The 57,671-nt window shown below is 54.2% G+C and carries 53 protein-coding genes, 1 tRNA gene and 1 pseudogene; 27 read left to right on the top strand and 28 right to left on the bottom strand.

The genetic code is table 11. From position 1 onward, the window contains the following. The first annotated feature begins 23 nt into the window (after positions 1-23). On the top strand, positions 24-1,979 hold the full coding sequence (locus V7028_RS07140; protein ID WP_334119398.1) for an alkaline phosphatase D family protein: 1,956 nt from the start codon (positions 24-26) through the stop codon (positions 1,977-1,979). A gap of 5 nt (positions 1,980-1,984) precedes the next feature. Beyond that, positions 1,985-2,887 (top strand): DMT family transporter, encoded by a 903-nt coding sequence (locus tag V7028_RS07135; RefSeq protein WP_334119397.1) that lies wholly within the window; start codon positions 1,985-1,987, stop codon positions 2,885-2,887. Here V7028_RS07135 and V7028_RS07130 read toward each other — a convergent pair. The 3 genes from V7028_RS07130 to V7028_RS07120 form a co-directional block, all read right to left on the bottom strand. Then, positions 2,884-4,512: a hypothetical protein gene (locus V7028_RS07130; RefSeq protein WP_334119396.1), complete on the bottom strand. Its 1,629-nt coding sequence runs from the start codon at positions 4,510-4,512 to the stop codon at positions 2,884-2,886. The genes V7028_RS07135 and V7028_RS07130 overlap by 4 nt on opposite strands. Next, the gene (locus V7028_RS07125) at positions 4,505-4,942 is read right to left on the bottom strand and encodes a TadE/TadG family type IV pilus assembly protein (protein WP_334119395.1); all 438 of its coding nucleotides are present in this window, start codon (positions 4,940-4,942) and stop codon (positions 4,505-4,507) included. Before V7028_RS07125 ends, V7028_RS07130 begins: the two co-directional genes overlap by 8 nt. A gap of 181 nt (positions 4,943-5,123) precedes the next feature. Beyond that, entirely contained in the window at positions 5,124-5,708 is a 585-nt protein-coding gene (locus tag V7028_RS07120) for a hypothetical protein (RefSeq protein ID WP_334119394.1), read from the bottom strand. A 132-nt stretch (positions 5,709-5,840) separates the two neighbouring features. Between V7028_RS07120 and V7028_RS07115 the strand changes: the two genes are divergently transcribed. Genes V7028_RS07115 through V7028_RS07100 form a run of 4 tightly spaced genes read left to right on the top strand, consistent with a single transcriptional unit; the run spans position 5,841 to position 8,165 of the window. Then, on the top strand, positions 5,841-6,227 hold the full coding sequence (locus V7028_RS07115) for a PA2779 family protein (RefSeq protein WP_334119393.1): 387 nt from the start codon (positions 5,841-5,843) through the stop codon (positions 6,225-6,227). Further along, positions 6,224-7,177, top strand: coding sequence for a PA2778 family cysteine peptidase (locus tag V7028_RS07110; RefSeq protein WP_334119392.1), 954 nt, complete (start codon positions 6,224-6,226; stop codon positions 7,175-7,177). The genes V7028_RS07115 and V7028_RS07110 overlap by 4 nt, the downstream gene beginning before the upstream one ends. After that, a complete protein-coding gene (locus V7028_RS07105) occupies positions 7,177-7,437 on the top strand; it encodes a SemiSWEET transporter (RefSeq protein ID WP_334119391.1) in 261 nt (86 codons plus the stop codon). The genes V7028_RS07110 and V7028_RS07105 overlap by 1 nt, the downstream gene beginning before the upstream one ends. Then, positions 7,434-8,165 carry an SDR family oxidoreductase gene (locus tag V7028_RS07100; protein ID WP_334119390.1) on the top strand — a complete coding sequence of 244 codons (732 nt, stop codon included), beginning with the start codon at positions 7,434-7,436 and terminating at the stop codon, positions 8,163-8,165. The genes V7028_RS07105 and V7028_RS07100 overlap by 4 nt, the downstream gene beginning before the upstream one ends. Before the next feature lie 7 nt (positions 8,166-8,172). Here the strand turns inward: V7028_RS07100 and V7028_RS07095 are convergent, their stop codons facing one another. After that, positions 8,173-9,477, bottom strand: a complete 1,305-nt coding sequence (locus V7028_RS07095; protein WP_334119389.1) for an NAD(P)/FAD-dependent oxidoreductase — start codon at positions 9,475-9,477, stop codon at positions 8,173-8,175. A gap of 183 nt (positions 9,478-9,660) precedes the next feature. Between V7028_RS07095 and V7028_RS07090 the strand changes: the two genes are divergently transcribed. Genes V7028_RS07090 through V7028_RS07075 form a run of 4 tightly spaced genes read left to right on the top strand, consistent with a single transcriptional unit; the run spans position 9,661 to position 14,553 of the window. Then, positions 9,661-9,930 carry a hypothetical protein gene (locus tag V7028_RS07090; RefSeq protein WP_334119388.1) on the top strand — a complete coding sequence of 90 codons (270 nt, stop codon included), beginning with the start codon at positions 9,661-9,663 and terminating at the stop codon, positions 9,928-9,930. Then, positions 9,927-10,820, top strand: a complete 894-nt coding sequence (locus V7028_RS07085) for an efflux RND transporter periplasmic adaptor subunit (RefSeq protein WP_334119387.1) — start codon at positions 9,927-9,929, stop codon at positions 10,818-10,820. Before V7028_RS07090 ends, V7028_RS07085 begins: the two co-directional genes overlap by 4 nt. 24 nt (positions 10,821-10,844) lie before the next feature. Beyond that, the gene (locus tag V7028_RS07080; RefSeq protein ID WP_334119386.1) at positions 10,845-13,952 is read left to right on the top strand and encodes an efflux RND transporter permease subunit; all 3,108 of its coding nucleotides are present in this window, start codon (positions 10,845-10,847) and stop codon (positions 13,950-13,952) included. 22 nt (positions 13,953-13,974) lie between these two features. Beyond that, positions 13,975-14,553 (top strand): TetR/AcrR family transcriptional regulator, encoded by a 579-nt coding sequence (locus tag V7028_RS07075; protein WP_334119385.1) that lies wholly within the window; start codon positions 13,975-13,977, stop codon positions 14,551-14,553. Here V7028_RS07075 and cueR read toward each other — a convergent pair whose 3' ends face one another. Together cueR and V7028_RS07065 are read right to left on the bottom strand one after the other, a co-directional pair. Next, positions 14,554-14,967 carry a Cu(I)-responsive transcriptional regulator gene (gene cueR / locus V7028_RS07070; protein ID WP_334119384.1) on the bottom strand — a complete coding sequence of 138 codons (414 nt, stop codon included), beginning with the start codon at positions 14,965-14,967 and terminating at the stop codon, positions 14,554-14,556. Between the two features lies 1 nt (position 14,968). Next, positions 14,969-17,194, bottom strand: a complete 2,226-nt coding sequence (locus tag V7028_RS07065) for a heavy metal translocating P-type ATPase (RefSeq protein ID WP_334119383.1) — start codon at positions 17,192-17,194, stop codon at positions 14,969-14,971. A gap of 123 nt (positions 17,195-17,317) precedes the next feature. Here V7028_RS07065 and V7028_RS07060 point away from each other — a divergent pair, with 123 nt between their 5' ends. Continuing rightward, positions 17,318-17,518, top strand: a complete 201-nt coding sequence (locus tag V7028_RS07060) for a heavy-metal-associated domain-containing protein (RefSeq protein ID WP_334119382.1) — start codon at positions 17,318-17,320, stop codon at positions 17,516-17,518. Here the strand turns inward: V7028_RS07060 and V7028_RS07055 are convergent. Continuing rightward, positions 17,515-18,162, bottom strand: a complete 648-nt coding sequence (locus tag V7028_RS07055) for a class I SAM-dependent methyltransferase (RefSeq protein WP_334119381.1) — start codon at positions 18,160-18,162, stop codon at positions 17,515-17,517. The genes V7028_RS07060 and V7028_RS07055 overlap by 4 nt on opposite strands. 37 nt (positions 18,163-18,199) lie before the next feature. On the opposite strand from V7028_RS07055, the gene V7028_RS07050 reads away from it, so the two are divergent. From V7028_RS07050 to V7028_RS07040, 3 genes are all read left to right on the top strand, one after another. After that, positions 18,200-19,606, top strand: a complete 1,407-nt coding sequence (locus V7028_RS07050; RefSeq protein ID WP_334119380.1) for a sodium-dependent transporter — start codon at positions 18,200-18,202, stop codon at positions 19,604-19,606. 79 nt (positions 19,607-19,685) lie between these two features. After that, positions 19,686-21,650, top strand: a complete 1,965-nt coding sequence (locus V7028_RS07045; RefSeq protein WP_334119379.1) for an alkyl/aryl-sulfatase — start codon at positions 19,686-19,688, stop codon at positions 21,648-21,650. A 106-nt stretch (positions 21,651-21,756) separates the two neighbouring features. Next, positions 21,757-22,200, top strand: coding sequence for a VOC family protein (locus V7028_RS07040; RefSeq protein WP_334119378.1), 444 nt, complete (start codon positions 21,757-21,759; stop codon positions 22,198-22,200). Between the two features lie 17 nt (positions 22,201-22,217). Here V7028_RS07040 and V7028_RS07035 read toward each other — a convergent pair whose 3' ends face one another. The 4 genes and pseudogenes from V7028_RS07035 to V7028_RS07015 form a co-directional block, all read right to left on the bottom strand. Then, on the bottom strand, positions 22,218-23,552 hold the full coding sequence (locus V7028_RS07035) for an NAD(P)H-dependent oxidoreductase (protein ID WP_334119377.1): 1,335 nt from the start codon (positions 23,550-23,552) through the stop codon (positions 22,218-22,220). Positions 23,553-23,644: 92 nt separating this feature from the next. After that, the gene (locus V7028_RS07030) at positions 23,645-24,250 is read right to left on the bottom strand and encodes a DsbA family oxidoreductase (protein ID WP_334119376.1); all 606 of its coding nucleotides are present in this window, start codon (positions 24,248-24,250) and stop codon (positions 23,645-23,647) included. A gap of 301 nt (positions 24,251-24,551) precedes the next feature. Beyond that, a pseudogene (locus tag V7028_RS07025) lies at positions 24,552-24,986 on the bottom strand (DUF2778 domain-containing protein). A 387-nt stretch (positions 24,987-25,373) separates the two neighbouring features. Further along, positions 25,374-26,342, bottom strand: a complete 969-nt coding sequence (locus V7028_RS07015) for a helix-turn-helix domain-containing protein (RefSeq protein ID WP_334119375.1) — start codon at positions 26,340-26,342, stop codon at positions 25,374-25,376. A 77-nt stretch (positions 26,343-26,419) separates the two neighbouring features. On the opposite strand from V7028_RS07015, the gene V7028_RS07010 reads away from it, so the two are divergent. Continuing rightward, entirely contained in the window at positions 26,420-26,860 is a 441-nt protein-coding gene (locus V7028_RS07010) for a YybH family protein (protein ID WP_334119374.1), read from the top strand. 111 nt (positions 26,861-26,971) lie between these two features. Then, positions 26,972-27,361, top strand: coding sequence for a nuclear transport factor 2 family protein (locus V7028_RS07005; protein WP_334119373.1), 390 nt, complete (start codon positions 26,972-26,974; stop codon positions 27,359-27,361). A 211-nt stretch (positions 27,362-27,572) separates the two neighbouring features. On the opposite strand, the gene V7028_RS07000 is transcribed toward V7028_RS07005, so the two are convergent. The 3 genes from V7028_RS07000 to acs form a co-directional block, all read right to left on the bottom strand. Continuing rightward, positions 27,573-27,663: transfer RNA gene (locus V7028_RS07000), tRNA-Ser, on the bottom strand. A gap of 60 nt (positions 27,664-27,723) precedes the next feature. Beyond that, positions 27,724-29,778, bottom strand: a complete 2,055-nt coding sequence (locus V7028_RS06995) for a VC_2705 family sodium/solute symporter (RefSeq protein ID WP_334119372.1) — start codon at positions 29,776-29,778, stop codon at positions 27,724-27,726. Between the two features lie 112 nt (positions 29,779-29,890). Beyond that, entirely contained in the window at positions 29,891-31,873 is a 1,983-nt protein-coding gene (acs, locus tag V7028_RS06990; protein WP_334119371.1) for an acetate--CoA ligase, read from the bottom strand. A gap of 203 nt (positions 31,874-32,076) precedes the next feature. On the opposite strand from acs, the gene V7028_RS06985 reads away from it, so the two are divergent. Further along, positions 32,077-32,613, top strand: coding sequence for a TIGR00645 family protein (locus tag V7028_RS06985; RefSeq protein WP_334119370.1), 537 nt, complete (start codon positions 32,077-32,079; stop codon positions 32,611-32,613). Between the two features lie 42 nt (positions 32,614-32,655). After that, entirely contained in the window at positions 32,656-34,176 is a 1,521-nt protein-coding gene (locus V7028_RS06980) for a fumarate hydratase (RefSeq protein ID WP_334119369.1), read from the top strand. A gap of 11 nt (positions 34,177-34,187) precedes the next feature. On the opposite strand, the gene V7028_RS06975 is transcribed toward V7028_RS06980, so the two are convergent. After that, positions 34,188-34,991, bottom strand: coding sequence for a M48 family metalloprotease (locus tag V7028_RS06975; RefSeq protein ID WP_334119368.1), 804 nt, complete (start codon positions 34,989-34,991; stop codon positions 34,188-34,190). 94 nt (positions 34,992-35,085) lie between these two features. Then, positions 35,086-36,987, bottom strand: coding sequence for a propionate--CoA ligase (locus V7028_RS06970; protein WP_334119367.1), 1,902 nt, complete (start codon positions 36,985-36,987; stop codon positions 35,086-35,088). 186 nt (positions 36,988-37,173) lie between these two features. On the opposite strand from V7028_RS06970, the gene V7028_RS06965 reads away from it, so the two are divergent. Both V7028_RS06965 and V7028_RS06960 read left to right on the top strand, forming a co-directional pair. Continuing rightward, positions 37,174-38,208, top strand: coding sequence for an extracellular solute-binding protein (locus tag V7028_RS06965; protein ID WP_334119366.1), 1,035 nt, complete (start codon positions 37,174-37,176; stop codon positions 38,206-38,208). Positions 38,209-38,427: 219 nt separating this feature from the next. Next, positions 38,428-38,997 carry a TetR/AcrR family transcriptional regulator gene (locus tag V7028_RS06960; protein WP_334119365.1) on the top strand — a complete coding sequence of 190 codons (570 nt, stop codon included), beginning with the start codon at positions 38,428-38,430 and terminating at the stop codon, positions 38,995-38,997. Positions 38,998-39,162: 165 nt separating this feature from the next. On the opposite strand, the gene V7028_RS06955 is transcribed toward V7028_RS06960, so the two are convergent. The 5 genes from V7028_RS06955 to trhO all read right to left on the bottom strand — a co-directional run bounded on the left by V7028_RS06955 (position 39,163) and on the right by trhO (position 44,640). Then, positions 39,163-40,053, bottom strand: coding sequence for a MaoC/PaaZ C-terminal domain-containing protein (locus V7028_RS06955; protein ID WP_334119364.1), 891 nt, complete (start codon positions 40,051-40,053; stop codon positions 39,163-39,165). A gap of 4 nt (positions 40,054-40,057) precedes the next feature. Beyond that, the gene (locus tag V7028_RS06950) at positions 40,058-41,338 is read right to left on the bottom strand and encodes an acetyl-CoA C-acetyltransferase (RefSeq protein ID WP_334119363.1); all 1,281 of its coding nucleotides are present in this window, start codon (positions 41,336-41,338) and stop codon (positions 40,058-40,060) included. Positions 41,339-41,385: 47 nt separating this feature from the next. Continuing rightward, a complete protein-coding gene (locus V7028_RS06945) occupies positions 41,386-42,837 on the bottom strand; it encodes a 3-oxoacyl-ACP reductase (protein ID WP_334119362.1) in 1,452 nt (483 codons plus the stop codon). Positions 42,838-42,964: 127 nt separating this feature from the next. Further along, the gene (locus V7028_RS06940; RefSeq protein ID WP_334119361.1) at positions 42,965-43,654 is read right to left on the bottom strand and encodes a glutathione S-transferase; all 690 of its coding nucleotides are present in this window, start codon (positions 43,652-43,654) and stop codon (positions 42,965-42,967) included. A gap of 5 nt (positions 43,655-43,659) precedes the next feature. Further along, positions 43,660-44,640, bottom strand: coding sequence for an oxygen-dependent tRNA uridine(34) hydroxylase TrhO (gene trhO, locus V7028_RS06935; RefSeq protein WP_334119360.1), 981 nt, complete (start codon positions 44,638-44,640; stop codon positions 43,660-43,662). Positions 44,641-44,795: 155 nt separating this feature from the next. On the opposite strand from trhO, the gene V7028_RS06930 reads away from it, so the two are divergent. Further along, the gene (locus V7028_RS06930; protein WP_334119359.1) at positions 44,796-46,103 is read left to right on the top strand and encodes a hemolysin family protein; all 1,308 of its coding nucleotides are present in this window, start codon (positions 44,796-44,798) and stop codon (positions 46,101-46,103) included. On the opposite strand, the gene V7028_RS06925 is transcribed toward V7028_RS06930, so the two are convergent. The 4 genes from V7028_RS06925 to V7028_RS06910 all read right to left on the bottom strand — a co-directional run bounded on the left by V7028_RS06925 (position 46,104) and on the right by V7028_RS06910 (position 49,325). Beyond that, complete coding sequence (locus V7028_RS06925; RefSeq protein ID WP_334119358.1) at positions 46,104-47,315, bottom strand: lipase family protein; 1,212 nt, start codon at positions 47,313-47,315, stop codon at positions 46,104-46,106. After that, positions 47,312-47,788: a DUF6795 domain-containing protein gene (locus tag V7028_RS06920; RefSeq protein ID WP_334119357.1), complete on the bottom strand. Its 477-nt coding sequence runs from the start codon at positions 47,786-47,788 to the stop codon at positions 47,312-47,314. The genes V7028_RS06925 and V7028_RS06920 overlap by 4 nt, the downstream gene beginning before the upstream one ends. 132 nt (positions 47,789-47,920) lie before the next feature. Continuing rightward, positions 47,921-48,853, bottom strand: a complete 933-nt coding sequence (gene ispH, locus V7028_RS06915; protein ID WP_334119356.1) for a 4-hydroxy-3-methylbut-2-enyl diphosphate reductase — start codon at positions 48,851-48,853, stop codon at positions 47,921-47,923. 7 nt (positions 48,854-48,860) lie between these two features. Continuing rightward, positions 48,861-49,325 carry an FKBP-type peptidyl-prolyl cis-trans isomerase gene (locus V7028_RS06910; RefSeq protein ID WP_334119355.1) on the bottom strand — a complete coding sequence of 155 codons (465 nt, stop codon included), beginning with the start codon at positions 49,323-49,325 and terminating at the stop codon, positions 48,861-48,863. A gap of 207 nt (positions 49,326-49,532) precedes the next feature. On the opposite strand from V7028_RS06910, the gene gloA reads away from it, so the two are divergent. The 4 genes from gloA (at position 49,533) to rpmG (ending at position 51,383) form a co-directional block, all read left to right on the top strand. Further along, positions 49,533-50,075: a lactoylglutathione lyase gene (gene gloA, locus V7028_RS06905; RefSeq protein ID WP_334119354.1), complete on the top strand. Its 543-nt coding sequence runs from the start codon at positions 49,533-49,535 to the stop codon at positions 50,073-50,075. Positions 50,076-50,109: 34 nt separating this feature from the next. Further along, on the top strand, positions 50,110-50,832 hold the full coding sequence (radC, locus tag V7028_RS06900) for a RadC family protein (protein WP_334119353.1): 723 nt from the start codon (positions 50,110-50,112) through the stop codon (positions 50,830-50,832). A 136-nt stretch (positions 50,833-50,968) separates the two neighbouring features. Beyond that, on the top strand, positions 50,969-51,202 hold the full coding sequence (gene rpmB / locus V7028_RS06895) for a 50S ribosomal protein L28 (protein WP_008253404.1): 234 nt from the start codon (positions 50,969-50,971) through the stop codon (positions 51,200-51,202). Positions 51,203-51,215: 13 nt separating this feature from the next. After that, positions 51,216-51,383, top strand: coding sequence for a 50S ribosomal protein L33 (gene rpmG, locus V7028_RS06890; protein WP_008253405.1), 168 nt, complete (start codon positions 51,216-51,218; stop codon positions 51,381-51,383). 339 nt (positions 51,384-51,722) lie between these two features. On the opposite strand, the gene V7028_RS06885 is transcribed toward rpmG, so the two are convergent. From V7028_RS06885 to purN, 3 genes are all read right to left on the bottom strand, one after another. Next, a complete protein-coding gene (locus tag V7028_RS06885; protein WP_334119352.1) occupies positions 51,723-52,916 on the bottom strand; it encodes a DesA family fatty acid desaturase in 1,194 nt (397 codons plus the stop codon). Positions 52,917-53,048: 132 nt separating this feature from the next. Beyond that, positions 53,049-54,395 (bottom strand): RsmB/NOP family class I SAM-dependent RNA methyltransferase, encoded by a 1,347-nt coding sequence (locus tag V7028_RS06880; RefSeq protein WP_334119351.1) that lies wholly within the window; start codon positions 54,393-54,395, stop codon positions 53,049-53,051. 14 nt (positions 54,396-54,409) lie between these two features. After that, positions 54,410-55,051 (bottom strand): phosphoribosylglycinamide formyltransferase, encoded by a 642-nt coding sequence (gene purN, locus V7028_RS06875; protein WP_334119350.1) that lies wholly within the window; start codon positions 55,049-55,051, stop codon positions 54,410-54,412. Positions 55,052-55,155: 104 nt separating this feature from the next. Here purN and V7028_RS06870 point away from each other — a divergent pair, with 104 nt between their 5' ends. Both V7028_RS06870 and V7028_RS06865 read left to right on the top strand, forming a co-directional pair. Beyond that, a complete protein-coding gene (locus V7028_RS06870) occupies positions 55,156-56,112 on the top strand; it encodes a bifunctional riboflavin kinase/FAD synthetase (RefSeq protein WP_334119349.1) in 957 nt (318 codons plus the stop codon). A gap of 6 nt (positions 56,113-56,118) precedes the next feature. After that, positions 56,119-57,671 (top strand): isoleucine--tRNA ligase (locus tag V7028_RS06865; RefSeq protein WP_334119348.1); only part of this gene is annotated, 1,553 nt, incomplete at its 3' end.

Below are 57,671 nucleotides of genomic sequence, written 5' to 3'. Positions count from 1 at the left end.
ACAAACAACAACAACTTTGCCGCATGACCTTCCATCCAGCAGTCACTGATGAAAATCGTATCAACACCCTTCTAGCCGGCCCCATTCTGCGTCGCATGCAATGCGACCGCATCACCTTGTGGCTGGCAACTTCCAAACCAGTGCGCTGGCGTTTGTCCCTGTTCCCCAACGGACACGATTCGCAGGTTCATGAACTACGAAGCCATTGCCGCCAACTGAAAGCGGCGCAACGCCTTTACATTCATTTGATTGACCTGCCCCTGGACATGGCATTGCCCGAGAACATTTGGGTGGGGTATGAACTCAGCTTCCAATGCAACGGGCAAGACGAATGGACATCCGTTGCGCAAGAAGCCCCGCATTTGCTCTACCCCGGAAAAAACACCTTGGGCTTTGTGTTGAAAAACAGGCTTGACCATGTGTTGCATGGCTCGTGCCGCAAGCCGCACTTTGCCCGCAAAGAGGACAGCCACGCAGGCGATGGCCTGGCCCGCGCCGACCAGTTGCTGCTTGAAAAAGCCGACAAACCCGCCGAATGGCCCGCGCTGTTGGTGATGGGGGGCGACCAGATTTACACCGACGACGTGGCAGGCCCCATGTTGGTGGCCATTCACAAGCTGATTGAGCAGCTTGACGCGCCAACAGAAACGCTGCCGGGAACCACACTGAGCGACAGCAGTGTGCTGCACCAGCAAAAGCCCCATTACTACACCCGCCATGAACTGCTACCCAAAACCAAAGCCAGCAACGACATTCGCAACGTGCTGTTCACTGGTGTAAAAAAACCCGTGTTCACCACCGACAATGCGCGCAACCACCTGATATCGCTTGCCGAAATCATGGCAATGTACCTGCTGGCCTGGTCGCCGATTCCGTGGCGCTACACCAGCATGCAGCTGCCCAACGCCGTACCCACGGAATTTGCGGATCGCTATGACACCCAGCTGGACGCCATAGAAGAATTCGTCGCAGAACTGGATTGCGTGCACCGGCTAATGGCCCACCTGCCCGTGGCGATGATCTTCGACGACCACGACATTACCGACGACTGGAACCTGAGTGCCGAGTGGGAAGACATTGCCTACGGACAGCCATTTTCACGGCGAATCATCGGCAATGCACTGGTGGCATACCTGGTGTGTCAGGGCTGGGGAAATGCACCGGAAAACTTTTCTGAAGAAATGATGCAACGCTGCGACGAAGCCCTGCAACTACCGGGCGAGGAAATGCACGAAAACCTGATCACGGAATTGATCGATTTTCGCAACTGGCAGTTCACCTGGCACACACAACCGCCGCTGATGGTGATCGACACCCGCACCAACCGGTGGCGTTCTGAAACAAACCCGGCCCACCCATCCGGCCTGATGGACTGGGAAGCGCTTTCAGATTTGCAACAACGGCTGTTGGGCCACGATGCGGTGGTTTTGGTATCGGCGGCCCCCATCTTTGGTGTGAAACTGATTGAAGGCATTCAAAAAGTATTCAACTGGTTTGGCAAACCCTTGATGGTAGACGCCGAGAACTGGATGGCCCACAGTGGTGCGGCCAACACGTTGTTAAATTTGTTCCGGCATGGGAAAACCCCAAAAAACTTCGTCATTCTGTCTGGCGATGTTCACTACTCCTTCGCCTACGAAGTGGAGCTGCGCGGCAAGAAAAACAGCCCGAACATCTGGCAAATCACCAGCAGCGGCCTTCGCAATGAGTTTCCACAAAGATTACTGGATATACTTGACCGAGCAAACCGCTGGCTGTACGCACCTTGGTCGCCCTTGAACTGGTTCACCAAACGCCGAAAAATGCGTATAGTGCCGCGAAAGCCTGACCACAGAAGCCGAGGTGAACGCTTGGTCAATGCGAGCGGTGTGGGCCTGTTGAGCCTGAGCCCTGACGGGGTGCCGTTGCGAATTGCTCAACTGACAGCAGATGGCGATGTGGTCCAATTTCATCAAAGAATAGACGAGGAAGCGCACTAAGAATCATGAGTCAAGCCAGTGTGCTGCGGTTGTTGTTGCTGTCCATGATCTGGGGCTCCTCATTCGTGTTCTACAAAATCGCATCCGCTGAAATGGCCGCCACTTTGATGGCCGCTTTGCGTGTGGCTTTCGGTGCGCTTTTCCTGGGCATTTTGTTCGCCGTTCTCAACAAAAAAACCCAGGTGGCCAAACGCTGGAAGCTGATCGCGGCCATATCCGTATTCGCGGCAGCCCTGCCTTTCACACTGGTGGCTTACGCATCGCAAACTGTCACCGCATCAATACTTGTCATTGTCAACGCCACGGCACCCATCTGGGCTGCCCTGGTTGCCCTGATCTGGACGCGCACCGTGCCATCCCCAATGGCTTTGCTCGGCCTTGTGCTGGGTTTGTTGGGCGTGGCAATTATCGTGGGGCTGGACACCACCACACTGAACACCGAGGGCACGGGCCTGGGCATTGCAGCCGCACTGGGCGCAGCAGCCTGTTACGGCATTGCCACCAACATGGCCAAGTACCTGGGCAGCGACATTGATCCACTGACCAACGCATTTGGCTGCCTGCTCATGGGCTCAATCATTTTGCTGCCGTTTGTTCCGCTGAACCTGCCCGATCAAATGCCGGGCCTGAGCAGCTGGCTGGCCATTCTCGGCGTGGGTGTGCTGTGCAGTGGCGTGGCTTACCTGCTCTATTTCAGGTTGGTGATGGACATTGGCCCCACTTCCGCATTGACAGTCACTTTTCTGACACCTGTTTTCGGTGTGCTGTGGGGCCACCTGTTTCTCAATGAAATTGTCGGCTTGCACACGCTGGCCGGTGGCTTGGTGGTGCTGGCAGGTACTGCCTTGGCTGCAATGTATGGCCTGCAAAAACCGCAAGAGGTTGCGCAAGTGGTTGCGCTCGACTAGCGGGTCAGCACCACGCTTTGGCAGTCCATTGAATCCACGTTCACAGTGACCGTATTCAAATTCACGCCCAACACTTGCAACAAACCATCAAGAATGTCACCGACAGCAGTCAAGATCGGGCGCAACGCAGGCTCAAGCACCACCAAAAGAGTATCAACCAAACCGTTGACAGCCCCAGTGATCAAAGGCCCGACCAATGGCAGATCCACCTGCAGGTTCAGCCCTGTATTGCCAAGCAGATTGCCCAAGGTTTGCCCCACGCTCAAACCCACGGTTTGACTGAAGGGTGCCGCCCCGTCGAACCCTTGGCGAACCGGGTCAGAACGCAAACTGGTCTGCGCCGCCAAGGTGACCCCGGCATCCACCAAACCCAGAAAGTTCACGTCAAGAATGTCTGCAGGGGAACCGCATTCAAGCGAACCGGTTGTGGTGTGCAAATTGCTGGCGCTGTCAGACACACACACTTCTGCAACAGCAGGCACCACAGTCATCACCATGTTGTTGCTGGCGCGGGGGTATCTGCAGCTTAGCTCATTCACATCTGCAAGGCCGCCAGCCACGCGCAGTTGCAAGCCCAGATCAAGCGCACTGACGCTTACCGTGGGGATGCTGATATTCAAGGGCTGTCGCACCCGCACATCCATTGCCACCTGCGCGGTGCGGGCGGTGGCAATGGGGTCTTTGTACGGTGTTTTTCGACCCACAAACACCTGGGGTGCCTGCAGAATGTACACTTCCACATCCAGGTTCAACAGCCCTGAACTGATGGGCAACACATAGCCCACACCTTCGACAGAATTCAACACCGTGGCATGCGCAAGCTGCCCAAAATTGACCTCCAGCGTGGTGTTGGTTCGACCTGAAAGATCCAGCGCCAGCACATCGCTCAAGGTCACATTCACGCTGTTCAAAGGCCCGCTCAACGCGCTCAACACCCCTTCCACTTCCATTTGCTCCGCTTCGTCGGCGTTGCCCACCACCAGCGCATCTTCAAGCAAACCGAGTGCAGAAATATTCAGGCTCAGCAAATCATTCACATTGGCAACACCCAGTTGCGTGCTCAATTTCAACAAATCCACGCGAATGTCGCTTCCCAGCAAACTGCCCCATTGGGCCACAGTCAAATTCACGGAGCCACCGCCCAGCGAAGTCAGTAAACCATTGAGCAAAGCCGACTGACTGGTGTCCACACTGAGCAAACCCGACGACACGGAACCGACCACTGTCGGGGCCACGGTGGCCTCGGCCAACACGGTCACTTCCCGATTGGGCAAAAATGCAAGCAAGGAACTGACAGGGCGGGTAATGGTGACCCGACTGGTAATTGAATTGGCGCAATCCGCAGAAGGGGTGTTGTCAATGATGCACTGAATCGACATGTCATCGTTCTCGACAACGCCGTTTTCCTGCGCAATGGCAACGGCTTCAAGAAACTGCGGACCGTTGGCCATTTGCCGCGCCGCAGTCAATGCCACCATGTCCGCAATGCCTTGCAGGCGCGCCTTTTCCCAAGCCGTGTGGCCCACCGCCAACACACCCATGGCACCCAGACTCATCATGATCACAAACACCGTGAAGATGGTGTATACACCCCGCTGGCTGCGGAAAACTGTTCGGTTAACCATCGTTGGGCTCGACACGCGTGGTGGATTCAGCCGACAAACTGCCGGGAAGTGGAATGAAAAACGAATTTCCAACAATCGGATTGTTGCTGTAGTTCGGGTAATCCAGACGGACACGCAAACAGGTTGAATCACCGCAGGAAAACGAATTGACCGAGGGAACCACACTGTCACGGAAAGAACCGATATACGCAGGCAACAAGTCCCTCAGCGCATTCTGTGCCAGGTTCTCGTAGTCGGCTTGAGCAAAACCACTTCGATACACCGTGGCCTGTCTGGCGGCTTCGCTGGTGGTGTTGTTCATGATCAACATGGCCCCCAGCAGCACCGAATATTCGACAATTGCGAAGACGACGGTCAACAAAATGGGCAGGGTCAAAACCAGTTCAATCAGCAAGGCACCCGCTTGGCGGAATCTTGGCTTGTGGTTCATGGAATATCCGATCCCGGGTGCGGTGGCTAATCAAAAAGGGTTACCCGGAATATTACCTAATAACTTTACCATTCACCAATGTCATTATTACGATAATCGACGTAAAAAACGGGGACTGCCTCTCGGCAGCCCCCGCTCAAGTACTACGAGGCAAAACTAAAACTGGTTTGGCTAATGTGGCTTAATCGTCCCGACCCCGCCCGTGCTTGCCATGGCCGCCGCCGTGACCACGATTGTCGTGTTTCCAGTGCTTGCCACCGTGGTCACGGGAATCGTGACGGTCATAATCACGGCGATATTCTTTGCGATCATAATGACGCTTGTGGTCCCCGCCACCATAATAATGGTGGCGATGATCGTCGTATCCGCCCCGGTTCACGTAAGTAACGCGGTCACGGTAGATGTATCGCTGCTCAATGTAACGCGGGCTGAAATCGTAGTAATCACGCGACCTCACGAAATACACCGGGCGGGAACACGCACCGTAACGGCCGCAGTAACGACCCCACCTTTTGAGGTGCCCGGGGGGAACGTGCAAATACACCGGCGCGAGAATGCGTGATGGACGGGTCACGATCAGTGGCTCGGCATAAACAAGCGCTGGGTAGTAGCCGTTATCAATATTGACGGAGCCATACACGCCTGGAAGCACTTCTCCACCCACGCCAATTGAAATGCTCACGGCGCTGGCTTTCGTGGGCACCAAGGCCAAGCTCAACAAAACGGCACAACTTGCCGAGAAAATTTTAAGGAATCCGGTTTTCATCACAAATCCTCCTTGCGGTGATGTCAACTAAAACGCAGAGGCTTTCGTTTGGTTGACTCGGAATAAGCAAGCGCACGCGCCTGTTTAACCCTATGATGTACCTTCCCACACACGAGAATGATGGAGAATAAAATGACTAAAACTATGCGCTCAACAGCAATGGCGGTACTACTTAGCTTTTCAAGTAGCTTTATTGTTGCCCCGGTTCATGCAGCAATTGTAAGCACCGAAGAAGCGGTAGTAATGCACCAACAACAGGATCGTTCAGAACTGAAGCAGTTTTTTGACCGGGAAGACATCGCCAAAGCCCTGCAGGCACACGGTGTAAGCCCTGAGGTGGCCAAAGCCCGTGTGGACTCCATGACCGAAGAAGAAGCACAAAAACTGGCCGCCCACATTGATAATGCGCCTGCAGGTGCCGGTATTCTTGGTATATTGTTCACCGTGTTCATTGTTTTGTTGGTAACCGACATTCTTGGCTTGACCAAAGTATTTCCGTTTACCCGATCCGTTCGATGAAATTAAATTTTTCTAGTGCTGCCTGGGCCCGCCTGGCGGGCCCAGCGGTACTTGTAGGGCTGTTGGCAGGTTGTTCACTGCTGCCAACAGTCCCGCAAGACCTCCAAAGTACAGTCCAGACCCAACCATCCGTAGAACTGAAGAATGTGCCGTTTTTCGCACAGGAAGAGTATTACTGCGGACCGTCCACTTTGGCCATGGCGTTGAACCATCAGGGCGAAAAGACTGAACCCGATCAACTTGCAAAGCTGGTGTATCTACCCGGCCGCCAAGGCAGCCTGCAGCTTGAAATGCTTGCCGCACCGCGCCGCATGGGTTATTTGACCTACCAAATCGACCCGCGACTGCCCGCGTTGTTTGACGCATTGAATGCAGGCTCACCCGTTGTTGTGCTGTTGAATCTTTCATTGCAGATTGCACCTCAATGGCACTATGCCGTGGTGGTTGGCTACGATGCAAAGACCAACAACATGATTTTGCGCTCAGGCCCCAAAGAACGTGATCTGATCCCCGTGGCCACTTTCCTGAAATTGTGGGAACGTGCCGAAAACTGGGGGTTCACTGTCATCAAACCCAACCAGGACCCACCGGTTTACACCAGTGCCCAGGGTTATCTGAATTCGGCTGTGGCGCTAGAACGTTCCAGCAAGGAAAAAGCCGAGCTTGCCTATCAGCAAGGCGCAAAAACCTGGCCGAAAGAACCCTGGTTCCATTTCGGACTGGGCAATTTGGCCTACGGTGAAAAAAACTACGTTGAGGCTGAACAACACTACCGCAAGGCAGTGGGCGTTTACCCCGACATGGCCGACGCCTGGAACAACCTGGCAGAAGCCTTGATCAAGCTTGAGCGAAAAAGCGAGGCACGGGCTGCGATCAACAAAGCCATTGCCATAGGTGGAAACCGGGTGACCTCTTACAAAGAAACAGCACAAAAAATTCCGGCGGATTAATGCATCTTGACTGGGCCCAGGCGCTGGGCTTTTTGGCCGCCGTATTGACCACTTTTTCGTTTGTTCCACAGGTGGTTTATTGCTGGAAAACACGCGACACCCGAAGCATTTCTTTGGGCATGTACGCGTGTTTTTGCCTGGGTGTGTTGCTGTGGCTGGTTTACGGCCTCCTGGTTGAACAATGGCCAGTGGTGTTTGCCAATGCAATCACCTTGGCGCTGGCCTCATCCATTCTTTACCTGAAACTGAATCAACGATGATCAAAGCCATTCTGACCGGACACAGCAAAGGGTTGGGCCTTGGAATTGCGCAAAGCTTGTTGGGCAAAGGCCACCCGGTTTTGGGGCTGGCAAGAAGCATCCACGACGAACTTCAACATCAATTCGCGCCCCTTTTGCAGCAGGTCGCCATTGATTTGTCTGAAAACAGCGCACTTGAACACTGGTCAAGCGGCCCGCAGCTGCAAGAATTCATTGAAAACGCAACACTTTTGCTGTTAATCAACAATGCAGGTCTGGTAACGCCAATTGGCCCCTTGCATGCTCAAAATCCACTTGAAATTGCCCGCAGCGTGCAACTGAATGTGACTGCGCCCATGGTGCTGAGCGCAAAGGTGGCCCAGCTGCTGAAAAACGGGCAGCAACTGCGCGTGCTGCATGTATCGAGCGGCGCGGGACGCAGCCCCTACCCTGGCTGGGGCGTGTATTGCGCCACCAAAGCCGCCCTGGATACGCATGCCCAAACCGTGAAACTGGATGGCCAGGCCAATGTGCGTATTTGCAGCCTTGCACCCGGCGTGATCGACACCGGCATGCAAGCGCAAATTCGGGCAACGGACGTGAAGCTGTTTCCCAACAAACAGCGATTCATTGACCTGAACAATGCCGGCGCGCTGACCAGCCCGCAACACACGGGCGATCACTTGGTCAACTACCTGCTGGCCCCAGGGTTCGGCCAGCGTGCAGTAGACGACCTGCGTTCGAACTAAGCCGGCTTCAGTGCAGCTTCACCAAAGGTGTGGCACGTTTCAACAGAAAACGCGCCATGGCCAGCAGGAAGGTTTTCATTCCGCCCAACACGGCATAGTGGTGCATCAGGTGCAAACTGGCGTACATGGTTCGCGCAAAAAAACCTTCCACAAACATGCTGCTGGCCTTGAACAGCCCCCCCATCAAACTGCCCACCGAACTGCGCGAGCCCAATGACACCAAAGAACCGTGGTCTTTGTACAGATAAGGTTTGTCCACGCTTACTTTGCCGCGTTCATGGTTCAACATGGCCTTGTAAATGTAGTCGGCCTGCTGGTGGGCCGATTGGGCGCGGGGCGGCACCAAGCTGCCATCGGGTTGCACGCACGCAGCGCAATCGCCCAGCGAAAAAATATCAGCATGCCCTTTCACCCGCAGGTCGCCCTGCACTTCCAGTTGATTGTTCTTGTTCACCGGCAGACCCAGTTCAGCCAGCCACGCGGGTGCCTTGATGCCAGCCGCCCACACGCACAGGTCTGCCTTGTACTGGTTGCCATTGGCATCCAGCACCTGTTTGGGCGAAATTTCAACCACCCTGCAATTGTTCACGACCTTGATAAAGCGTTGCTCCAGCAAGCGCAGGGCCGCACTGGAAACACTCTCGGGCAACACCGGCAAAATGCTGGGCGCGCCTTCGAGAATCGTGATGGTCACATCCTTCGAGGCATTGATTCGGCTAAACCCGTAGCGGCTGTGCACGTGGCTGGCCTCGCGCAGTTCAGCAGCCAGTTCCACCCCGGTGGCACCAGCACCAATAATCACAATGTCCAGGCTGGCTGTTGGATCATCTTTCTTGCGCAGGTCAAGCGTGGCCAGTTGCTTGAGCATTTTCAGGCGAAAATTCTCGGCCTGTTGCGGGCCATCCAAAGAAATGGTGAATTCCTGCGCACCCTTCACGCCAAAGTAGTTGGACTGGCTACCGACGGAAATCACAAGCGTTCCAAACTGCAACAGGCGCTTGGGCAGCACTTCATCACCAGCATCGTCCAGCACAGCGGCAATGCCGACGACCTTGCCCACAGCGTCCAAACCCTCCATCGCACCCAGCACAAAATTGAAACCGTTGTTGTGGGCCAGCATCGGGTAAGAAAGCCCTTCCTGATGAATGTCCAGCGTGCCTGCCGCCACTTCATGCAGGGAAGGTTTCCAGATGTGGTACATCTTTGAATCCACAAGGGTAATGCGATCAGGGCCAAACTTGCGACCCAGCTTGCAGGCCAACTCGAGCCCGCCTGCACCACCACCCACAATCAAGACTGATGAAAGATCCAAAACTTAGCTCCCGGAAATAGAAAACGGTGAGTCATCATCACCTGAAGTTTGATTCACAGCAAATTTCATTCCGGTCACGAAAAAGTATGAACGTTCATTCAGATTTCCTGTCTATAATTTGTTCGTCGCGCCCTTCGCGCGCTTCCTCACTGTTCCCGCATCAATCAAATTTGGGGTAGTACCATGATTTTCCGAAGAAAAATGGCGTTCAACATTGGCGCCCTGTTGACCGTTGGCACACTAACCCTGGCCGGTTGCGGCAACCGGGATGGCGATGCCAAGGCGGCAGCAACGCCCAGTGCACCCAAAGTTCGCGTGTTTGAAGTTCAAGCCAAGCCTGTTTCGCTTTACACCGAGCTGCCGGGTCGAACCAGCCCTTTCCTGATCGCAGAGGTACGCCCCCAGGTTAATGGCATCATCAAGACCGCCAGTTCAAGGAAGGTGGTGAGGTGAAAGCGGGTACATCGCTGTACCAGATTGATGCATCCACTTACCAGGCCGAATATGCCAGCGCCAAGGCAGCACTTGAAAAAGCACAGGCCAACCTGACCAGCGCCAGAATTCGCAATGACCGCTTTCAGGAACTGGCAAAAATGAATGCTGTCAGCCAACAGGAACGCGACGATGCCTATGCAACGTTGAAGCTGGCAGAGGCGGATGTCGCTTCTGGAAAAGCAGCCCTTCAAAGCGCACAAATCAACCTGACCTACACCCGGGTTACCGCACCAATCAGCGGCCGGATTGGCCGGTCCAGCGTTACCCCCGGCGCACTGGTGCAGCAGGGCCAGGCCAACGCCATGGCCACCATTCAGCAGCTTGACCCCATTTATGTCGACCTGACGCAATCTACCAGCGAACTGCTGCAATTGAAACGCGACCTTGAAAGCGGTGTGCTGAAAAGCGCGGGCAAAAATGCCGCCAAAGTTACACTGAAACTGGAAGACGGATCGGACTACGAACAGGAGGGCAAGCTGCAGTTCAGCGATGTGACCGTGGATCAAAACACGGGCACAGTCACCTTGCGCGCCGTGTTTCCAAACCCGAAGCAACAGCTGTTGCCCGGCATGTACGTGCGCGCTTCACTTGAAGAAGGCGTGCGGGAAAACGGCATTCTGGTGCCGCAAAAAGGCATCATGCGCGATGCCACCGGCGAGCCTTCTGCGCTCGTGTTGAACAACGAGAACAAAGTCGAGAAGCGCAGCGTTAAAACTGCCCGTGCAATCGGCGACCAATGGCTGATTGCAGAAGGCCTTCAAACAGGCGACCGCGTGATTGTTGAAGGCGTGCAGAAAGTTCGCCCCGGCCAAACAGCCGAAATCGTTTCCGACACCGAGAAGAAATAAACACGGCCCAGCAGGAGTAGTACGATGTCCCGATTTTTCATTGACCGCCCCATTTTTGCGTGGGTGATCGCAATTGTGATCATGCTGGCCGGTGCGCTTGCCATTTTCAACCTGCCCGTGGCGCAATACCCTGCCATTGCCCCGCCTGCGGTGACCATTCAAGCCACCTACCCCGGTGCATCGGCTGAAACCCTGCAAGATTCCGTAACACAGGTGATCGAGCAGCGTATGACCGGGCTGGATGGTCTGCGTTACATGAAGTCCACCAGCGACTCCACCGGCCGCTTGCGGCTTGAGCTGACCTTCGAGCCCGGCATCAACCCTGACATTGCGCAGGTTCAGGTACAAAACAAGCTAAGCCTGGCCACGCCGTTGCTGCCCAATGCGGTGCAGCGTCAGGGTATTCAGGTGACAAAAAGCGCAGCCGGTTATTTGCTGGTGATTGCATTCACGGCAGTAGACGGCGCGTTCACATCGACAGAACTGGCCGACTTCATTACCTCCAACGTACAAGACTCCATGAGCCGCGTCAGTGGCGTGGGTGAAGTGCAAGTGTTCGGCAGCCCTTATGCCATGCGCATCTGGCTGAACCCGGACAAAATGAACCAGTTCAATGTAAGCGCCGGCGACATTCGTTCGGCAGTCACGGCCCAAAACGCCCAGGTGTCTGCGGGCGAATTGGGGGCAGCCCCCGCGGTGAAGGGGCAATCACTGACCGCCACCATCACGGCGCAAACCTTGCTGGAAACGCCGGAAGACTTCGAGCAGATCATTCTGCGAACCGGCCCGGACGGAGCCACTGTTCGCCTGAAAGACGTGGCACGCATTGACTACGGCAGCGAGAACTACAACATTCTGCCGCGCTGGAACGGTCGAAACGCATCCGGCATCGGTATTCGCCTGGCCTCGGGCGCAAATGCGCTGGACACTGCAGAATCAGTGGTCAAGGAAATGGAGCGTATCACGCCCCTGATTCCGGAAGGCATGGAATGGGATGTGGCCTACGACACCACGCCCTTTGTGAAAATATCGATTGAAGGCGTTGTCATCACCCTGATCGAGGCCATCATCCTGGTGTTCCTCGTGATGTACCTGTTCCTGCAAAACTTCCGGGCTACGTTGATCCCCACCATTGCCGTGCCTGTGGTGTTGCTGGGTACATTCGCGGTGCTTTCAACTTTCGGTTTTTCCATCAACACGCTCACCATGTTTGCCATGGTACTGGCCATTGGTTTGCTGGTGGACGACGCCATTGTGGTGGTTGAAAACGTGGAACGCGTGATGTCCGAGGAAGGGCTCCCCCCGCTGGAAGCCACGCGAAAATCGATGGATCAAATCACCGGCGCGCTGGTGGGCATCGGCCTTGTGCTGTCGGCCGTGTTTGTGCCAATGGCATTTTTTCCGGGGTCTGCCGGGGTTATTTACAAGCAGTTTTCAATCACCATTGTGTCGGCCATGGCGTTGTCTGTGCTGGTTGCCCTGGTGCTGACGCCAGCCCTGTGCGCCACCATGCTCAAACCGATTGAGAAAGGCCACATGCTTGAACAAAAGGGCTTTTTTGGCTGGTTCAACCGCAAATTCGACTCCAGCAACGCCCGCTACCAGGGCATGGTGGGCCGCATGCTGCACAAATCGGGCCGCTATCTGATTATTTACGGTGGCCTGCTGGCAGTTACCGCGTTCATGTTCACGCGTTTGCCCACCTCGTTCCTGCCCGATGAAGACCAAGGCGTGTTCTTCACCCAGGTTCAATTGCCGGCAGGTGCCACGCAACAACAAACGCTTGCAGTGCTGGCCAAAATGGAAGACTACTTCCTGAATCAGGAAGGCGACAATGTGAAGTCGCTTTTCACCGTGGCGGGTTTCAGCTTCTCTGGCACTGGCCAGAATTCCGGCATCGGCTTTGTGCGTTTGCGCGACTGGAGCGAACGCCCGGGCAAGGAAAATTCTGCCGCAGGCATTGTGCAAAGGGCCTCCAAGGAATTCAACAGCTGGCCTGAGGCGCAGGCGTTTGCTTTCGCGCCGCCTGCCATTCGGGAACTGGGCAACGCACTGGGCTTTAACCTGTTCATTCAAGACCGCACAGGCCTGGGTCGCGATGCGCTTGTGCAGGCACGAAATAGCCTGATTGGTGAGGCCTCCAAAAACCCCTTGCTGGCGGGTGTCAGGCCCAATGCACAGGCAGACACCCCGGAATACAAACTGGACATTGACAATGCAAAGGCCGGTGCGCTGGGCGTCAGTGTTTCAGAAATCAGCGACACACTGACCTCTGCATGGGGCGGCAGCTACATCAATGACTTCATTGACCGTGGTCGGGTGAAACGGGTTTACATGCAGGCTGACGCACCGTTTCGCATGCTGCCAGGCGACTTGAATCGCTGGCACGTGCGCAACGCCGACCGTGAAATGGTGCCCTTCTCCAATTTTGCAACAGCGCAATGGTCCATGGGCTCGCCGCGCCTTGAACGGTACAACGGTTTGCCGGCCGTGGAAATTCAAGGGCAGGCGGCACCGGGCATGAGTTCGGGCGATGCCATGGATGCGATGGAAGACATAGCCGCGAACTTGCCGGAAGGTTTGGGCATTGAGTGGACAGGCCTGTCGTATGAAGAACGCCAGTCCGGTTCACAAGCGCCCTTGCTGTATGCCTTGTCGCTGTTGGTGGTGTTCCTGTGCTTGGCTGCGCTGTATGAAAGCTGGTCCATCCCGTTTGCAGTCATGCTAATCGTGCCGCTGGGTGTGGCCGGTGCCCTGCTGGCAGCAACTGGTCGCGGTTTGGCCAACGACGTGTACTTCCAGGTGGCTTTGCTGACCACCGTGGGCCTGTCGGCCAAGAATGCGATTCTGATCGTGGAATTTGCCAAGGAGCAGGTTGAACAGGGGCGCGACCTTGTTGAATCCACACTGGAGGCCGTGCGCATGCGTTTGCGTCCCATCCTCATGACCTCGCTGGCCTTTGGTTTGGGCGTGGTGCCATTGGCCATTTCCACCGGGGCCGGTTCAGGCAGCCAGAATGCAATTGGCACGGGCGTGTTGGGCGGTACCATTTCAGCCACGGTGCTGGGCATTTTCTTCGTGCCACTGTTCTTCGTGGTTGTCAGCCAGATGTTCAGCAAAAAAAGGCAATGACATGGGCATAGAGACCAAACCAATGACCAGCAAAGCAGAACTGCGTCGACAACAAATTCTTGACGCGGCGGCCGAGTGCTTTCGAAAAAGCGGTTTTCACGGTGCCAGCATGTCGGAGATCGCAAAATCATTCGGCATGAGCGCCGGGCACATCTACAATTATTTTGAAAGCAAGGAAGCGATTATCGAGGCCATGGTCAAACGCGATCTTGACCAGGCGCTGGAACGCATTGCAAAAATACAGGGTGAAAAAGATATTCTGAAAGCCATGCTGTGCACCGTGGACGAAGGTGTTCAGCGGCGCATTGAACGAAGCGAGCTGGACACGGAAATTCTGGCCGAAGCGGCGCGCAACCCGAAGGTTGCGGCAACCGTTCAAGCCACAGACAGCATTGTTCGCGACAAAGTGGCCAATCTGATCAAGGGCATTCAGCCACGGGGGGAACCCAGCCCCTGCGAACTTGGCCTGGCAGCAAAAACCACCATCCTGATGGCACTGTTTGATGGTTTGCAAATTCGGGCCATTCGCGACCCGAACATGAAAGCCGATGAAGTTGGGCGGGTGCTGCGGTCTGTGATCAAACAGATGCTGGAAAACTGACTAACTGGCCAGGCCATCCAGAATGGGGCAATCTGGTCTGGAATCGCCTTTGCAACAATGCACCAGGCGCTCAAGCTCTGCCTTCATGGCATTCAGTTCCCGAATTTTCATGTCCAGTGCCACCAGGTGCGACTGCGCCAGTTTTTTCACTTCCCGACTGGGTCGATCCCTGTCCTGCCACAGCGCCAACAACTCCTCAATCTGTTTGATGGAAAAACCCAGGTCGCGTGAATGCCGGATAAAGCGCAGCACATGCAGATCGCGGCTGTTGTACAAACGGTAACCCGCTTCGGTGCGCACAGCCTGCGCAAGCAAACCCACCTGCTCGTAATGGCGAATCATTTTGCTGGAAATACCCGATTCCATCGCCGCATCGCCAATGGTCAAATAATGGTCAGTACTTTGCAAATTCATATCAAGCCCCTCCTCTTGGTTTCCAGTTGCGCAACATCAATGCATTGGTGACCACGCTCACCGAACTGAGCGCCATGGCCATGCCCGCCAACACGGGGTTCAAATAACCCAGGGCAGCCAGAGGAATGCCCACGGCGTTGTAGATGAATGCCCAAAACAGGTTTTGTTTGATCTTGTTGTAGGTGCGGCGTGAAATGTCGATGGTCTGCGCCACCAAGCTGGGGTCAGAACGCATCAGGGTCACATCGGCCGTGTGCATGGCCACATCGGTTCCGGTGGACATGGCGAAACTTACATCGGCCATGGCCAGTGCAGGTGCGTCGTTGATACCGTCGCCCACCATGGCCACCACCTGTTTGCCGCCTTCTTTTGAATTGTGCAATGCCTGCACCGCCTTCGATTTGTCACCCGGCAACTGTTCTGCCATCACATGGCCAATGCCCAGTTCAGAAGCCACACGCTGCGCACTGGCTGTGGTGTCGCCGGTCAGCAACACCGTGTCCACCTTCAACGCGTGCAGTGCATTCACGGCGCTTTGTGCGCTGGGTTTCAATTCATCACCAAAAGCCAGCACACCCAACAAACGAATACCCGCATCCGTTTTTTCTGCAACCCAGGAACGTGTGGCTGCATTTGCATTCACGCGGGCCAGCACTTCCTGCATGGTGGGGGCTGAAACACCCAGCTCTTCCATCCAGCGAATGGTGCCCACATACACACGTGCATCACCCACTTTGGCCGACAAACCCTTGCCTGCCACATCTTGCAAATCGGTGGCGTGGGGCACCTCCAGTTCATCTTGCTGCGCACGGTTTTTCACGGCACTGGCCAGTGGGTGCATGCTGCCCGCTTCCACGGCAGCAGCCTTGGCCAGCATGCTGCTGCGCTCGCCGTGCACTGCCTCGAACTGCATCAATGTGGGTTTGCCCACAGTCAGCGTACCGGTTTTGTCGAACACCACTGTTTTAATGCTGTGGGCCAACTCAAGTGCCTGTGCATCCTTGATCAAAATACCGTGGCGTGCCGCAACACCCGTACCCGCCATAATGGCCGTTGGTGTGGCCAAACCCAAGGCGCAGGGGCAGGCGATCACCAGCACCGCCACCGCATTTAAAATAGCCTGCTCCCAAGGGTTTCCGCCCACGCCGGGCGAGCCACCCAACAAGCCCCAACCCAGCAGCGTGAACAGGGCAATCACCAACACCACGGGTACAAACACCGCACTGACCTTGTCTACCAGTTTTTGAATGTCGGGCTTGGCGGCCTGCGCGTCTTCCACCAAGCGAATAATGCGTGCCAAGGTGGTTTCAGTGCCCACGGCACTGGTTTGCACCAGCAACAAACCGTCCAGGTTCACGGCCCCGCCGGTGACCTTGCTGCCCACTGCTTTCACCACAGGTTCGCTTTCACCGGTTATCAAGGCTTCGTCCACATGGCTGCTGCCTTCCAGCACCAGGCCATCCACTGGAATGCGTTCACCGGGGCGAACCACAACCTCGTCGTTCAACTGTACTTCTGCCATGGCAATGGTTTGATCCACCCCTTTGCGGCGCACACGCGCGGTGTCAGGCCGAAGGGCCTGCAAGGCGGCAATGGCTGCGGTGGTTTGGCGCTTGGCCCGGCCTTCAAGCCACTTGCCCAACATCACCAGGGTGATCACGGCGCTGGACGCTTCAAAGTACAAGTGGCCACTGCCCTGCTCCATCATGTACACCGACAAACCATAGGCCGCCGACGTACCAATGGCCACCAGCAAATCCATATTGCCGGTCCGGTTTTGAACAGCCTTCAAACCAGCGCGATAAAACCGCCCACCCAGCCAGAACTGCACGGGTGTGGCCAGCAACAGTTGCATCCAACCCGGTAGCATCCAGTGCTCGCCAAACGGCAGGGCCACCATTGGCAACACCAGGGGCAAGGTCAGCAGTGCGGCAATAGCCACCAAAGCGCCCTCGCCAAAACCTTCCCTGGCGGGCGTGCTGCTTGCACTTGATTTTTCACCACTGGCGTTTAAAATTTCAGCCTCATAACCGGCATCCACCACCGCCCTGGCAATTTGTTCGGGCGTGGCCGGGGCAGCAAAATCAATTTGCGCTTTTTCAGTGGCAAGGTTCACCGTGGCCTGTGTTACGCCCTGCACTTTCAGCAAGGCTTTTTCTACGGTGGAAGAACAGGAAGCACAGCTCATTCCGCCTACGGCCAAATTCAATGTGTTGTTGGTGGTCATGGCATTCTCCGTTGAACAATGTGCACACGATAAACCTTCCAATGATGGCAAAGTCAACCCCTTGACCTTACCACGATTGGAAGCTTCAAACTACAATTGTGATCAACCCACCGGAGTACGAAAATGATTGAACTCACAGTTGAAAAAATGAAATGTGGCGGTTGTTCAGCCAATGTGGAACGCGCTGTGAAAGCGCAAGACCCCACAGCACAAGTGCAAATTGATCTGGCCCGGAAACTGGTGCAGGTAGAAAGCACCTTGCCAGCGGCCAGCCTGGCAAAAACCATCAGCGAGGCAGGTTACCCAGCCCAGGTAAAGGCTTAATTGCCTTCTTGACTGCCTTCCGAATAGGCCGCGCCCCAATAGTTGTAAGTAAAGGCTTTGGGGCCCGGCACATACATGGTTTCAATTTCATCCACCTGAAACCCGCCTGCTTTCAGCAAGGCCGGAATGTCGCGGTTCAAGTGGCAGCCACCTGCCAGCTTGCCCCACACGGGCTGCAAGCGGTTTTGCATGCGCTGAACCGGTTCATCCGGTGCCACACCATGTTCACAGAACAACAATTTCCCACCCGGTTTCAACACACGTCGCATTTCTTTCAGGGCCTGTACAGGTTCGGGAATGGTGCACAGGGTGTAGGTCATGACAATGGTGTCGATGCTTGCATCGGGCAAGGGAATTTGCTCAGCGGGCAAACCCATTAATTCAACACTCAAGCCGGTTTTTTCAATACGCTTTTTGGCCAGGCGATGCATTTGCATGGCCGGGTCCAGGCCAATAATTTTTTCCACCTTTGCCGCATCGTAATGGCGCATGTTCAGGCCTGTGCCAATGCCAATTTCTAGCACCTTGCCTGTGGCTTTGGGTACCACTTTCTGGCGCTGCCTGTTGATGGCTTTCATGCCGCAAGCGAAATCAAGCAAGGTAGGCAGCACGTGGCGGTCGTATAATTCAGCAAACAGTGCCAATTTGTTGTCCTTTTTTTGTAGAGGAAATCGCGCCACCATGCAAAACAACCCGGACCAGTTCACATCCAAAATCGGCTTCGTGCTGGCCGCCGCAGGGTCGGCTGTGGGCATTGGCAATTTGGTGGCTTTTCCAGTAGCGGCCGCAAAAAACGGTGGCGGTGCGTTCTTGCTACTGTACATTTTTTTCGTGGTGGCCATTTGCCTTCCACTTATTCTGGCTGAACTTAGCCTGGGCCGCGCCACAGGAAAAAGCCCGTTGGGTGCATTCAAGCAGGTTTCCGGAAACAACAAGGCTTGGGCATTTGCCGGGGCTTTGTCCTTAACCACACCCTTCATGATCGCGGTGTTTTACAGCGTGCTCACCGTGTGGCTGTTGGGTTATTTCATACTGGCTGTTTTTGGCCAGCTTGATCGCCTGGCCACACCGGTTTACTTCGGCGGTTTTATCACCAGCCCCTGGATATTTGCCTACCTGGCGGGCGTAATCGGTATGGTTGTACTCGTGCTAAAAGGCGGCGTGCGCGACGGCATAGAAAAAGCATCACGCTTGTTGATGCCCATGCTGTTCATCATGCTGATTGGCTTGGCCGTGTTTGTACTGACCCTGCCCAACGCCAGCGCCGGTTTGAAGTTTTATTTCACCCCGCAGCTGGATCGCATGACCTGGAGCGTGGTGAACAGCGCGCTGTCGCAGGCCTTCTTTTCATTGTCGCTGGGCATGGGAATTTTGATCACCTACGGTTCGTATTTGCGCAAGCAAGACAACCTGGTGCAATCGGCGAAAATGCTGGCTACAACTGACACGGGTGTTGCCGTGGTAGCGGGCTTGATGACCCTGCCCGCGATTTTTGCCATTTATCCCGACACCAACCCCAGCGAATTGAGCGATTCTTCAGTGGGTTTGATCTTCTCGTTTTTCCCAAATATTTTCATGGCCATGGTGCCCAAGTTCGGCTATCTGGTTTCCAGCTTCATAGCGGCCATGTTCTTTCTGCTGGCCTTTGTAGCGGCCATCACATCGCTTGTTTCAATCATTGAAGTGCCTGTGGCTGCACTCAAAGCGCAGGGTCAAAAAACCCGGAACAAGGCATTGGGTTTGGTCATCGCGGGTGTGCTTGTGGGTGCGGGGCTTTGTGCATTGTCATTCGGGCAGGTGAAATGGCTTAGCGAGTTTGCGTTTTATGGCGGTGCCAAAAAATCGCTGTTTGATGTGTTGGTGGATGTGTTCTACGACACCATCCTGCCCTTCAATGGCCTGCTGATTTGCCTGTTGGTGGTGTGGCAATGGAAACGCCACAACATGGGTGCTGAAATGCTGGCCAGCAACCCTAACGGAACAATCGGCTGGCTTGAACGCTATACCCACGTTGCAATTGCTTTCTGGATCCCGGCCATTCTGGCCACCGTGTTTGTAATCACGGTGATCAACAAATTCTTCAGTTAATGTTCAAACAATTTACTGGCACGCACAGTGCCACTTTTTATGCTGTAATAGGGGAAATTAAAAATATTCCGGAGACAGCATGAAAACAAACCTGGCCTTGGCAGCCCTTGCCATCGGTATACCCGCTTTGCTGGCAGCCTGTTCCAAAACCCCCACCGACCCCAACAGCGCAGCCAGCGAATTCACACAAGCCTTTCACGCTGAAGTGGCAAAAAATACAGACTTGGTGGATGCAGCCAACAACGCCGATGCCCGCAAGGGTTTGATTGCCAAACCCACGGGGCAGGTAAAAAATGACGAGGGCGAGCTTATTTGGGACTACGATGAATTCAATTTCATCGAAGGCAAAGCCCCCAGCACGGTGAACCCCAGCCTGTGGCGGCAAGCCAGCCTGAACAATCAAATTGGCCTGTACAAAGTGGCTGACCGCATTTACCAGTTGCGTGGTTTTGATTTGTCCAACATGACCCTGATTGAAGGCAACACCGGCTGGATTGTGGTGGATGTGCTAACCAGCGAGGAAACCGCACGCGCCGCCATGGCCTTTGCACGCAAGCACCTTGGCGACAAACCCGTAACCGCAATCGTGTTCACACACAGCCATGTGGACCACTTTGGTGGTGCCTTGGGTGTGCTGGGTGCAGAAGAAGTGACTGCCCGCAACATACCTGTGGTTGCACCCGCAGGCTTCATGGACGAGGCCACCAGCGAGAACCTGCTGGTGGGCATGGCCATGGCGCGCCGTTCCATTTACATGTATGGCAAACGCCTGCCACGCAACCCGGAAGGCCTGATCGACAATGGCTTGGGCAAGGCTGTGGCCTACGGCAAGGTGGGCGTATTGCCGCCCACGCTGGTGGTGAAAGAAGCCAAAGAGACCCATGTGCTCGACGGGCTTGAATTCATGTTCCACAACGTGCCTGGCAGCGAGGCCCCTTCCGAGTTTGTGTTTTACCTGCCCACGCTGAAGGCATTCGGCAGCGCCGAGCTGTTTGGCCACACCTTGCACAACCTGTACACCCCGCGCGGTGCGAAAGTGCGCGATGCGCTGAAATGGGCCAGCTACATGGACGAAGCCATGGCCTACGCAGGCGATGCCGACGTAATGTTTCACCAACACAACTGGCCGGTGTGGGGTGCGGACAACATACGCACCTTCATGGAAAAACAGCGCGATGTCTACCGCTTCATTCATGACCAAACAGTGCGCCACATGAATGCGGGCCATACCCCGGCGGAGATTGCCGAGAAGGTGGCAATGCCGCCCGCTTTGAACAACTTCCTCAGTGGGCGCGGTTACTACGGCACCATTTCGCACAACGTAAAAGCGGTTTACCAGTTTTACATGGGCTGGTTCGACGCGAACCCTGCCAACCTGAACCCCCTGCCCCCGGTTGAAGCCGCGAAAAAGTATGTTGATGTGGCCGGTGGCATGGACGCCCTGCTGAACAAAGCCGAAGACGCCGTGAACAAAGGCGAATACCGCTGGGCAGCCGAGTTGCTGAAACATGCGGTGTATGCCGAACCCGAGAATGTGCGCGCAAAAGGTTTGCTGGCAACAAGTTTTGACCAGATGGGCTACATGGCCGAGTCGGCACCCTGGCGCAATTTCTACCTGACCGGCGCACTTGAACTGCGCGAAGGTGGCTACACCGAGGGCTTTAAACGGACCATGTTTCTCGACATGCTGAAGCACACCCCCACCGAGCGTTTTCTGGAAGCCATGGCAGCTTCATTGAACAGCGAGAAAGCCGAGGGCGAAGACATTCAAATCAACCTTGTGTTTTCAGATACACAGGAAAGCTATGTGCTTCGAATCAACAACAGCGTGTTGCACCACAGGGCAGGCAAGCACGAAGAAAATTCCGCAGCCACGCTCACTTTAAGCAAACCCTTTTTCCTGAACATGATGACCGGTGAGGCCGGTGCAACCGACCTGCTGTTTTCAGACCAAACCAGAATTGACGGCAGCACCATCAAGCTTGGGAAATTTTTCGGCATGCTGGAAAAAGCCACGGGCAACTTCAACATTGTGACGCCGTAAACAGTTCCCAAGTTGTCGGTAATATTCGGGTTTCCACGATTGGCCGGGAAACCCGAACAACCCTATAGTGTGTGAATGATCAACCGCTAATTCAATGGTAATTCACATGTCCGCACCGCAAGCCAAACACACCACACTGCAACCTTTCCACCTTGCATTTCCGGTCAACGACATTGCGGTGGCCCGCAAGTTTTATGGCGAAGTAATTGGTTGCGAGGAAGGGCGAAGCGCCCCACACTGGGTGGACTTCAACTTTTACGGCCACCAGCTGGTGGCGCATTTGGCACCGGAAGAAGTGGGCTGCAAAGCCAACAGCAGCGTAGACGGCCACGCCGTGCCCGCCAAACATTTTGGCGTGATTTTGACCATGGAACAGTGGAATGAACTGGCTGACCGCTTAAGGGCAGCAGGCACCAAGTTTGTGATTGAGCCTTACATCCGGTTCAAGGGCCAGGTGGGCGAACAAGCCACCATGTTCTTCATGGACCCATGCGGCAATGCACTTGAATTCAAGGCCTTTGCCAACATGGACCAGATTTTTGCAAAATGAGTTTTGCGAAATAAGTTTTAAATAAAAGTTCGTTCCATTTCACGGCGGAACTTCACCGCCGTGGAATTGGCGTCGAACGCTACATCGTTCCAGCTTACAGCTTGCCCCGCTTTTACGGGTTTCAACAACTTCACACCATGCGCCAACCCCAGTGGCAAACCACCCAAGGCCAACGATTCCTGTGTAGGCAACAACTTGCCGTACACGGTGTGGCCACCTTCACCATCCAGCATTTCGCCCACCTGCAAATCGCGTTTGGCTGTGGCCACCACGTCGCCGTGCCAGCAAATGGGTGCGCCCGTGGCCTCGCCCCGAACACCGATTGATGCCACTGAAATTCCAAGTTCCAGACCAATCAAATGGAAGGGTTTGTACATGCTTGAATACTGACCGCTAGGGTCGGTAATCAAACCATATTCCTTGAAACAACGGGCCACGTATTCGCTATCGGCCGAGAAGGTAACATACACCCCCCAACGCAGGTCGCGAAACACCGGGCGCGTGTCGCGTTCCACGCTGGAAATCACCTCGACCTGCCCGCGCTGGTCCAGAATACCGCCATGTTCTTTGGGTTTGAGAATGCGTGCCAAGTCATCGACACCCACCGCTGGAAACTTCAAACCGCTGGGTGCCGCCAAACCAGTTGCATTGGCCACCGCCGCCATTTCAATTGCGCTCTTGGTGCCATCCAGAAAACTGTTGAACATTTGCGCATTCATGCCACCCTTGGCTGCATCCTCAGCAGTCAAGCCGTAGTGGTTCCAAACGGTGTCAGGCGTGCTTTCATGGTACGTGGGCAGGTACTTGGTGCCCTTGCCTGCGGCCACCACCGAAAAACCAGCGGCTCGCGCCCAGTCCACCATCTCGAAAATCAGCGCGGGCTGGTCGCCATAAGCAAGCGAGTACACAATGCCCGCCTCGTCGGCTTTGCGTTTCAGCAAAGGGCCAGCCAATGCATCGGCCTCCACGTTCACCATCACAATGTGTTTTTTAAATTCGCAGCAAACCAGCACATGGGCAATACCCGCCGCCGGGTTGCCAGTGGAATCAATGATGATGTCAACGAAAGGCGATTCAATCAGCTTCATGCCGTCGTCGATAATGGCGGTGTTGCCCAGCTTTGCCGCCTGCTCAAGCGATGTTGCAGAGTAGCTTTCTTCCTTCCAACCCACGTTTTTCAGGGCGGCCTTGGCCCGCGTGGGCGACAAATCGGCAATGCCCACCATGTGAATGCCGGGTGTGCGTGGCACTTGTGAAAGATACATGGAGCCGAATTTGCCGGCACCTATCATGCCAACGCGAAGGGGTTTGCCAACAGCTGCGCGTTGCTGAAGCTTGGAAAATAAATTCATGATGGCCTTTTGTGGTGGGTGCAGGTTTGGTCCACAGAATAACCCGCACACACCTTGCCGGAAAACCCGAAGTATCCCTAAGCAGTGCCGGTTTACCGGGCGTGTTGAATCGAATCCCGCAGAGCCTGCACGCTGGGTACGCCCGAGAAAAACTGGGCGCCCACGGCCAGTGAAGGCACGGCCTGAATGCCCACCTGTTTTGCGTATTGAAGATCCGCATCGTGCTGCGCGTTGGCTTGGGGTGAATTCACAAATTCATCCAGCCCTGCTGGGTTCATACCCAGATTTTGCAGAATGTTTTTAAGAATCTCGTCTTCACCAATGTTCTGGTCTTGCTGAAAAAACGCCTTCATCACTGCTGTGGCGTATTCATTGCCCTTGCCTTGCTGCTTGGCATATTGCAAACCCAAAAACGCTTTGCGTGTGTAAGGCTGCGGTGAAACAGTGGGCAGCTTGATGGGCACACCAAGACGTTCCGCCATGGGGTACACCGAGGCCTTCCACACACGTGGCAGGTATTCATCTTCGGGTTTTAAAGTAGGTGTTGGGTAGGGGCGTAGCTCGAACGGCATCCATTCCAGTTCCACATTCAAACCTTCAATGGCCTTCTCGATAATCGATTCACCGAGCAGGCAAAACGGACACACGAAATCGGTCCAGACCTGAATTTTGATGGGGGCGGCTTGGGGGGTGGGCATGGGGTACTCCTGATTTGAATGCTGCTAGCTACGATCGTTAGTTTGCCACCTTGCGAGTTTGAATACCAAGCACACACAGAAGAATGAGAGCAATAAGCTTATCAATACCGTCATCAAAAATTGGAAGTCTTGCTTGTCTTCATAGCTTGATACCCCACAGCAGGATTTCAGGTGTTCCCACATTTCCGGTGAAAAGTCAGACACTGGAAAGTAGCCCGGGTTCAACTGAAAAAACTGAAAAACGGGCCACGAAAAAACAAGAACAAAGAATAAAAAGGCCGCAGAGCGAATAAGTTTCATGTCACACAACCTCCACAATTCCTAGTGCAGCAAAATTCAGCCCATGAGGTTTCTGGGCGGGTTTGCTCAGCAATAGCGAACGTAACTCGATAAATTTGCGCATTTCGTCTACAACAATGCAGCCTTCGCTGATTCCAAAAGTACCTTTGGGATGCAAGCGAAACTCCCCTCGCTTCACCGATTCACACCAAGTTTCATCGTCAACTTTACTGTCGATTGCATAGAGGCTGAACCAATCGGATCAGTCTTGATAAAGATCTCTCAACCATCCAAGTCTGCCACCAGACTCTCGATTCAGAATGTAATAACGTCCGAGTGGAATTGGTCCGACATTTTTCAAACAGGCATCAACACGACGATTGACATGGGGACCAAACCCAGAAAACGCAGGATAAGTGAGAATCCTGCCTGATTGAGCCACTGACAATTCACTCATTGGCTGGTTGTTGAGTGTGAATTTGCAGTTAAACGTGTTGTGAACACCTCGTTCCATGAATTTGGGCAAAGGCTGCCTTGTCTCAAGGTTCGGGTCAAATAGAAGTTCTGCTCTGGTTTTTGGACTACCCCGCCATCTATTGACAAACCGGAGCCTCATTTTGAGGCCGCTTCAAAGACCTCTGTGCTGATCCCACCAAGATGGGAATGCCTTCGGGTTCGGTTGTAAAACGCTTCCATGTAATCGAAGATAGAAGTGGCACGACACAGGCGCCTCAATTACCACCAAGCTATCCCCTGCCCTAAGCATGGCCAGCGCACGATCAAACTCGGGGCGCTCCCCGCCGAGGGGCGTGAGCTCGCAAACGAGACCCATGGCGGGGTGTGATCAAATGGACGCTCTTTGCCGCTGCCGGAACTCCGCTGGTGTACAGCCCGCCTCACGCTTGAAGAACTTGCTGAAATTGGTGGCCTCTTCGAAGCCCAGCCTCTCGGCGATGCTGGCGACGGTCAAGTCCGTATGCACTAACAGGCGCTTCGCCTCCAGATTGACCCGCGCTGCGATGAAGACTTTGGCGGTCATACCCATACCCGCTTCCACGGCACGCGCCAAGCTCTTTTCCGTGTAACCGAGCTGTCTGGCATAGTCAGCTACCTGGTGCCACCGCGCAAAGCGTTCCTCCACGAGTTGCTGGAAGCGTTTGAAGCGCTGCAATGCTGGGGAGATGACGGGCTCGTGTGCGCGCTGCCAACTTTGCAGGATGGCGAGTCGCGCCAGGAGCGCATGGAGTTGGTGGCGTAGCAACGCATGCACATCATCGATTGGCGCATCAACCCGCGTATCCTCGCGCATCTGCTGGATCGAATCCATCACCGTTCGCAGAGCACTGCCGCTCAAGACGATGTGTTCCGGCAGCCTGTCCAGATCAACGGCTAGTTTGTGGTCGAGCGACTGCGTCGAAACGGGCAAGACAAATTCGGGACGGAACAAGACGTTCAAACCGTCCCAGTCTTCATCCTGTCCGTAGTTGTGGACCTGCCCCGGCTGCAACACGAGCAGCGATCCAGGCACACACGAGATCGGCTTGAAATCGACTACCTGAGTACATACACCCCGCGTGACGCACACCAAAGCGAGGAAGTCGTACCGATGCGTTGCCTGAACCTTCTCCTTGCTTCCTCGGCGCCGCAAATCAGCCACGCTAAAGACTTCCAGGTCGAGCTGGTAGGGCGCTCGCGGTTGATAGCCTAGGTGGTGAATATCGGTGTTTCTCGTGACGCCCTTTGATGCGGGTTGAACTCTTTCCGTTTCGCGAGAGATTGAATTTCCTATTTTTGTCTTAAAAGTATCTTTCATTGTCCGCCTTTAACCGTTCTTTTTAGTTTTTTGTGTCTAATAATAACCACTCTCGATCTTCTTTTAAAGGATAAGTAGTGAAAGCAGACATCAGCAAGATTACGCAGACCATCCTGGCTTTGGAGCTGGGCGTCAATGAACGCTGGAACAAGGGCGATGTCGATGGCGTGCTGGATTTGTACAGCGAAGATGTGACCTACTTCGACCCGATTACCGAAACTCGACTGGAGGGCCACCAGGCCGTGGAGGTGTACTTCCGCCAGTTCTTCGAGGGCAAGCTCAACATCCTGCGCAACGAGATTCCCAACCCACAGGTGATCGTCAGCGATTGCGGCGATTTCGCAGTGCTGAACTACAACCTGGTCAACATCGTTCCCGACGGGCGAGGCGGCGAGAAGCCAGGCACGGCCTGGAACTCCACCCAGGTCTATCGCCTTATCGATGGCCAGTGGCGCGTTGTGCATGTGAGCTGGTCGTTCACGCGTCATCCGGCGGCCATGCAGAACTTGATGGCCTGAGTTCGCACGACAAAATCCATCGTCTCCAAAACTTGCTCGTTTTCCTCACCACTGGCCTTGCCGGGGCTGGCACAACCCTCTTTCACAACTTCAACCAAAAAGGAACACACAATGAACCACATCGACATCGCCAAGACCTACATCAAGGCAGCGCAGACCGGTGACCAAGCTACGCTGGGTGCCATCATTTCGCCTGACGTGATTTGGCACCAGCCGGGTAACAACCAGTTCTCTGGCACGCATCGGGGTATAGCCAATGTCGGCCCGATGCTGGGCAAGATGATGGAAGTCTCCAAGGGAACGTTCGCGATCACTCGCGCCGATTACTACATGGCCAATGGCAATTGGGTCGCCATCGCCATTGAATTTGCTGGTGACCGGGACGGCATCAAACTCAAACAACCGGGCGTGGACCTCATTCGCATTGAGGGAGGCAAGATCGTCGAGGTCCGGCTGTTCTCAAGCGATCAAGCGCAGGAAGACGTATTCTGGGGAGAGTAAGTCACTGCAAATGAGGTCGCATAGCGCACGTCTTGCGCCGTGCGTCCAGACAAGAGAATCGGAGAGGCTGGTTGGCTTTGGCGGCCACTCAGCCTTCTACCGCCATTTTTGTTACGTCACGCTGGATCGAAAAATCCGGGGCAGGTCAGCGCAACCTGATTCTATAGCGCAAAAGAAAAAGGGCTCCACGCTGGGAGCCCCTTGTATTCTGTGGCGGAGAGAGGGGGATTCGAACCCCCGATAGGCTATTAACCTATACACGCTTTCCAGGCGTGCGACTTAAACCACTCATCCATCTCTCCGCGGTAAGCGCGAGAGTATAGCAAAGAATCCCCTTCGGTATCCAGTGCATTCTCACCGCATTAAACATTTCCTTCCGACTCAGGCAGCCGCAGTACCCGCATTACGCCCGGCGCCTCGTCTTTACGCCCACCTAGCAAAGAGGCCACAACCATGGCCAGTGCGCTTAGCGGTATGGTGAACACCCCGCTTGCCACACCGCTCAAGCCAGCAATCTGAACAGCGTCCAGATTAAACATCGCCATGAAGGACGAATTGGTCAGCGCCAGGCAAAGGCTTGAACTGACGAAACCCATGCCCATGGCCCACAATGCCCCCCGGCGTGTTGCTCCGCTCCAGAAGATGCCCGCCACAAGTGGCACAAACAGGCTTGAAGCCGCCAAGGCAAACGCAGACCCCACCAGCACCACAATGTTGCCGGGCTGCAAACTGGTAATCCAGGCGGCCATCAGGGCCGCACTCAACAGCGCGATTTTTGACATGGTCACCCGGCGCTGCGCAGTGGCTTCAGGATCAAGCACCCGGTAATACAGGTCATGCGACAAACTGCCGGCAATGGCCAGCAACAGGCCATCGGCCGTGGACAATGCGGCAGCCAAACCACCCGCCGCAATCAGCCCGGAGAGGAAAAACGGCATGCCCGCAATTTCAGGCGTGATCAGCACCAGAATGTCCGGGCTCAGGCCAATTTCCGCAAACTGCACCACACCATCCTGATTTACATCCTGCAAGGTCGCCAGGCCCGGTGTTACCCGCGACCACGCCGCAATCCAGTTCGGAATTTCGTTGTAACTCAAGCCCACCAGGTTTTCATACACAACCACCTTGGCAATCACGCTAAGCCAAGGCGAGGCCAAATAAATCACCAAAATGCAGCCCAAAGCCACAACAACCGACCACCGGGTTTGCGACGCACTGGGCGTGGTGTAAAACCGCATAATGATGTGAGGCAAAGCCACAGTGCCGCACATCAAAGTGAACGCGACAGCCAAAAAACTGATCAGGGAACCGCGATTGGAAAGTCCTGAATCGTCTTGCACCGACCCAAAATGCGGCACGCTGGCTTTAACCTTGTCAAGGTAACGCTGTTTTTCGCGGCTCCAGCGCCTTTTTGCGTCTTGAGGATCTTTGGGGAAAGCTGTCAGTACGCGCTCGGCCGCCTTGATTTCCTGAAAGGTTGAACCATCGTAACGTGCCAACTCCAGGTTCTTGCGGCGCGCTTCATAGCCTTCAGCCCAGGAAGAAGGCAAGGTATCAATCAACAACTGGTAACGATCCGCTTCACGCAAGTACACCGCGCGCACTTCGGCCTCGGCTGGGTCTGAGAAAAATTTTCGTTCCTGTGCGCGCACGTACTCAGGAAAACTGGTCGGCCCGCCATCCACATAACGCTCGCTCGACCCTTTCCCAGTAAAACCAATCAGGGCCACCACACTCACCATCATGGCCACAATCATCACGATGTATTGCGCCACCGCTGTCCAGGTTACCGCGCGCATACCACCCAAAAATGAACACACCAAAATACCGGCCAAGCCGAAAAACACGCCTATGCCAAACTCAACACCCGCAAAGCGTGAAGTGATCAAACCCACTGCATAAATTTGGGCAATCACGTACACAAAGGAAATACTGACCGTGACAAAAATGCAGATGATGCGAACTGCCCGCCCCTTGTCGGCCCCGGCGTAACGCGCAGCGAGAAAATCGCCCACTGAAAAAAATGCAAATTTGCGCAGGTAAGGAGCAATCAACAACGCGATCAACACAAAACCACCTGTCCAGCCGACCAACAGGGCAAGCGCCTCGAAGCCGCTGTAAAACAAAGTGCCCGCCACCCCAAGAAATGACGCGGCACTCATCCAGTCTGCTGCTGTGGCCATGCCGTTGTACACCGCAGGCACAGTGCGCGAGGCCACAAAGTATTCATGCATGTCAGAAGTACGGCTGAGCAAGCCAATTACAGCGTAGGCACCCAAGGTAACGAAGATGAAAAAGTAACCAATCCACTGACGGCCAATGCCGTAGTCTTCCATAATGGCGGCACCCGCAATGCACACCAGAAAACCAAAGGTAAGCACCGAGAAAAACCGGGTCAGGCTGAGCGTGAAACTCATGAATTTACTCCCGGCGTGTCGATTCTTTCAAACGAAAAAAACCAGTCCACCGAAGTGGAACTGGTTTACAAACATCCAAACACATCCCCTTTCACGGAGAAGGTCGGGCCGATCAGTTGGGCTTGCCCAGTTGATCCAGAATGGCCGGGTTTTCCAGTGTAGAGGTGTCTTGCGTAATCTGTTCACCCTTGGCCAAACTGCGCAACAGGCGACGCATGATTTTGCCTGAACGTGTTTTGGGCAGATTGTCACCGAAACGGATTTCCTTGGGCTTGGCAATCGGACCGATGTCCTTGCCCACCCAGTTGCGCAAGTCCATGGCCATTTTCTGGCCTGCCTCACCGGTCGGGCGGTCGCCTTTCAACACCACAAAGGCCACAATCGCTTCACCTGTCAAATCGTCGGGGCGGCCCACCACAGCGGCCTCTGCCACCAATTCGTTGGCCACCAGCGAGCTTTCAATTTCCATGGTACCCATGCGGTGACCCGACACGTTCAACACATCGTCGATGCGGCCCATGATGGTGAAGTTGCCGCTTTGTTTGTCACGCACTGCGCCGTCACCCGCCAGGTACAGCTTGCCACCCAATTCGTCGGGGAAATAGCTTTTCTTGAAACGCTCTGGGTCGCCCCAAATGGTACGGATCATGGCGGGCCATGGGCGCTTCACCACCAAAATACCGCCTTGGCCATTGGGCAAATCGCCACCCACTTCATCCACCACCGCAGCCATGATGCCGGGCAGTGGCAAAGTGCATGAACCGGGCACCAACGGTGTGGCACCAGGCAGCGGCGTGATCATGTGGCCACCCGTTTCGGTTTGCCAGAATGTGTCCACGATTGGGCACTTCTCGCCACCCACGTTTTTGTAATACCACATCCATGCTTCGGGGTTGATCGGCTCGCCGACTGAACCCATCAGGCGCAGGCTTGAAAGGTCGTAGCTCTTGGGGTGTACTTTCTCGTCAGACCCACAGGCCTTGATCAGTGAACGAATCGCAGTGGGCGCGGTGTAGAAAATCGTGGCGCTGTGGCGCTGAATCATTTCCCAGAAACGACCAGCATTGGGGTATGTGGGCACGCCCTCAAACACAATTTGCGTGGCGCCCACAGCCAATGGGCCATAGGTAATGTAGGTGTGGCCGGTAATCCAGCCAATGTCGGCCGTACACCAGAACACATCGCTGGGTTTAATGTCAAAGGTCCACTTCATGGTCAGCATGGCCCACAGCAAATAACCTGCCGAGCTGTGCTGCACACCCTTGGGTTTACCGGTTGAACCGGATGTGTAAAGAATGAACAAGGGGTGCTCGGAATCCACCATTTCTGGCGCGCACACATCGCTTTGCTTGTCCGCCAGGTCGTGCAAATAAATATCGCGGCCAGCCTGCATACCCACGTCGGCACCCGTGCGCTTGTACACAATCACGTTTTTCACAGCGTCGCAGCCACCCATGCCCAATGCTTCATCCACAATGGTTTTCAGGGGCAACTGCTTGCCGCCGCGCACCTGCTGGTCGGCGGTGAACACGGCCACAGCACCGGTATCCATAATACGATCCTGCAATGCCTTTGCAGAAAAACCACCAAACACGACCGAATGAATTGCGCCAATTCGCGCGCAGGCCTGCATGGCGGCAACGCCTTCCACGCTCATGGGCATGTAAATAACAACACGGTCGCCTTTCTTCACGCCCAAGCCTTTCAGGCCGTTGGCAATGCGGCTTACCTTGCCCAACAATTCCTTGTAGGTCACCTTGGTCACTTCGCCGCCATCGGCTTCGAAAATCAAGGCCACTTTGTCGCCCAAACCGGCATCCACATTCTTGTCCAGGCAATTCGCGGAAACGTTCAACTCGCCGCCGGTAAACCATTTGTAAAACGGGGGATTGGATTCGTCCAACACCGTGTCATATGCTTTTGCAAACTGCAGGTTTTCTTTGGCCAAACGTGCCCAGAAACCTTCGAAATCTGTTTCAGCTTCCTTGCACAGCGCCTTGTAGGCGTCCATGCCACCAATTGCGGCACTGCGCTTCCAGTCTGCACTGGGCTCAAACACACGTGTTTCGTGTGACACTGATTCGATTGATGACATCCTGTCCTCCAAGAGTTACTTGATTTTCTATTAATTTAGTTTGCATAGACAATAGGCAAAAGCTCTTACTCTCACCTTACACCATGGCGCACCACAGCAATTCGCGTTCCAGGTATACAGAAGTAGGGCCGTAGCAGCTTCGTTCTGCTATAGTTTCCGGCATTACTTCATCAACCATTGCTGCACCGCACACTTGTCACAAAATGGAACAAAACAAAAAACTCCCGCCCCCACCCATCGCCCGCCTCATCTTCATGAGCCGATGGCTTCAACTGCCCTTGTACCTCGGTTTGATTGTGGCGCAGGGCGTGTACGTTTACCACTTCCTGATCGAACTTTGGCATCTGGTCACGGGCGCCACCAACCACACCCTGGATGAAGCCGGCATCATGCTCGTGGTGTTGGGCCTGATCGACGTGGTCATGATTTCCAACCTGTTGATCATGGTGATCGTGGGCGGCTACGAAACCTTTGTAAGCCGCATGCACCTGGAGAACCATCCCGATCAACCCGAGTGGCTTGATCATGTGAATGCCTCTGTGTTGAAAGTGAAGCTGGCCATGGCGATCATCGGCATTTCCTCCATTCACCTGCTGAAAACATTCATCAACGCTGAACAGTACGATGAAAAAACCATCATCGCGCAGGCATCGATTCATGTGATCTTTTTGCTGTCGGCCGTGGCAATTGCGTACTGCGATAAACTGCTCAATGAATCTGCCGGTCCCAAAAAACATTAAAATAACTGGCTACGCCCCCCCAATCGATCAGGAGCAGTTCATATGACCACAATCAAGCAAGAGGACTTCATTACCTCCATCGCTGATGCCTTCCAGTACATATCCTACTACCATCCCCTGGACTACATCCAGGCGCTGGGCAAAGCCTACGAGCGCGAGGAAAGTGAAGCTGCAAAAGACGCGATTGCTCAAATTCTGACCAACAGCCGCATGTGTGCCGAAGGCAAGCGCCCGATTTGCCAGGACACCGGTATTTCAGTGGTGTTTCTGAAAGTAGGCATGAATGTGCGTTGGGAATCGACCATGAGCGTTTCCGACATGGTCAACGAAGGTGTTCGCCGCGCCTACCTGCACCCGGACAACAAACTGCGCGCATCCGTTTTGCTTGACCCCGCAGGCGCACGCAAAAACAGCAAAGACAACACACCCGCTGTAATTCACTATGAAATTGTGCCCGGCGACGGAGTGGAAGTAATTTGTGCCGCCAAAGGAGGCGGTTCTGAAAACAAAGCCAAAATGGTGATGTTGAATCCATCCGATTCAATCGTGGACTGGGTGCTGAAAACCTTGCCCACCATGGGTGCAGGTTGGTGCCCACCCGGCATTCTGGGCATTGGCATTGGGGGCACACCGGAAAAAGCCATGTTGATGGCCAAGGAAAGCCTGATGGCGCCTTGCGACATTTTTGAGTTGATTGAACGCGGAGCAAGCAACCGCGCCGAAGAATTGCGCCTGGAGCTCTACGAGAAAGTCAACGCGCTTGGCATTGGCGCACAAGGCCTGGGTGGGCTTACCACCGTGCTGGACGTCAAGATCATGGACTACCCAACCCATGCGGCCTCGCTGCCCATCGCGATGATCCCCAACTGTGCAGCCACTCGCCACGTGCATTTTCATTTGCACGGCGACGGCCCCGCCAAGCTGCAAGCACCCAATCTTGAAGACTGGCCGCAAGTCAGCTGGAAAGCCAACACCGAGAAAAGCAAGCGCGTGAACCTGGACACCCTTACCCCTGAGGAAGTGGCCAGCTGGAAACCCGGCCAAACCCTGTTGCTGAATGGCAAAATGTTGACCGGCCGTGACGCCGCCCACAAACGCATTGCAGACATGCTGCAAAAAGGCGAGAAGTTGCCCGTGGATTTCACCAATCGCGTAATTTATTACGTCGGTCCCGTTGACCCGGTTCGCGATGAAGCGGTAGGCCCTGCAGGCCCCACCACCGCCACCCGCATGGACAAATTCACACGCATGATGCTTGAGAAAACCGGACTGATCGCCATGATCGGCAAAGCCGAGCGCGGCCCTTTGGCCATTGAAGCCATTCGCGACAACAAATCAGCCTACCTGATGGCTGTGGGTGGAGCGGCTTACCTGGTGTCCAAGGCGATAGTCAACGCGAAAGTGGTTGGCTTTGAAGACCTGGGCATGGAAGCGATCTACGAGTTCGAGATCAAGGACATGCCTGTTACTGTCGCAGTGGACAGCACCGGCATTTCAGTGCACAACACCGGGCCAAAAGAATGGCAAGCGAAGATCGGAAAAATTCCGGTCAGCGTGGAATAAGAAAAGAAACCTCAGCCCACACTGGCTTTGCGCCACCACCTTGGCAGCGCACAAGCCAGTATGGCCACGGTCAGAAGGGCTGACACTTCGAATCCATACAGGGTGTCACCGGGGTTTTTGTCCACCGGTTCTGGCCAGAACTCAACAGCCGCTTTCACGGTCAAATCAGTGGCCTCGAACGAAACACCCTCGGCCGGAATCAACGAGGCCAACACCTCCGCATCACCAAGCTGTACAGCCAGGCCACCAATGGTCACTGAAAAATCCTCGGCTTCAAGCGTGTTCTGTTTCGACTTGATTTTGGCAATCCGCAACGTCCCTTCCGGGTGCTGAATGCTTTTGGTTTCGCCCAGCAAAAACGAAGCACCCAACACGGGGTCGTGCCCCAACCCCAACACCAGCTCGGCGCCAAACAAATCAGCTTGCAATTCCATTTCCCGCATCAGCTTTGAATACTCGCGTTTCATGTCAAACGACAGAAGAAACTCGTCGTACGCGGAATTTACACCGTACTGTTGTTGAATTTCAGTGGTTTTATCCGGGTGTTTCAGCACAAGATGGCCGTACTCGTGCGCAATTAAAAATGCCAGTTGTTCGCTTGACATGAACTGGATCCGATCCAGCCCAACACTCAAATTGGCCGCGCCCTGTTCGTCAATCCACGTACCCACCATGTCAGTGTTTTGCGTGAAGTGAACCTGCGTGGGAACACCTTCGAAAAAATGATTGTCAAATAACACGCTGAGCTTGAGCACTTCAAGTTCACGCGCAGAAGGCCCGCTTGGGGGCAATGGTGAAGGGGAATGGTTCGCCATTTAAAAACCCTCGCTGAAAAGGCATCCCAAAACAACATTGTGCCCACTCGCCACGCAGACACAAGCGGGAACAAAGCCCGCTTTCCGCGCCAGTTTAATTCATGGACGCCTTGATCTGCTCCAATGCAGTCGGGTCTTCAATGGTGGTCATGTCGCCGGGATCTCGCCCCTCGCACACGGCCTGAATGGACCTGCGCAACAGTTTGCCTGAACGGGTTTTGGGTAACACATTCACGAAATAAACACGCGCGGGCCGGGCCACCGCACCCAACTGCCCATCCACCACTTTCATGATCTCGGCTTCCAGCGTTTTGGATTGTGCTGCATCCAGTGCATCGGCCGATTTCAAAATTGCAAACGCCACGGCCACTTGCCCCTTCACTTGATCCGCCACACCCACCACCGCCACTTCGGCCACTGAGGCGTGGGAAGAAATGCTCTCTTCAATTTCACGCGTGCCCAAACGGTGCCCGGCCACATTGATCACGTCGTCGGTGCGCCCAAGTATGAAGAAATAACCATCTTCATCCCGAATACCCCAATCAAAAGTGGAATACACCTGCCGTGTTTTGAAGCTGGACCAGTAGGTTTTCACAAACCGTTCATCGTCACCCCACACCGTTTGCATGCAACCCGGTGGCAGCGGCCCTTCAATGGCCACCACTCCCTTTTCGTTCACCTTGCAAGGTTGTGCGGTGTCTTCACTCAACACATTCACGTTAAAACCAAACACAGGCACACCGGGGCTGCCCAGCTTGCCGGGCATTTCTTCAATGCCCCGCTGCACAGCCAGAATTGGCCAGCCTGTTTCGGTCTGCCAGTAATTGTCGACAATCGGTTTGCCAATCGCATCAGAAATCCACTGCGAGGTGGTTTCATCCAGCGGCTCGCCAGCAAGGAACAAGGCCTTGAGCGAACTTAAATCGTACTTGCTCAAATAGGCCGGGTCTTGCTTCTTCAGCACACGCACCGCCGTGGGTGCGGAAAACAGCACCGACACCTTGTAATCCTGAACAATCTTCCACCAAATACCGGCATCCGGGCGAATGGGCAAACCTTCATACATCACCGTGGCCATACCTGCCACCAAGGGGCCGTAAACGATGTAGCTGTGGCCCACCACCCAGCCAATGTCGCTGGTGGCGAAAAATGTTTTGCCCGCTTCGCCCATGAAAATGTATTTCATCGACGCAGCCAAAGCCACCGTGTACCCACCTACATCGCGCTGAACGCCCTTGGGTTTGCCCGTTGTGCCACTGGTGTAAAGAATGTAGCTGGTGTCTGTGGCCTGCAACCAGGTTACAGGCACTTTGGCGTTGGCCAGTTCCTTGCGCAAGGCGGCGTAATCCTGATCGCGCCCATTGACCTGATCAAAAGCCACCAAGCCGCGATTCACCATCAACACATTGGCGGGCTTGTGGCTGGCTTTGTTGATCGCCTCGTCCAGCAAGGGTTTGTAAGCCACCACTTTGCCCGCACGCGAACCAGCATCGGCCGACACAATTACTTTGGGTTTTGCATCGTCAATTCGCGAGGCCAGGCTGTGCGATGCAAACCCGCCAAACACCACAGAGTGAATGGCACCGATTCGGGCACAGGCCAACATGGCAAACGTGGCTTCGGGGATCATGGGCATGTAAATCAACACACGATCGCCCTTCTTCACCCCCATCTTCTGCAACATGGCAGCAGCAATTTGCACTTCCTGGTGAAGTTGGCGAAAGGTGTAAGTTTTCTCCTGATTCACTTCAGTGGACACATAGATCAACGCGGGCTTGTCGCCCAACTGGTCAAGGTGGCGGTCCACCGCGTTGTAGCAAAGGTTGGTTTGGCCACCCACATACCAGGCAGCAAACGGTGGTTTGGAATCATCCAGCACCTTGTCGAAGGGTTTGTGCCAATGAATCAAATCGGCCTGACGAGCCCAGAAACCCTTGGGGTTTCGAATTGATTCATCGTACAGGTCCTGATAGGCCCCTCTGGATTGGTATTTCATTTGCTCACCCACAGCACTGTCTCCTTGTTCTGGTTAGACCCAATGTAGGAACTCGCGCTTACGGCACTCTGACTTTACCGAAAAATTATTCTTAAACGAGAACACTTCTTGTTACATAAATGATTACTATTTGATAGACTAATCGAGTTAATTCACAACACTCACCTTCAGGAAAGTCCGAACATCATGAACAACACTTTCAAGAGATTGCTGGTTCTGTCTGTTGCTGGCACGCTGGGTTTCAGCGCAGCCGCACAGGCTGCCGACAAATCCATCAACATTTACTCAGCACGCCATTACGCTGGCGATGAATTGATGTACCAGGAGTTCACAAAACAAACTGGTATTGAAGTCAAGCGCCTTGAACTGAAAGACGAAGCCTTGCTGGAACGCATGCGCAGTGAAGGTGCCCGCAGCCCTGCCGACGTGGTGCTGCTGGTTGATGCTGCACGCCTGGCCGCGGCGCAGGAACAGGGTCTGTTTCAACCTGTCAAATCAAAAACTCTGGCCGAAAAAATTCCGGCGCAGTTCACTGGTGAAAACGGTCTTTGGCACGCATTTTCTTCACGCAGCCGCGTGATCGTGTACAGCAAGGCAAACATCGACCCCAAACTGGCCCAAAACTACGAAGACCTGGCCAAGCCTGCACTGAAAGGCAAAGTGTGCACACGCACAGGTTCACACCCCTACATGTTGTCATTGATGAGCAGCATGATCAGCCACCTGGGCGAGAAAGGCGCCGAAAGCTGGGCCAAGGGCGTGGTTGACAACATGGCACGCAGCCCCAAAGGCGGCGACACCGACCAGATTCGCGCGGTTGCATCCGGTGAATGTGGTGTGGCATTGACCAACAGTTATTACTGGGTTCGCCTGCTGAAATCCGAGAAAGCCGAAGACAAGGAAGTGGTTTCAAAAGTGGGTTTCATCTGGCCCAACCAAAGCAACTACGGTACACACATGAACGTGTCCGGCGCGGCTGTGGCCAAGTACGCACCGAACCGCGAAAGTGCGGTGAAGTTTCTTGAATACCTGGCAAGCGATTCTGCCCAGAAATACTTTGCCAACGGCAACAATGAATGGCCAACTGTACCTGGCGTGAAAGTAAACAACCCGGCGCTTGATTCGCTCGGCCCTTTCAAGCAAGACGTTACCCCTGCCAAAACACTGGCTGCCAACACCGCGCTTTCCCAACAAATCATGGACCGAGTGGGCTACAAGTAAACCCATCCTGTAATTTGCTGACAGGCAACTATCAAAAAGGCCTCACATTTTTTGTGAGGCCTTTTTTGTTCACAAACATGAAAGAAGCTTGTTACACTTCAGAAATCTATGTAACTGACAAGTAAATTGGTGAAAAAAGCAAACAACAAAAACAAAACCATGGCTCAGGGTTCGGAGACGAAAAAACTGGGTACCCGCAAAGTGCCGAAAGAACAAAGGATGATCCAGATCCTTGAGGTCGCGGGCTCTGTCTTCTCTCGTCACGGTTTTCACTCCACCAGCATGGAGCAGATTGCCGAAGGTGCTGGCGTGACCAAACCACTGCTGTACCGCTATTTCGGCTCAAAAGACGCGCTTTACCTGGCCACCATTACGCAGGTGGGCAATCACCTGATGTCGGGCCTGAGCCTGTTGATGGAAAACCCGGATCCCAAAGAACGCCTGAAAATGATCATGCACAGCTTTCTGACCTTTGTGGAGCGTCACCGCGACGGTTGGTCCGTGTTGTACAACGAGGCATTGACAAGTGTTGGCCCGGTCGGTGAAAAGGTGGCGTTTTTCAGAAACAGTTTCATTGAAGCCTCAGCCAAAACCATTGAAGAACTGAACGACCCCTCAAAAGCCAAAAATGGCGACAAAGCAGGAATTCAGGCGGTCGCCTTGGCCAACATCATGGTGGGGGCTGTTGAAGCGGGCGCGCGGTGGTGGATTCAACACCCGGACATTCCGATTCGCGACATGCAGAAGCTGATCGAAACCAGTTTAATGCCAGGGCTTTCTGAGCGATAACTTATCTGGCATTTTCGAAGTCGCGGGTGGAGTTGATGGTGCGGTGAAGGTTTGCAGCGGCGTTACATCATTCTGCCGATTCAAGATCAAGTCGCCCGGCATGATCTGCAGCGAGGGGCGCGCTGCAATCCGAACCAATGCAAATGCAATCAGCCACCAAACACGTCAAGCTTCGATACTTCCCACCATCAGCACTTTCGAATCACGTTCCGCCAGCACTTCAAACTTCGAAGCACCAGCAGCCGTCACATGCTTCACAGCAATACCTGAAGGCAAAAATACCGGCTGCTTGAACGACAAATCAAACTTGCGTGCACGCGAACCCAAACCGGCTTCAACAATGCTCAAGGTTTTCGCTGCAGTCCACATGCCATGCACAATCGCCTGCCTAAAACCGAACATCTTCGCGGTTTGTGCATACAGATGAATCGGGTTGTAATCGTTTGACACCCTGGCGTACTTGCGCCCCTGGTTTTCAGGCACTTTCACGGCAACATACCGTGCCCCCAACGCACTCAATGGCTCAGCAGGTACAGACTTTACAGAGGGCTTTGGCATACCCTTCACCCGGCACAAAATAGTCATCACACTGCTCCAGTGCACTTCCTCGCCCACCAAAAACTGTGTGTGCACATCAAACTCCAAACCCAGCGAAATACTGCGGGTTTCACCCACCCTCACCAACACGTCGTAGGTTGTGCCATATTCCAGCGGCTTGATGCAATCAATGGAATTGTGCAGGTGAACCATGCCCAACATCGGCATGGGGTGTTCCGGGCGGCTTAGCAAAAACATGTGCAGGGGCGAGGCCACCACCTGTGGGGCGGTCAGGGAAATGTCGTCTTCCTTGAAGCCACACACCGCGTTGTACTTTCGTACCCACTCACGATCGATGAACACTTTCTTTACCCGGGCACCCAGGCGTGCAGCCTGTGTGTCGGGTTTTGGCTTTTTATTGGACGTGGTGGCAGCCTTCAGCAACAGCGCCTTGCCATTTGGAAACTCCGACAGCTCGAAAAATTTCGCCGCTGCTTTCAGGGTGTCATTCACGCTCATAATTTCACTTCTCGATAATTGCAGTTACACCAATACCACCGGCTGCACAGATAGAGATCAAGCCCTTGCCGCTGCCTTTCTCATTCAACAACTTGGCCAGTGTGCCAATGATGCGACCACCAGTGGCTGCAAATGGGTGGCCCACGGCCAGCGATCCGCCCTTCACGTTCAGCTTGCTGCGGTCAATCGAACCCAAAGCAGAATCCAGACCCAACTTTTCCTTGCAGAACTTGGGGTCTTCCCATGCCTTCAATGTACACAGAACCTGTGCAGCAAAAGCTTCGTGAATTTCATAGAAATCGAAGTCTTGCAGCTTTACACCCGCTTTCTTCAGCATGCGTGGCACTGCGTAGGCTGGGGCCATCAACAAGCCTTCCTTGCCTGAAACAAAATCAACGCCAATTGTCTCGCTGAATGTGAGGTAAGCCAGTGGCTCAATGCCACGCGCTTTGGCCCAGTCTTCAGAAGCCAGCAACACGGCCGAAGCGCCGTCTGTCAGCGGCGTGGAGTTACCGGCAGTCATTGTGCCCTTGCCGCTTTTGCGATCAAACGCAGGCTGCAAACCTTGCAAACGTTCCACTGAGGAATCGGCACGCAGGTTGTTGTCGCGGGTCAAACCGTTGAATGGCACCACCAGGTCGTCAAAGAAACCTTCTTCGTACGCCTTGGCGGCTTTCAGGTGGCTGCTTACTGCCAGTTCGTCTTGATCTTCGCGTTTAATACCCCAGGTTTGCGCCATTACTTCACAGTGTGCGCCCATGCTCATTTTTGTGCGTGGCTCGGCGTTTGCAGGTGGCAGCGGTGCCAAGTGCTTGGGGCGAATTTTCAACAGGGCAGCCAGCTTGCCTTTGGTGTCGCGGGCGCGGTTGGCTTCCAGCAAAATTTTGCGCAGGCCTTCGCTAACCGCAATCGGTGCATCGGTGGTAGTGTCTACACCACCGGCCATGCCCACTTCAATTTGACCCAAGGCAATTTTATTGGCCACCACAATGGCCGCTTCCAGACCAGTGCCGCAGGCCTGTTGAATGTCGAATGCGGGGGTCATCGGGCTCAAGCCAGAACCCAGTACAGATTCACGGCACAGGGAAAAATCGCGGCTGTGCTTCACCACAGCACCGGCAACCACATCGCCCAGTTCTTCACCGTGCAACTGGAATTTATCGACCACACCGCGGAATGCTGCAGTCAGCATGTCCTGGTTAGACTTGCCAATGTAAGCTGTGTTTGAACGTGCAAATGGAATGCGTGAACCGCCAATAATGGCAACGCGACGACCGTGTTTCATAGAGTGTTCTCCAAATAGTTTTTTAGTTGCAGGCAGCGTAATCGTGTTTACGCGCCCACCAGGTTTTGTCCGCACACACGCAAGGTGGCACCGTTTACACCAGCAGCCAATGGGCTGGCCATGAAGGTCACCGCTTCAGCAATGTCCACTGGCAAACCGCCTTGCGACAGGCTGGACAAACGACGGGCTACTTCGCGGGTTACCACGGGAATGGCCGCTGTCATTTGTGTTTCGATAAAGCCAGGTGCAATCGCGTTGATTGAAATGCCCTTGCCTTCCAGTTGCCTGGCCATGGCATCCACGTAACCAATCACGGCACTTTTCGTGGCTGCGTAGTTGGTTTGGCCTGCGTTACCGGCGATTCCGCCGATGGATGAAATACACACAATGCGTGCATTCGCGCCAAACGCATCGCCTGCAAGTAATTGGTCGTTACAACGAACAATCGCGCCCAGGTTCACGTCCAGCACCATGTCCCATAGGTGGGCAGCCATATTGCGCATCATCTTGTCGCGGGTAATACCGGCGTTGTGCACGATAATATCGATCTTGCCGCTTTTATTAGCCGCACTGTTGGCCTCAACCTTTGCAGCCACAGCGGCCAGCTTTTTGCCAGCGTCGGCGTCAGTAATGTCCAGCGGGCAGGCAATACCGCCAAGGCTGCTCATGGTGGCACCCAGCGTGCTTTCATCTGCAGGGCGGTCTACACCAATCACGGTTGCGCCTTCACGGGCAAGCACCTCAGCAATTGCTGCACCAATGCCGCGTGCAGCACCAGTTACAACGGCCAGCTTGCCGGTCAATGGCTTCTCAGAAAACGCAGCAACTTTTACACCCTTGGGTGCACCAACCACGGGCAATACCTGGCCGGTTACAAATGCGGAATGGGGGCTCAGGAAAAAGCGCAACGCGCCTTCAATGCTGTTTTCAGCGCCGGTTTTCACTTGAATCAAATTGGCTGTGGTGCCATTTTTGCCAGCCTCTTTCGCAAGGCTGCGAATAAAACCGGGCAATGAAGATTGTGCAGTTTCAGCCAACGCGTCTTTGCAATCACCGCGTGGGCGACCAATTACAACAATGCGGCTATTCGATGGCACTTTGCGCAGGCGTGGGTTGAAAAAGTCGTACAACAAGCGCAGGTCGGCCACATTGGCAGCGGCAGTCACGTCGAGCACATACACGTTTTCGGGCACGCCGTTGTCGGCTTGAGAAATGCTCACGTCTACTTTGGCATTGGCAGCGGCTTGCTTGATGCCGTCCAGGCCAGCCAAATCCGCGGACACCTTGATCGATGCACCCATGGCATTCAATGCATTAACCACCGCAGCGGCCACCGGGCCAAATGCACCGGCGCCCACCAAGGCGTTGGCATTGGCCAGTGCTTTTTCAACGTAGCCCGCTTTCGCGCGCTTGAGCATGGGGGGCACGGGCAGGCCCAGTGCGGCGGCAATTTGCTTACCTGTGGAGGTGTGAACAAATTCAAGAATCTTGTCGGCCATGTGTCTCGTCCTTCTTATGGGGGGAATGTCTTTTTTCAGGGCTAAGCATAGCCCAGCAAGACAATGTTACTGTTGCGTAACTTTGGAGTGTATAGAAACTTCGACCGAAAATCGTAGAGGGCTTTCTCTAACCCGGAAAGGTCAGTGGCGCATCGCCGGGTCGCCAAGGAGTTAACTTCACCATGGTTTGCTCCAGCAGATCCGATTCCAGAAATGTGTCCAACCAGTTTTTCAGCGCATCGAAACCGGGTTCGGCATCAAACCATGCCTCGTCGGCAATTCGAAACTGGCGAACAAAAGGCAAAATCGCGTAGTCGGCAAAGCTGGGTTTATTACCAAACAGGTACAGGCCTTGCTGTTCAAGCACCGCATTCCATTGCACCAGAATTTTCTCGCACACGGCGCGGTGTTCAAGCGGGTCACAGGTATAGGTTTCAGTGTCGGTTTTTACATGGTAGCGGTGAGGGTATTTGTAACGGTCCAGGTTGCGTTTGAATTCGCCGTCCAGCAGCGCAATCCATTCATCGCGCTGTTGCTGCTGCCCGGCATTCAGCGTCAACCAGTCGGCCGGAAAATTCTGCGCCACCGCCCAGCGCATCACATCCAGACTTTCGTCAATCACCGTACCATCGGGCAACCACAACACAGGCACAGTGCCCTTCGGTGAAATTTCCAGCATGTGCGCAGGCTTGGCTCGCAGCACCAGTTCACGCACCTCCACCTTGACACCCGCAGCAACAATCGCCAGGCGCGCGCGCATGGCATAGGGGCAACGGCGAAAGGTGTACAGCACCGGCAAGCCAAGCTGGTGATCCAACTCAGTTACTCCACATGCGTTTCTTTTGCTGGCATTTTTCGGCCAATGTGTTTTTCATTGCGCATTTTGGCCAGTTGGATCTGCTTCTGGCGCTCGCCAAAACGCCGCTTCTGATCTTCAGTTAACGAGTCATAGCAATGCGGGCACCCCACGCCCTGAATGTATTTCTCGCTTTGCTTTTCTTCGTCGGTAATTGGCATGCGGCATGCGTGGCAAAGGTCGTAATGCCCCACCTGCAAACCATGGGTGACTGAAACCCGCTGGTCAAACACAAAGCATTCGCCTTTCCACAGGCTTTGCTCTTCCGGCACTTCTTCCAGGTATTTCAAAATACCGCCTTCAAGGTGATACACCGCATCAAACCCCTGCTCCAGCATGTAGGCCGTGGACTTTTCGCAGCGAATACCCCCAGTGCAGAACATCGCAATTTTTTTGGGTCGCTTGTCTGCCGGCAGGTTTTTCAAATTCTTTTCTACCCACTCCGGAAATTCGCGGAACGTGGTGGTGGCAGGGTCAACAGCACCTTCAAAGGTACCAATGGCGTACTCGTAGTTGTTGCGTGTGTCGATCACCAAAGTATCCGGGTCTTGAATCAACGCGTTCCAGTCCGAAGGCTTGACATAGCGGCCAACCAGGCGATTGGGGTCAATACCGTCTTTGCCCATGGTCACAATTTCACGCTTTAACTTCACCTTCATGCGTGTAAAAGCCTGCTCAGGCGCGATGGAATATTTGGGCGACAAGGCCGCAAAGCGGGCGTCGCTCCACAAGAACTTCATCAACGCCACAATACCTTCGCGCGGTGCACTCACCGTGCCGTTGATGCCCTCTTTGGCCAGCAACAAGGTGCCCAAAACTCCGTTTTGGGTGCACACAGCCTCAAGCCGGGGCTTGACCTCCTCGAAATCGGGCAAGCTGACAAACTTGTACAGGGCCGCAACCACGATGTCATCGGATTGTGGAATGGTGTTTTCGGTCATCGCCATGGCAATTCTTTCTAAAAAATAAACTTAGCCTGCTATTGTAACCGAGCACCGGGTTTTGCCCAATCCACCCAAAAACCCAAAGCACCACAGCCTTTGGTAAACTGAATGCATAAGCCGCCATTGCGGCAGCAACACCAACAAAAAGAAAACTCAGCATGAATGCCTTCTGGATTTTGGTCCTTCTGATTCTGGTTTCCGGTTTCTTCGCACTCTCGGAAATGGCCCTTGCATCCAGCCGAAAGTCCAAACTGCAAGCCATGGCCGACGCAGGCAACCCCAAAGCAACAATTGCCCTGCAAATCATGGCCAACCCCAGCCGCCTGCTAGCTGCCACGCAAACCGGCATTACCGCCGCAGCGCTGTTGATGGGTATTTATGGGGAGTCAGCACTCAGCGCGACCTTCCAGCACTATATCGACCTGTACATCCCGACATTGACTGAATGGGCCGATGCCATTTCTTTCACCGTGACCATCGCCTTGGTCACGGGCTTCTCCATCATTTTCGGTGAAATTGTGCCCAAGCGTTTGGCCATTGCCAACCCAGAGGTGGTGGCTGCGTTTTGCGCACCCTTCATGTCGATTTTCCTGAAGGTGCTCAGCCCGGCCATCGCAATGTTATCCAAAGGTTCCGACCTGGTACTCAGCTTCATCCCGTTCAAGGCAGCCCCAGCTGTCAGCACCATTGAAGAAATTCAGGCCTTTCTCGATGAAGGTGCCAAAACCGGCATGCTGGCCCCCGAAGAACGCCACTTGATGAGCAATGTGCTGCGCCTTGAGGACCGCCGCCTGGCCTCGGTCATGACCCCAGTCAGCGACATTGCCTACCTTGATTTGCATGCCCCGCGCGAAGACAACCTGCGTTTGCTGCGTGAAGCGCCGCATTCCATGCTACCCATTTGCAAAGGCAGTTTGCAGCAGGTGATAGGCGTGGCAGAAAGCCACGACATTTTGCAGGCCGCCATGGAAGGCGACATCGACTTCGCAGAAATCCCCCTGCAAAATGCACTGTTCGTTCCTGCATCACTGACGCTGGTCGATCTGCTGCGCACCTTCCGGCAGCAAAAAAATACCTTTGCGTTTGTGGTCAGCGAATTCGGCATGACCGAAGGCATTGTGACCATTGACGACGTACTTTCCAGCGTGGTGGGCGACATGATGCCCATGATGGACACACCCGAAGAAGCATTGGCCGTGAAACGTGAAGACGGCTCTTGGTTGCTCGACGGCCTGCTGCCTATTGATGAAATGAAAACAAAACTGGGAATTCGCGATCTGCCCCAAGAAGACTTGGGCAACTTTCACACCGTGGGTGGGTTTGTGTTGGCCTCGCTGGGTCGAATTCCGAAAAAAACTGAAAAATTCGACTGGAACAACTGGCAGTTTGAAGTGGTGGACGTGGACAGAAACAGGGTGGACCAAGTGCTCGCCACCCCCAACCCATCAAAACCCAGCATTGCTTAATCAATACCTTCGCGTAATCGCCAAAGTGGCCTTGGCTCGAAGCTCTGTGGTCAACTGGCTCAACGCCCAGCGCACCACAGCCACAGTCAATTGATCCGCAACCACACTGCCACCGCGACCCAAAAACTTCATGATCGCCCCAACAACCGCCTTGGCCTCTTCTTTCAGGATGAAAGACTGGGTTGCACACACCATCAGCATTTCAGCCAATCGATCCATCGCCTCGGCACAGCCGTCGAAGAATCGCTGTGTGGTCAGCAACGCGGTCTGCGAAATTTTGCTGCACAGCTTATAAATGGCCTGACCAATCAACACCAACAACTGACCACTGAACAATAGACCGGCACCAAGAATCTTGATTGAATCGTCCAGCGTTTCATTGAACGCACCAACCCTGACCATGGGCTGCTTTATATCCGCCCAGGTTTTATTCGGATGATTCATAGGCACGGCATACCCCGGCTTGTTCGGGTCGGTGGAATGGGCCTCGAAATTGATCAGGTTTCCGCCTGCGTGCGTAATGTAGGTGTCGTCTTTCACCGCTGCATGGCAGTATGGAAACACCGGGATCATGGCCACCGGGTCAAACCGGTTGGCAACCCGATACACGCGGCCTTTCAATTTCGATTCAAGGTCTTGGGCAAAAGGGTAATGCCCTACCCGTGGTGCTCCCAAGGTGTACAGGCAAACCCTGTAACCCCGTTCATGCAACAAGGCCGCATTCAGGTTGGCCAAGGCACCGCCCAAACTGTGGCCTACACAGTGAATAACCGCCGGTGGTGGCCCCACCTGCCGAAGCAGGGTATCCAACTGGGTTCGATATGAATTGAACGTGTCGTTAAAACCAGCGTGAACCAACTTGCTGCTTGGCCCCATGGCAACGCCCACATTCAGGTTGCTCAGCCAGTCAGGAGCAATGTCGGTGCCACGCGTAACCAACACATATTCGCTTGCACCCAGGCTTTGCTGCCTGGCCAAAAACCCAAAACCAGTGGATGCAGTTAAAAACTGAAGCGATTGCGGGGTGAACCGAACACCGGTTCGACCTTTGAAGGCGTTCAAGGTGACTGGATCGAAGGGGGCTTTGATGCCGGGGAACTGGACATTACTCCGCTTTTCATACAAACGTTGCATCGCAGGTTGCGATTGCACGCGTATTTGATACACCGAGGCCGCCAAAAAATACACCTCAAATGGCGAAAGAATCATCATGGCTGTATCCTCTCGCATTCGACCAACAAGGTACCTTCGAAGAGCCTGGAATTTTGTAGATCACACTTTAAAACCCGGGTTGACTCTGGCAGCTTCAAGTGACTGGAACTTCCCGATATATCAACGCTGTAGCTTTTTCCTTGGAACTCAGCACCAATTTCCATAACGATCCCCGGCTGGTAAAAAAGCCTCGTCAAAAATCCGGTGCTTATTTCCCCGGTAATTTTCGGGAAAACAAAGCGTCCGTTTTCGTCGGTTTTCACCGTCAACACGCGTGGGGGTGCCTTGTTTTCTTCGTAATTCCAATAAAGGGTTTGGATTAATTCAAGATCAGAAACAGGCTTGCCTGAATTCAATATTTGACCTTCGATTGCAGGCCACAAAAGGACTTTTTCAGTTGCCATGGCACATGAATGAATGAAAGGAATGAATGCCAGCAAATACATGATGACGTGATTTCTGACAGCTTGCATTTCGTGATGCTCGCGACATGCGATCCGAGTCGAAACGATGCACTATGTCTGAAACAGTCCCAGAAATGCAAAGCCCCACCCCATAGAGTTAACTATTGGGTGAGGCTTTGTTGAACCTGTCAATATGACTACTTACTGAATAACGCCCGTGAGGCCTTTGGGCATCGGAAAGGCAATGTTTTCTTCCACCCCCTCCATATTGCGCACCGACAAGGCACCCCAGTCTTTCAAGCGCTTCACCACGCCTTGAACCAGGTGTTCAGGCGCTGAGGCACCCGCAGTCAAACCAATGTGCTTTACACCTTCAAACCAGTTTCGCTCCAGGCTGTCTGCGTTCTCAATCAACTTGGCAGGAACACCCAGCTTCTCGGCCACTTCGCGCAAACGGTTCGAATTTGAGCTGCTGGGGCTACCCACCACCAACACCAAATCCACTTGGCGGGCCATGAATTTCACGGCATCCTGCCGGTTTTGCGTGGCGTAGCAAATGTCCGCTTTTTTCGGTTCACGAATGTCAGGAAATTTTGCTTTCAGCGCCGCAATCACTTTTGAAGCATCATCCACGCTCAAGGTAGTTTGGGTAACAAAAGCCAGTTGCGTGCCCGCTGCAATGTCCAGCTTGGTCACATCGTCTTCGGTTTCCACCAAGTAAATACCGTCTTTCACCTGCCCCATGGTGCCTTCCACCTCGGGGTGGCCCGTGTGGCCAATCATGATGATTTCGCAACCCTGCGCACGCATTTTGCTGACCTCGACATGCACCTTGGTCACCAACGGGCATGTGGCATCAAACACCTTCAATCCAAGACCTTCGGCTTGTGCGCGCACATCTTGCGACACACCATGGGCGGAAAACACCACCGTGGAACCGGTGGGCACATCTTCCAGTTCATCCACAAAAATTGCGCCCTTGTTGCGCAAGTCTTCAACCACCGTTTTGTTGTGAACAATTTCGTGCTTCACATAAATGGGCGAACCAAACTGCTGCAGCGCGCGTTCCACAATTTCAATGGCGCGGTCAACACCAGCACAAAACCCTCGCGGTTGGGCCAAACTGATTTCCATACTCACCTCACAACACCCCGATCAATTGAACTTCAAAGGTCAGCGCCTTGCCAGCCAGGGGGTGGTTAAAGTCAAACAAAATATCGTCTTCACGCTCTTCCACCACGGTGCCTGCAAACTGGCCGCCATCGGGCGCGGGGAAATGCACGAACTCACCCGGCTCAAACGTGGTGCCCTCTTCGGCGTACTTCGACAGCAAAGCCTTGCTGACCGGGCGGTACAAATCGGGATTGGTGTCGCCGTAGCCGCTACCGGCCGGCAGCGTGAACATGTCTCGCTGGCCCGCCTGCATGCCAAACAGGCAACGCTCAAGTCCTTCGGCCAACTGGCCGGCACCAATCGACAGCGTGGCGGGTTTGTCCTCAAACGTGGACACTATCACTTGCTGGCTTTCAGCCAAGCGAATTCGGTAATGCAGCGTCACGAATGAAGATTCGTTCACCACGGGCTTGGGCTGTACTGCATCGCTCATTTCAACATCCTGAAATCATTTCAAAAACGGCTCTATTCTACGCCTTTGCACGTCGGTCAGCATCCCACAGCGTCAGTCACGGTCATCGACGCTGCACAACAGGATGTTTAACATTGCAAGGCGCTGACAGAGCACACACAATGCGTCCATTGGGCAATGGCCAGCACCCCGCGATTGATCGACTATTCAAGAAAGGAGTTCCCGTTAATGGCATTTAATTCAGAGAATCACCCCGGCGTACACACAGAAGTGCCGAACGCCACGCGTGGCTTTGTGCTCAACCACACCATGTTGCGCGTGAAGGACCCTGCCGTGTCGCTCGATTTTTACACACGTGTCATGGGCATGCGCGCCCTGCGCAAGCTCGACTTTCCGGAAATGAAATTTTCACTGTATTTTCTTGCACGAACGGACAAACGCAACCCGGTGCCGGAAGACCAGGGCGAGCGAACCGCATGGACCTTCAGTCAGCAAGGCATTCTGGAACTTACGCACAACTGGGGCACAGAAACCGATCCGGAATTCCAGTACCACGACGGGAACCAGCAGCCACAGGGCTTTGGCCATATCTGCTTTTCGGTGCCTGACCTGCCCGCTGCAATCCGCTGGTTCGATGAAAACCAGGTCCCTTACGTGAAGCGCCCGGAACAGGGCAACATGAAAAACGTTGCCTTCATCAAAGACCCGGACGGATACTGGATCGAAATCGTGCAGCCATCACTGCTGCACAACCTGGGCAAGCCCGCATAAGAAGGCGCCAGCACGCCCGAGCCAAGGAACTCGCTTGGCACGAAAGCCACTCAGTGGCTTTCAGGTTTATTCCATGAGCATTCAAAGCTGGCCCAAACATGACCGCCCCCGCGAGCGACTTATCAAACAGGGCGCACAGGCACTTTCCGATGCCGAATTGCTGGCTATTTTCCTGCGCACAGGCCTGCCCGGCAAAAGCGCAGTGGATTTGGCCCGGGAAATGATCAACCAGTTCGGTGGCCTTCAAAACCTGAACCGCGTGTCACTGGCTGAATGGGTTCAAATTCGGGGTCTTGGCGAAGCCAAATACGCCCAACTGCGCGCCTGCCTGGAAATGGCCAAACGTTGTTTAAGCCATGAATTACAGGAAAAGCCCAATTTACTTGGCAACCCCGACCTGTTTGAGCAGTTTGTGCGGGCTCAAATAGGCCTGAGCGACGTTGAAAACTTTCTGGCAATTGCCCTGGACAGCCAATTGAAAGTGCTGGACCACAAGGTGCTGTCCAGCGGCACTGTGAACAAAACCGCCGTTTTTCCGCGTGAAGTGCTGAAATTTGCCATACACAACAATGCCCCGCGCATCATGGTGGCCCACAACCACCCCAGCGGTTGTTGCACGCCCAGCAGCGCCGACGATCGCCTGACCCGCGAGCTTTGCTCAGCCTTGGCACTGGTTGATATAGAATTGGTGGACCATTTGGTGGTTGGCCCCAGCTGCGGGTATTCATATCGACTCAACAATCGCCCACCTTTTTGATTTTTTCCGCAAAAAAGGCTGGGCAAAAGAATAGTAATTGGTTACAATCTTGGACTTCGCCGCAAATCCATGGCTTTTCAATTCATGCCGTGTGGTTTTGCAGATACACTAATTTGCTGAATTTTTTGGGGTCATCATGGCTCGCGTATGTCAAGTAACGGGTAAGCGCCCGATGGTTGGAAACAAAGTTTCCCACGCCAACAACAAAACAAAACGTCGTTTCCTGCCTAACTTGCAGTCACGCAAGTTCTGGGTTGAAAGCGAAAACCGCTGGGTTCGCCTGCGTCTAACTAATAACGCCCTGCGCACTATCGACAAAAACGGCATTGATGCTGTTTTGGCCGATCTTCGTGCACGTGGCGAAATCTAAGCAGGAGTAAATCATGGCTAAAGGTGGTCGCGAAAAAATCAAACTCGAATCTTCTGCTGGTACTGGTCATTTCTACACAACGACCAAAAACAAGCGCACGAAGCCCGAGAAAATTGAAATCATGAAATACGATCCAGTGGTTCGTAAGCATGTGTCATACAAAGAAACCAAGCTGAAGTAATTCATTTACTTTCGCTGTTTCTACAAAAAACCCGCTACTGAAATTCAGAGCGGGTTTTTTGTTGGCTGCTCGTTTGCCGTTATGACGAAAGGCACACCCCCCTTGCATTCGCGAAGTCGCATGCTGAAAACGGCCTAGTGGCTTGCGGCTTCGGCGCGAATTAAGCCATCAGTCATACCCCGGCGCAAGTTGGCATTCTGCGCGGAAGGTTTGGGTGCCCCATCGCCTTGCCGGATTTGCAAGGTGATATAGCACCCGAACCAATCAAAGCGCTGATGCCAAAACAAAAAAGCCGCTGGTTTTCACCAGCGGCTTTCTTAAACCAACACATCGCAAATATCAAGCCGCGTAGCGACGGATCCGAATCGACATCTCTTCCAGCCAGCGAATGCCGCTTTGCTCAGCACGTTCGCACCAGGCTTGAAGCTGAACCAACATTTGCTCTCGGCTCAAGTTGGTTTTTTCCCAAATCTGACGAAGCTCAGCACGCATTTCAACCAGCGTATTGATCATCTTGGATTGCGCACACAACTGAGCCAACTCGGCACGCTGCACATCACACAACTTGCTTTCATCGATCGACAACAGCTTGGTGCCCTTGGACAGCACTTGAAGTTCTTGTGCATTGACCGCTTTTTGCTTCAATGCTGCAGCTTCAGAACGGAAGGCCTTGCGCATCGAACTGGCATAACGCGCCATCACGTCGTACCGATGATTCACCACTGCCTGAACTGTCGCCAGGCTAAGCACTGGATTGCTTTCAGATGAAAACTTGGGCGACTCTGCAACCTTCTTCACCTTGGCCAAACCAAGGAAGCTGAACATCTTGATGTACACCCAGCCAATGTCAAACTCATACCACTTGGAACTCAGCTTGGCCGACGTGGCATGGGTGTGGTGGTTGTTGTGTAGTTCCTCACCACCGATCAAAATGCCGATGGGTGAAATATTGCGGCTTGCATCGGGACAATCGTAATTGCGGTAGCCCCAGTAGTGGCCAATGCCGTTGATGACACCTGCGGCCAGCACGGGAATCCACAACATTTGAATGGCCCAAATACTTACACCAGGAAAACCAAACAGTATAAAACTAAGCACCAGGGTAAAACCAACACCCTGCCACGGGAAACGCTCGTACACCTGAAATTCCAGCCAATCGCTGGGCGTGCCGTGGCTGTACTTGGCCAGGGTTTCCGCATTTTTGGATTCCGAGCGATACAATTCCGCACCGCGCCAGAATACGGTTTTCAAACCACGGGTTTGTGGGCTGTGCGGGTCATCAGGTGTTTCACACTTGGCGTGGTGCTTGCGGTGAATCGCAGCCCATGCGCGGGTGCTCATGCCGGTAGTCAACCACAGCCAGGCGCGGAAGAAGTGTGCCAGCGCAGGGTGTACTTCCAGAGCACGGTGAGCCTGGCAACGGTGCAGGTACACAGTTACGGCCACAATGGTGATGTGGGTCACAATCAGGGTGTAAATCACCATTTGGCCAATGCTTGCGCCAGTAATTCCCGAGGTTAAAAATTCAATCATATTCACCAACTCTCAACAGGTCGTATTACAAAGGTTACGGCCGTCTCAATTTGCTTCTGAAGGAGCCGCATCATATTTTCAGTGTACAAGTGTACTTTTAAAGCCGGAACACATTTGGAATTTATATTCAGTTCAGGCTTTGGAACGTTGTAACACTGCTGCAAAAAAGCCGTCGGATTCACCATCTTCCGGCCACAATCGAAGCATGTCGTCAGTCGTGTTCGCCTTGACAGGCCGTTCTCCGGGGTTCAACACTTCGGTCCAGCGGCGAAGCCGGAATTCCGGGTGACTTTCCAGGAACGCATTGACAATGTCTTCATTTTCATCGCGAAGAACACTGCAAGTGATGTAAACAAGCCGACCATCGGGCTTCACCAATTTGGCTGCATGCTCGATGATGGATTTTTGCTTCGCGGTCAATTCTGACAGACTCTGTAAGTTCTGTCTAAACTTAAGATCCGGGTTACGCCTTAAGGTTCCCATGCCACTGCACGGCACATCGGTTACCACACGGTCGGCTTTGCCGAAATACTTGTTCAGGCGCGGGTCAGTTTCGTCGTTGATCACCATGGTGTAGAAGTTGCTCAAACCCGAGCGGGCCGCACGGGGCTTGAACTTCACCAAACGCTTTTCTGATGTATCCAGCGCAACAATGCGGCCTGTGTTCTTCATCTGCGCACCAATCGCCAGGGTTTTGCCACCAGCGCCCGCACAAAAGTCAACGACCAAATCGCCACGGCGCGGTGCCACCAAGCGGCTTACCCACTGGCTACCGGCGTCCTGCACCTCAAAATAGCCTTCCTGAAAAATCTCGGTTTTGCCAACAATGGGCTTGCCCACTGCGCGCAAGCCTTCGGGCAGGCCTTCAATCGGGTTCACTTGAACACCCATGTTCGTCAGCGCGGCCAACAAGTCGACAACACTGGTTTTAACGGTGTTCACCCGCAAATCAAGTGGGGCGGCACTAAGCACTGCCTGCGAAAAGGTTTCTGCACGCGCCTGCCCAAACTGCTCGGCCAACCTGGTGTAAAACCACTCCGGCAAACAGGTGCGGGCTTCAACACCCAGGTCATCAGCGGAAATGTTGATTACACGGCTTAGCCATTCATTGTCAGCCTGCTTGCCAGCAGACCAGATTTGCTCGGGCGCACCCGACCACAGCAGGGCCAATTTGGCCTGACGCACCACGGAAGGGCCTTCGCCAGCCTGCGCCAAGTGGTTGATTCGATAGCGATAGCGCAGCCAGCAATACACAGCCTCGGCCACCATTGGGCGGTCACGCCCACCCAATTCCGGGTGATCCTTGAAAAAACGGGAAATTGCGGCGTCGGCGGGGCCCTCAAACTGTGCCAGCAGGTCGATCAATTGCGCCACCGTGCTGACCAGGCCATAGCGGGATTGCGCGCCCTGGCGCTCTACCTTGCTGTCGCGACGGTTGCTTGGTTTGCGAAAAGGGGTGTTTTTAGTTGACCCGGCCATATTGAATATCCTGATTATTGAATTGCATGAACCAAAGGCAAGGTCAAAGTACCTTCCAGCCTTCCATTCACTGTTTTAATTCGCCCGCTGGCCAAAGCCGACAAAGCACGGGGATAAATTTGATGCTCCAGTTCAAGCACGCGCGCAGCGAGTGTTTCTGCTGTGTCGCCCGGCAACACCCTTAGCATGGCTTGATCCACAATGGGGCCATGGTCCAGAGCGGGGGTCACCAGGTGCACGGTAACGCCATGCACACGCACACCTGCATCCAGGGCCTGCTGATGGGTTCTAAGGCCAGGAAACGCAGGCAACAGCGAAGGGTGAATGTTCACCAAACGCCCCAAATAGCGGTTCACAAAACTTTCAGTCAGCACCCGCATGAAACCAGCCAGCACAACCCAATCAGGCTGATACTGGTCGATCAAACCGGCCAACGCGGCATCAAAGGCCTCGCGGCTTGCATATTCAGTGTGATCAAGAACGGCTGTATCCAGCCCGGCCGATTGCGCCAAAGCCAGGCCAGCCGCTGCTGGGCGGTTGGAGATGACTGCACGAATTTGGTAGGCCCCGGTCTGTTTGGCGTGATTGATCAGGGCATTCAAGTTTGAACCCCGCCCCGAGATCAAAATGACGACGGAAGGTGTGGAATTTTGCATGGCGCGAGTTTATCACTGTGCGGGCAAAAAAGCCCTATTTTTCACCATTCAGGCCTTATAATGGTCGGTTGTTTTGCAACCGCTCAAGAGCCGACACACTCGGTATGAAAATCATTCGCCGCCCCCGGCCACATACATTTGCCAAGGGCACTGCGCTCACCATTGGAAACTTCGACGGCGTTCACTCCGGCCATGCCGAGTTGTTCCGCCGCGTGGTGGCCGCTGCGCACGCGCAAGGTTTGGTACCCACGGTGGTTACGCTGCACCCGCACCCCAAGGAATTTTTCAGTTCCAGCTTCAAGCTAGACCGAATTTCCACCCTGCGGGATCGAATCATTGAAATGAAGCGCTGCGGCATTGAACAAGTGTGCGTTCTGCCCTTTGACAACGCCATGGCCGCACTCAGCCCGCAGGCCTTTGTGCAGGAAGTGCTGTTGAACCAGCTCAATGCCAAACAGGTGTGGGTGGGCGACGACTTCCGCTTTGGTGCAAAACGCGCAGGCGACTTCACCTTGCTGAAAGCCTTGGGCGATGCACATGGTTTTGTGGTCAACGACCTGGCCGAGGTGCAACGAAATGGCGCACGGGTTTCCAGCTCCAATATTCGAGAGGCATTGAAGGCGGGTGATGTGCCCCGCGCCACCGACATGCTGGGTCACCCCTTGGTGTATTCTGGCCACATTGTCCACGGCAAAAAACTGGGCCGCACGCTGGGCTTTCCCACCATGAACCTGCGAATCCCAGGTCGAGCCAGCGCACTGACCGGTATTCTGGCCGTCTGGGTGCATGGAATTGAAGAAACTCCATTACCCGCCGTGGCCAGCATGGGCGTACGCCCCACGGTAGAACATTCAGATCAAATTTTGCTGGAAACATTTATTCCAGACTGGCAAGGCAATGCGTATGGCAAGTTGCTGCGCATCGAAGTGTTGGCGCACATTCGCCCGGAACAACACTTCGATTCGCTCGACCTCATGGTGACCCAGATGCACAAGGACACCGACAAAGCCATGGCCCTGCTGGCCGCCAACAAACCCCGGATTTCAAATACAGGCTGTTAACCCGACATGGATTACAAGAACACACTGAACCTGCCAGATACACCCTTTCCGATGCGCGGCAACCTGCCCGCGCGTGAACCCAACTGGGTTGAGAAGTGGTGCAAGGAAGACTTGTACCAAGCCATTCGCAATGCAAAAGCGGGCAAACCAAAATTTGTGCTGCACGATGGCCCACCCTATGCGAACGGCGACATTCACATTGGCCATGCGGTCAACAAGATCCTGAAAGACATCATTGTGAAGTGCCGCTGCCTGGCTGGTTACGATGCACGTTATGTACCGGGTTGGGACTGCCATGGCATGCCCATTGAAATTCAAATTGAAAAAACCCATGGCAAGGGCAAGCCCACACTGGAAGTTCAGGAAAAAAGCCGCGCCTACGCCGCCGAGCAAATTGAACGCCAGAAAAAAGACTTCATTCGCCTGGGCGTGCTGGCGGATTGGGAGAACCCTTACAAAACCATGAACTTTGGCAATGAAGCGGACGAACTTCGCGCCTTGGGCAAAATCATGGAGAAGGGCTATGTGTTCCGTGGGCTGAAACCGGTGAACTGGTGTTTCGATTGCGGCTCCGCTTTGGCTGAAGCCGAAGTGGAATACAAAGACAAGCAAGACATCGCGGTTGATGTGGGCTTTGCGTTCAACGAAGCAAACCTAGGGAAATTGGCCACCGCATTCAATGTGCCGTTGGCCACCTTGCAGGCCAAACCCGGTCAACTGGTGATCTGGACCACAACACCGTGGACCCTGCCCGCCAACCAGGCGCTGAACATGCACCCGGAACTGGTGTACAGCCTGGTGGATGTGGGCAGCAAATTCCTGCTGCTGGCGCAGGAACGTGTGAAGCCTTGCCTTGACAGCTACGAACTGGAAGGCACTGAGATTGCCACCACCAAGGGTGCAACCCTGCAAGGCATCGCATTTCACCACCCGTTTTACGACCGGTTAAGCCCTGTGTATTTGGCAGATTATGTCAGCACCGACACGGGCACAGGCATTGTGCATTGCTCACCTGCCTACGGCGTGGACGACTTTTTGACCAGCAAAGCGTATGGCTTAAAAGACGCCGACATCATCAACCCGGTGACGGGCAATGGTGTGTACGCTGATTCCCTGCCCTTCTTCGGTGGGCTGCACATTTGGAAGGCCAATCCGCTGATTGTTGAAAAAATGCTCGAAGTGGGCGCGCTTATCAAACAGGTTAAATTTGGCCACAGCTACATGCACTGCTGGCGCCACAAAACCCCCATCATTTACCGCGCCACATCGCAGTGGTTCGCAGGCATGGACGTTCAATCCAACGACGGTTCCGGCAGCCTGCGCGAAAAAGCACTGGCCGGCGTGGAAGCCACCGAATTTTTCCCAGCATGGGGCAAGGCGCGGCTGCACGCCATGATCGCAAACCGCCCAGACTGGACCCTGTCGCGCCAGCGCCAATGGGGCGTGCCCATGGCATTTCTGGTTCACCGCGAAACTGGCGAACTGCACCCACGCACGCCTGAACTGATCGAGACCATTGCCCAGATGATCGAGAAAAAAGGCATTGAGGCCTGGCAACA

This window comes from Limnobacter sp., from assembly GCF_036846585.1.
Lineage (GTDB): Bacteria > Pseudomonadota > Gammaproteobacteria > Burkholderiales > Burkholderiaceae_B > Limnobacter.
This window is presented reverse-complemented; position numbering and strand designations above follow the sequence as displayed.

Excerpts from the sequence above, each read along its gene's own strand:
- V7028_RS07140 (WP_334119398.1), top strand. The coding sequence starts at position 24 with ATGACCTTCCATCCAGCAGTCACTGATGAAAATCGTATCAACACCCTT.
- V7028_RS07135 (WP_334119397.1), top strand. The coding sequence starts at position 1,985 with ATGAGTCAAGCCAGTGTGCTGCGGTTGTTGTTGCTGTCCATGATCTGG.
- V7028_RS07130 (WP_334119396.1), bottom strand. The coding sequence starts at position 4,512 with ATGGTTAACCGAACAGTTTTCCGCAGCCAGCGGGGTGTATACACCATC.
- V7028_RS07125 (WP_334119395.1), bottom strand. The coding sequence starts at position 4,942 with ATGAACCACAAGCCAAGATTCCGCCAAGCGGGTGCCTTGCTGATTGAA.
- V7028_RS07120 (WP_334119394.1), bottom strand. The coding sequence starts at position 5,708 with ATGAAAACCGGATTCCTTAAAATTTTCTCGGCAAGTTGTGCCGTTTTG.
- V7028_RS07115 (WP_334119393.1), top strand. The coding sequence starts at position 5,841 with ATGACTAAAACTATGCGCTCAACAGCAATGGCGGTACTACTTAGCTTT.
- V7028_RS07110 (WP_334119392.1), top strand. The coding sequence starts at position 6,224 with ATGAAATTAAATTTTTCTAGTGCTGCCTGGGCCCGCCTGGCGGGCCCA.
- V7028_RS07105 (WP_334119391.1), top strand. The coding sequence starts at position 7,177 with ATGCATCTTGACTGGGCCCAGGCGCTGGGCTTTTTGGCCGCCGTATTG.
- V7028_RS07100 (WP_334119390.1), top strand. The coding sequence starts at position 7,434 with ATGATCAAAGCCATTCTGACCGGACACAGCAAAGGGTTGGGCCTTGGA.
- V7028_RS07090 (WP_334119388.1), top strand. The coding sequence starts at position 9,661 with ATGATTTTCCGAAGAAAAATGGCGTTCAACATTGGCGCCCTGTTGACC.
- V7028_RS07080 (WP_334119386.1), top strand. The coding sequence starts at position 10,845 with ATGTCCCGATTTTTCATTGACCGCCCCATTTTTGCGTGGGTGATCGCA.
- V7028_RS07075 (WP_334119385.1), top strand. The coding sequence starts at position 13,975 with ATGACCAGCAAAGCAGAACTGCGTCGACAACAAATTCTTGACGCGGCG.
- cueR (WP_334119384.1), bottom strand. The coding sequence starts at position 14,967 with ATGAATTTGCAAAGTACTGACCATTATTTGACCATTGGCGATGCGGCG.
- V7028_RS07065 (WP_334119383.1), bottom strand. The coding sequence starts at position 17,194 with ATGACCACCAACAACACATTGAATTTGGCCGTAGGCGGAATGAGCTGT.
- V7028_RS07060 (WP_334119382.1), top strand. The coding sequence starts at position 17,318 with ATGATTGAACTCACAGTTGAAAAAATGAAATGTGGCGGTTGTTCAGCC.
- V7028_RS07050 (WP_334119380.1), top strand. The coding sequence starts at position 18,200 with ATGCAAAACAACCCGGACCAGTTCACATCCAAAATCGGCTTCGTGCTG.
- V7028_RS07045 (WP_334119379.1), top strand. The coding sequence starts at position 19,686 with ATGAAAACAAACCTGGCCTTGGCAGCCCTTGCCATCGGTATACCCGCT.
- V7028_RS07040 (WP_334119378.1), top strand. The coding sequence starts at position 21,757 with ATGTCCGCACCGCAAGCCAAACACACCACACTGCAACCTTTCCACCTT.
- V7028_RS07035 (WP_334119377.1), bottom strand. The coding sequence starts at position 23,552 with ATGAATTTATTTTCCAAGCTTCAGCAACGCGCAGCTGTTGGCAAACCC.
- V7028_RS07030 (WP_334119376.1), bottom strand. The coding sequence starts at position 24,250 with ATGCCCACCCCCCAAGCCGCCCCCATCAAAATTCAGGTCTGGACCGAT.
- V7028_RS07015 (WP_334119375.1), bottom strand. The coding sequence starts at position 26,342 with ATGAAAGATACTTTTAAGACAAAAATAGGAAATTCAATCTCTCGCGAA.
- V7028_RS07005 (WP_334119373.1), top strand. The coding sequence starts at position 26,972 with ATGAACCACATCGACATCGCCAAGACCTACATCAAGGCAGCGCAGACC.
- V7028_RS06995 (WP_334119372.1), bottom strand. The coding sequence starts at position 29,778 with ATGAGTTTCACGCTCAGCCTGACCCGGTTTTTCTCGGTGCTTACCTTT.
- acs (WP_334119371.1), bottom strand. The coding sequence starts at position 31,873 with ATGTCATCAATCGAATCAGTGTCACACGAAACACGTGTGTTTGAGCCC.
- V7028_RS06985 (WP_334119370.1), top strand. The coding sequence starts at position 32,077 with ATGGAACAAAACAAAAAACTCCCGCCCCCACCCATCGCCCGCCTCATC.
- V7028_RS06980 (WP_334119369.1), top strand. The coding sequence starts at position 32,656 with ATGACCACAATCAAGCAAGAGGACTTCATTACCTCCATCGCTGATGCC.
- V7028_RS06975 (WP_334119368.1), bottom strand. The coding sequence starts at position 34,991 with ATGGCGAACCATTCCCCTTCACCATTGCCCCCAAGCGGGCCTTCTGCG.
- V7028_RS06970 (WP_334119367.1), bottom strand. The coding sequence starts at position 36,987 with ATGAAATACCAATCCAGAGGGGCCTATCAGGACCTGTACGATGAATCA.
- V7028_RS06965 (WP_334119366.1), top strand. The coding sequence starts at position 37,174 with ATGAACAACACTTTCAAGAGATTGCTGGTTCTGTCTGTTGCTGGCACG.
- V7028_RS06960 (WP_334119365.1), top strand. The coding sequence starts at position 38,428 with ATGATCCAGATCCTTGAGGTCGCGGGCTCTGTCTTCTCTCGTCACGGT.
- V7028_RS06955 (WP_334119364.1), bottom strand. The coding sequence starts at position 40,053 with ATGAGCGTGAATGACACCCTGAAAGCAGCGGCGAAATTTTTCGAGCTG.
- V7028_RS06950 (WP_334119363.1), bottom strand. The coding sequence starts at position 41,338 with ATGAAACACGGTCGTCGCGTTGCCATTATTGGCGGTTCACGCATTCCA.
- V7028_RS06945 (WP_334119362.1), bottom strand. The coding sequence starts at position 42,837 with ATGGCCGACAAGATTCTTGAATTTGTTCACACCTCCACAGGTAAGCAA.
- trhO (WP_334119360.1), bottom strand. The coding sequence starts at position 44,640 with ATGGCGATGACCGAAAACACCATTCCACAATCCGATGACATCGTGGTT.
- V7028_RS06930 (WP_334119359.1), top strand. The coding sequence starts at position 44,796 with ATGAATGCCTTCTGGATTTTGGTCCTTCTGATTCTGGTTTCCGGTTTC.
- V7028_RS06925 (WP_334119358.1), bottom strand. The coding sequence starts at position 47,315 with ATGATGATTCTTTCGCCATTTGAGGTGTATTTTTTGGCGGCCTCGGTG.
- V7028_RS06920 (WP_334119357.1), bottom strand. The coding sequence starts at position 47,788 with ATGCAAGCTGTCAGAAATCACGTCATCATGTATTTGCTGGCATTCATT.
- ispH (WP_334119356.1), bottom strand. The coding sequence starts at position 48,853 with ATGGAAATCAGTTTGGCCCAACCGCGAGGGTTTTGTGCTGGTGTTGAC.
- V7028_RS06910 (WP_334119355.1), bottom strand. The coding sequence starts at position 49,325 with ATGAGCGATGCAGTACAGCCCAAGCCCGTGGTGAACGAATCTTCATTC.
- gloA (WP_334119354.1), top strand. The coding sequence starts at position 49,533 with ATGGCATTTAATTCAGAGAATCACCCCGGCGTACACACAGAAGTGCCG.
- rpmB (WP_008253404.1), top strand. The coding sequence starts at position 50,969 with ATGGCTCGCGTATGTCAAGTAACGGGTAAGCGCCCGATGGTTGGAAAC.
- rpmG (WP_008253405.1), top strand. The coding sequence starts at position 51,216 with ATGGCTAAAGGTGGTCGCGAAAAAATCAAACTCGAATCTTCTGCTGGT.
- V7028_RS06885 (WP_334119352.1), bottom strand. The coding sequence starts at position 52,916 with ATGATTGAATTTTTAACCTCGGGAATTACTGGCGCAAGCATTGGCCAA.
- V7028_RS06880 (WP_334119351.1), bottom strand. The coding sequence starts at position 54,395 with ATGGCCGGGTCAACTAAAAACACCCCTTTTCGCAAACCAAGCAACCGT.
- purN (WP_334119350.1), bottom strand. The coding sequence starts at position 55,051 with ATGCAAAATTCCACACCTTCCGTCGTCATTTTGATCTCGGGGCGGGGT.
- V7028_RS06870 (WP_334119349.1), top strand. The coding sequence starts at position 55,156 with ATGAAAATCATTCGCCGCCCCCGGCCACATACATTTGCCAAGGGCACT.